At 60.9% G+C, this 57,671-nt stretch carries 49 protein-coding genes (1 of these 49 running past the window's edge); 21 read left to right on the forward strand and 28 right to left on the reverse strand.

Features of this window, described 5'->3' with window-relative positions; translation table 11 throughout:
* Positions 1-97: 97 nt before the first annotated feature.
* From JK213_RS06530 to JK213_RS06580, 11 genes are all read right to left on the reverse strand, one after another.
* Positions 98-2,671 (reverse strand): TonB-dependent siderophore receptor, encoded by a 2,574-nt coding sequence (locus tag JK213_RS06530; protein ID WP_228125389.1) that lies wholly within the window; start codon positions 2,669-2,671, stop codon positions 98-100.
* A gap of 97 nt (positions 2,672-2,768) precedes the next feature.
* A complete protein-coding gene (locus JK213_RS06535; RefSeq protein WP_322783026.1) occupies positions 2,769-4,037 on the reverse strand; it encodes an ArgE/DapE family deacylase in 1,269 nt (422 codons plus the stop codon).
* 111 nt (positions 4,038-4,148) lie between these two features.
* Positions 4,149-4,883, reverse strand: coding sequence for an amino acid ABC transporter ATP-binding protein (locus JK213_RS06540; protein WP_194261746.1), 735 nt, complete (start codon positions 4,881-4,883; stop codon positions 4,149-4,151).
* Positions 4,880-7,753 carry an FAD-dependent oxidoreductase gene (locus JK213_RS06545; protein WP_194261745.1) on the reverse strand — a complete coding sequence of 958 codons (2,874 nt, stop codon included), beginning with the start codon at positions 7,751-7,753 and terminating at the stop codon, positions 4,880-4,882. The genes JK213_RS06540 and JK213_RS06545 overlap by 4 nt, the downstream gene beginning before the upstream one ends.
* Positions 7,753-8,484: an amino acid ABC transporter permease gene (locus JK213_RS06550; protein ID WP_194261744.1), complete on the reverse strand. Its 732-nt coding sequence runs from the start codon at positions 8,482-8,484 to the stop codon at positions 7,753-7,755. The genes JK213_RS06545 and JK213_RS06550 overlap by 1 nt, the downstream gene beginning before the upstream one ends.
* Before the next feature lie 38 nt (positions 8,485-8,522).
* Positions 8,523-9,371: a transporter substrate-binding domain-containing protein gene (locus tag JK213_RS06555; protein WP_194261743.1), complete on the reverse strand. Its 849-nt coding sequence runs from the start codon at positions 9,369-9,371 to the stop codon at positions 8,523-8,525.
* Between the two features lies 1 nt (position 9,372).
* Positions 9,373-10,263 carry a dihydrodipicolinate synthase family protein gene (locus tag JK213_RS06560; protein ID WP_194261742.1) on the reverse strand — a complete coding sequence of 297 codons (891 nt, stop codon included), beginning with the start codon at positions 10,261-10,263 and terminating at the stop codon, positions 9,373-9,375.
* Positions 10,264-10,277: 14 nt separating this feature from the next.
* Complete coding sequence (locus tag JK213_RS06565) at positions 10,278-11,051, reverse strand: amino acid ABC transporter ATP-binding protein (protein WP_194261741.1); 774 nt, start codon at positions 11,049-11,051, stop codon at positions 10,278-10,280.
* Positions 11,038-11,691 carry an amino acid ABC transporter permease gene (locus JK213_RS06570; protein ID WP_194261740.1) on the reverse strand — a complete coding sequence of 218 codons (654 nt, stop codon included), beginning with the start codon at positions 11,689-11,691 and terminating at the stop codon, positions 11,038-11,040. Before JK213_RS06570 ends, JK213_RS06565 begins: the two co-directional genes overlap by 14 nt.
* A complete protein-coding gene (locus JK213_RS06575; protein WP_194261739.1) occupies positions 11,688-12,347 on the reverse strand; it encodes an amino acid ABC transporter permease in 660 nt (219 codons plus the stop codon). Before JK213_RS06575 ends, JK213_RS06570 begins: the two co-directional genes overlap by 4 nt.
* On the reverse strand, positions 12,344-13,144 hold the full coding sequence (locus tag JK213_RS06580) for a transporter substrate-binding domain-containing protein (RefSeq protein WP_194261738.1): 801 nt from the start codon (positions 13,142-13,144) through the stop codon (positions 12,344-12,346). Before JK213_RS06580 ends, JK213_RS06575 begins: the two co-directional genes overlap by 4 nt.
* 127 nt (positions 13,145-13,271) lie before the next feature.
* On the opposite strand from JK213_RS06580, the gene JK213_RS06585 reads away from it, so the two are divergent.
* The 6 genes from JK213_RS06585 to hydA are packed head-to-tail and all read left to right on the forward strand — an operon-like array spanning position 13,272 to position 19,104.
* The gene (locus tag JK213_RS06585) at positions 13,272-13,535 is read left to right on the forward strand and encodes a (2Fe-2S)-binding protein (RefSeq protein WP_194261737.1); all 264 of its coding nucleotides are present in this window, start codon (positions 13,272-13,274) and stop codon (positions 13,533-13,535) included.
* Complete coding sequence (locus tag JK213_RS06590; protein WP_194261736.1) at positions 13,522-14,943, forward strand: NAD(P)/FAD-dependent oxidoreductase; 1,422 nt, start codon at positions 13,522-13,524, stop codon at positions 14,941-14,943. The genes JK213_RS06585 and JK213_RS06590 overlap by 14 nt, the downstream gene beginning before the upstream one ends.
* Positions 14,940-16,094: an FAD-binding oxidoreductase gene (locus JK213_RS06595; RefSeq protein ID WP_194261735.1), complete on the forward strand. Its 1,155-nt coding sequence runs from the start codon at positions 14,940-14,942 to the stop codon at positions 16,092-16,094. The genes JK213_RS06590 and JK213_RS06595 overlap by 4 nt, the downstream gene beginning before the upstream one ends.
* The gene (locus JK213_RS06600; RefSeq protein ID WP_194261734.1) at positions 16,091-17,032 is read left to right on the forward strand and encodes a dihydrodipicolinate synthase family protein; all 942 of its coding nucleotides are present in this window, start codon (positions 16,091-16,093) and stop codon (positions 17,030-17,032) included. The genes JK213_RS06595 and JK213_RS06600 overlap by 4 nt, the downstream gene beginning before the upstream one ends.
* Entirely contained in the window at positions 17,032-17,685 is a 654-nt protein-coding gene (locus JK213_RS06605) for a GntR family transcriptional regulator (protein ID WP_228125387.1), read from the forward strand. The genes JK213_RS06600 and JK213_RS06605 overlap by 1 nt, the downstream gene beginning before the upstream one ends.
* A 30-nt stretch (positions 17,686-17,715) precedes the next feature.
* Positions 17,716-19,104, forward strand: a complete 1,389-nt coding sequence (gene hydA / locus JK213_RS06610) for a dihydropyrimidinase (RefSeq protein WP_194261733.1) — start codon at positions 17,716-17,718, stop codon at positions 19,102-19,104.
* Positions 19,105-19,138: 34 nt separating this feature from the next.
* On the opposite strand, the gene JK213_RS06615 is transcribed toward hydA, so the two are convergent.
* Positions 19,139-20,002 (reverse strand): deaminated glutathione amidase, encoded by an 864-nt coding sequence (locus JK213_RS06615; RefSeq protein ID WP_349291791.1) that lies wholly within the window; start codon positions 20,000-20,002, stop codon positions 19,139-19,141.
* Positions 20,003-20,425: 423 nt separating this feature from the next.
* On the opposite strand from JK213_RS06615, the gene JK213_RS06620 reads away from it, so the two are divergent.
* Positions 20,426-22,357, forward strand: coding sequence for a hypothetical protein (locus JK213_RS06620; RefSeq protein WP_211571327.1), 1,932 nt, complete (start codon positions 20,426-20,428; stop codon positions 22,355-22,357).
* A 22-nt stretch (positions 22,358-22,379) separates the two neighbouring features.
* Here the strand turns inward: JK213_RS06620 and JK213_RS06625 are convergent, their stop codons facing one another.
* From JK213_RS06625 to JK213_RS06635, 3 genes are read right to left on the reverse strand one after another with little or no spacing between them, the layout of a single operon-like run.
* Entirely contained in the window at positions 22,380-25,457 is a 3,078-nt protein-coding gene (locus JK213_RS06625) for an efflux RND transporter permease subunit (RefSeq protein WP_194261732.1), read from the reverse strand.
* Positions 25,458-25,466: 9 nt separating this feature from the next.
* The gene (locus JK213_RS06630; RefSeq protein WP_194261731.1) at positions 25,467-26,630 is read right to left on the reverse strand and encodes an efflux RND transporter periplasmic adaptor subunit; all 1,164 of its coding nucleotides are present in this window, start codon (positions 26,628-26,630) and stop codon (positions 25,467-25,469) included.
* Entirely contained in the window at positions 26,627-27,799 is a 1,173-nt protein-coding gene (locus tag JK213_RS06635; RefSeq protein WP_194261940.1) for a TolC family protein, read from the reverse strand. Before JK213_RS06635 ends, JK213_RS06630 begins: the two co-directional genes overlap by 4 nt.
* A gap of 285 nt (positions 27,800-28,084) precedes the next feature.
* Between JK213_RS06635 and JK213_RS06640 the strand changes: the two genes are divergently transcribed.
* Both JK213_RS06640 and JK213_RS06645 read left to right on the forward strand, forming a co-directional pair.
* Complete coding sequence (locus JK213_RS06640) at positions 28,085-28,768, forward strand: Fe2+-dependent dioxygenase (protein ID WP_194261730.1); 684 nt, start codon at positions 28,085-28,087, stop codon at positions 28,766-28,768.
* Positions 28,769-29,055: 287 nt separating this feature from the next.
* Positions 29,056-30,813 (forward strand): bifunctional diguanylate cyclase/phosphodiesterase, encoded by a 1,758-nt coding sequence (locus JK213_RS06645; RefSeq protein WP_194261729.1) that lies wholly within the window; start codon positions 29,056-29,058, stop codon positions 30,811-30,813.
* Positions 30,814-30,868: 55 nt separating this feature from the next.
* On the opposite strand, the gene JK213_RS06650 is transcribed toward JK213_RS06645, so the two are convergent.
* On the reverse strand, positions 30,869-33,175 hold the full coding sequence (locus JK213_RS06650; protein ID WP_194261728.1) for a TonB-dependent receptor: 2,307 nt from the start codon (positions 33,173-33,175) through the stop codon (positions 30,869-30,871).
* A gap of 236 nt (positions 33,176-33,411) precedes the next feature.
* On the opposite strand from JK213_RS06650, the gene JK213_RS06655 reads away from it, so the two are divergent.
* Positions 33,412-35,736, forward strand: coding sequence for a TonB-dependent receptor (locus JK213_RS06655; protein WP_194261727.1), 2,325 nt, complete (start codon positions 33,412-33,414; stop codon positions 35,734-35,736).
* Between the two features lie 16 nt (positions 35,737-35,752).
* Here the strand turns inward: JK213_RS06655 and JK213_RS06660 are convergent, their stop codons facing one another.
* Positions 35,753-36,406 (reverse strand): TetR/AcrR family transcriptional regulator, encoded by a 654-nt coding sequence (locus tag JK213_RS06660; RefSeq protein WP_194261726.1) that lies wholly within the window; start codon positions 36,404-36,406, stop codon positions 35,753-35,755.
* Between the two features lie 129 nt (positions 36,407-36,535).
* Positions 36,536-37,009 carry a cytochrome c gene (locus tag JK213_RS06665; protein WP_228125384.1) on the reverse strand — a complete coding sequence of 158 codons (474 nt, stop codon included), beginning with the start codon at positions 37,007-37,009 and terminating at the stop codon, positions 36,536-36,538.
* Positions 37,010-37,185: 176 nt separating this feature from the next.
* Between JK213_RS06665 and petA the strand changes: the two genes are divergently transcribed.
* From petA to JK213_RS06680, 3 genes are read left to right on the forward strand one after another with little or no spacing between them, the layout of a single operon-like run.
* The gene (petA, locus tag JK213_RS06670) at positions 37,186-37,818 is read left to right on the forward strand and encodes a ubiquinol-cytochrome c reductase iron-sulfur subunit (protein ID WP_194261725.1); all 633 of its coding nucleotides are present in this window, start codon (positions 37,186-37,188) and stop codon (positions 37,816-37,818) included.
* A gap of 12 nt (positions 37,819-37,830) precedes the next feature.
* A complete protein-coding gene (locus JK213_RS06675) occupies positions 37,831-38,994 on the forward strand; it encodes a cytochrome b N-terminal domain-containing protein (protein WP_194261724.1) in 1,164 nt (387 codons plus the stop codon).
* Complete coding sequence (locus JK213_RS06680; protein WP_194261723.1) at positions 38,991-39,695, forward strand: cytochrome c1; 705 nt, start codon at positions 38,991-38,993, stop codon at positions 39,693-39,695. Before JK213_RS06675 ends, JK213_RS06680 begins: the two co-directional genes overlap by 4 nt.
* A gap of 15 nt (positions 39,696-39,710) precedes the next feature.
* On the opposite strand, the gene JK213_RS06685 is transcribed toward JK213_RS06680, so the two are convergent.
* Positions 39,711-40,133, reverse strand: a complete 423-nt coding sequence (locus tag JK213_RS06685) for an STN domain-containing protein (RefSeq protein WP_194261722.1) — start codon at positions 40,131-40,133, stop codon at positions 39,711-39,713.
* Positions 40,134-40,255: 122 nt separating this feature from the next.
* Positions 40,256-40,798, reverse strand: a complete 543-nt coding sequence (locus JK213_RS06690; protein ID WP_194261721.1) for a cupin domain-containing protein — start codon at positions 40,796-40,798, stop codon at positions 40,256-40,258.
* 254 nt (positions 40,799-41,052) lie between these two features.
* Between JK213_RS06690 and JK213_RS06695 the strand changes: the two genes are divergently transcribed.
* Positions 41,053-41,403, forward strand: coding sequence for a hypothetical protein (locus JK213_RS06695; RefSeq protein ID WP_194261720.1), 351 nt, complete (start codon positions 41,053-41,055; stop codon positions 41,401-41,403).
* Positions 41,404-41,409: 6 nt separating this feature from the next.
* On the opposite strand, the gene JK213_RS06700 is transcribed toward JK213_RS06695, so the two are convergent.
* Genes JK213_RS06700 through JK213_RS06710 form a run of 3 tightly spaced genes read right to left on the reverse strand, consistent with a single transcriptional unit; the run spans position 41,410 to position 44,851 of the window.
* Complete coding sequence (locus tag JK213_RS06700; protein ID WP_194261719.1) at positions 41,410-42,204, reverse strand: sulfite exporter TauE/SafE family protein; 795 nt, start codon at positions 42,202-42,204, stop codon at positions 41,410-41,412.
* Positions 42,185-43,873 (reverse strand): bifunctional protein tyrosine phosphatase family protein/NAD(P)/FAD-dependent oxidoreductase, encoded by a 1,689-nt coding sequence (locus JK213_RS06705; protein WP_194261718.1) that lies wholly within the window; start codon positions 43,871-43,873, stop codon positions 42,185-42,187. The genes JK213_RS06700 and JK213_RS06705 overlap by 20 nt, the downstream gene beginning before the upstream one ends.
* A 51-nt stretch (positions 43,874-43,924) precedes the next feature.
* A complete protein-coding gene (locus tag JK213_RS06710; RefSeq protein WP_194261717.1) occupies positions 43,925-44,851 on the reverse strand; it encodes an MBL fold metallo-hydrolase in 927 nt (308 codons plus the stop codon).
* A 108-nt stretch (positions 44,852-44,959) separates the two neighbouring features.
* On the opposite strand from JK213_RS06710, the gene JK213_RS06715 reads away from it, so the two are divergent.
* The 4 genes from JK213_RS06715 to JK213_RS06730 all read left to right on the forward strand — a co-directional run bounded on the left by JK213_RS06715 (position 44,960) and on the right by JK213_RS06730 (position 47,598).
* On the forward strand, positions 44,960-45,607 hold the full coding sequence (locus JK213_RS06715) for a peroxiredoxin (protein WP_194261716.1): 648 nt from the start codon (positions 44,960-44,962) through the stop codon (positions 45,605-45,607).
* Positions 45,604-45,987 carry a helix-turn-helix transcriptional regulator gene (locus JK213_RS06720; protein WP_194261715.1) on the forward strand — a complete coding sequence of 128 codons (384 nt, stop codon included), beginning with the start codon at positions 45,604-45,606 and terminating at the stop codon, positions 45,985-45,987. Before JK213_RS06715 ends, JK213_RS06720 begins: the two co-directional genes overlap by 4 nt.
* A 77-nt stretch (positions 45,988-46,064) precedes the next feature.
* Positions 46,065-46,322 (forward strand): hypothetical protein, encoded by a 258-nt coding sequence (locus JK213_RS06725; protein ID WP_099286225.1) that lies wholly within the window; start codon positions 46,065-46,067, stop codon positions 46,320-46,322.
* A 139-nt stretch (positions 46,323-46,461) separates the two neighbouring features.
* Positions 46,462-47,598, forward strand: coding sequence for a LacI family DNA-binding transcriptional regulator (locus tag JK213_RS06730; RefSeq protein WP_228125383.1), 1,137 nt, complete (start codon positions 46,462-46,464; stop codon positions 47,596-47,598).
* A gap of 15 nt (positions 47,599-47,613) precedes the next feature.
* On the opposite strand, the gene JK213_RS06735 is transcribed toward JK213_RS06730, so the two are convergent.
* The 5 genes from JK213_RS06735 to JK213_RS06755 form a co-directional block, all read right to left on the reverse strand.
* On the reverse strand, positions 47,614-48,279 hold the full coding sequence (locus tag JK213_RS06735; RefSeq protein WP_194261714.1) for an HAD family hydrolase: 666 nt from the start codon (positions 48,277-48,279) through the stop codon (positions 47,614-47,616).
* A gap of 61 nt (positions 48,280-48,340) precedes the next feature.
* On the reverse strand, positions 48,341-50,506 hold the full coding sequence (locus JK213_RS06740; RefSeq protein WP_194261713.1) for a family 20 glycosylhydrolase: 2,166 nt from the start codon (positions 50,504-50,506) through the stop codon (positions 48,341-48,343).
* A 25-nt stretch (positions 50,507-50,531) separates the two neighbouring features.
* On the reverse strand, positions 50,532-51,542 hold the full coding sequence (locus tag JK213_RS06745; RefSeq protein WP_194261712.1) for an ABC transporter substrate-binding protein: 1,011 nt from the start codon (positions 51,540-51,542) through the stop codon (positions 50,532-50,534).
* Positions 51,539-52,321: an ABC transporter ATP-binding protein gene (locus tag JK213_RS06750; RefSeq protein WP_211571312.1), complete on the reverse strand. Its 783-nt coding sequence runs from the start codon at positions 52,319-52,321 to the stop codon at positions 51,539-51,541. The genes JK213_RS06745 and JK213_RS06750 overlap by 4 nt, the downstream gene beginning before the upstream one ends.
* Positions 52,318-53,436, reverse strand: a complete 1,119-nt coding sequence (locus tag JK213_RS06755) for a FecCD family ABC transporter permease (protein WP_408872060.1) — start codon at positions 53,434-53,436, stop codon at positions 52,318-52,320. The genes JK213_RS06750 and JK213_RS06755 overlap by 4 nt, the downstream gene beginning before the upstream one ends.
* A 371-nt stretch (positions 53,437-53,807) precedes the next feature.
* On the opposite strand from JK213_RS06755, the gene JK213_RS06760 reads away from it, so the two are divergent.
* The 3 genes in view from JK213_RS06760 to JK213_RS06770 are tightly spaced (at most 26 nt apart) and all read left to right on the forward strand, a layout consistent with a single transcriptional unit that may run on beyond the window.
* Positions 53,808-55,142 carry a cytochrome c gene (locus tag JK213_RS06760; protein WP_194261710.1) on the forward strand — a complete coding sequence of 445 codons (1,335 nt, stop codon included), beginning with the start codon at positions 53,808-53,810 and terminating at the stop codon, positions 55,140-55,142.
* Between the two features lie 26 nt (positions 55,143-55,168).
* Complete coding sequence (locus JK213_RS06765; RefSeq protein ID WP_062031771.1) at positions 55,169-55,645, forward strand: (2Fe-2S)-binding protein; 477 nt, start codon at positions 55,169-55,171, stop codon at positions 55,643-55,645.
* On the forward strand, positions 55,638-57,671 hold the 5' portion of the coding sequence (locus tag JK213_RS06770) for a xanthine dehydrogenase family protein molybdopterin-binding subunit (protein ID WP_194261709.1). It continues 282 nt past the right edge of the window; the window shows 2,034 of its 2,316 coding nt (coding positions 1-2,034); it begins with the start codon at positions 55,638-55,640; its stop codon lies off the right edge, out of view. The genes JK213_RS06765 and JK213_RS06770 overlap by 8 nt, the downstream gene beginning before the upstream one ends.

Consider the following 57,671-nt stretch of genomic DNA (forward strand, 5'->3'; position numbering starts at 1 on the left):
CCCCCACACCCCACGCAATCCCGTTTTTCATCATTCATCTGCAGATATGTTTGCCTGATACCAACCGTAACACATCCGCAGACGAAGATAAGAGCCCTCAGAGCGTGAAGTTCACACGCCCGTAATAATACCCACCCGTCATCGGCACCTGAGACGAGAACGTATCATAAGGGTTGGCACCAAGCTGGTTCAGCTCACCCGGCAGCTTGCGCGGACGGATATTGAAGATGTTGTTCGCCCCCACCGCCAGATGCCAACGCGAATTGACACGATACCCGATCTCCAGATCCGTCAGCCAACGCGGAGAATTCTTGAACTGCGCAAAGCAGCTGCTGGACTGCTGAAGCTGCTTGCCATCAATTGGACAGATCGCCGCCGTAGGCGTCCAGTCCTGATACGTCATCATGCCTGTCGTTTCGCCATAACGGGTCTGGCGAAGATTCACGTCCCATTTCCCGATTGTCCAGAACGCATTCAGAATGATCTTGCTGCGCGGATAGGCCGTCGTAAGGTAAGCGATATTCTGTGCATTCAGCAGCGGTGATCCCGTCGCAGACATTCCGTTATGAGACAGACGCGTACGGTTCAGGTCCAGCGCCATCGACAGGCTCAGATTGCCGAAGCGATGCATGCGGAACATGTAATCCGCCTTGATATCCAGACCCTGCGTCCGCGTGCTGGCGCCGTTCGTGAAGTAATAGGTCTGCACGGCGTTTTCGGAAAGCTGCGTCAGAGCCGGAAGCGAAACGCCCATGCCTTCAAGTGCGGCAATCGCAGCCGGACCCGTCACGTTGCCACCCTGTACGACACGATCGCGGATGTTGATCTGATAGACATCGGCCTCGACATGGAAACCGTCGACAGGTTCAAGAACGATGCCACCCGTCGCACTGGTCGAGCGTTCGGGCTTGAGGGGAGACGCCCCGGTCGCACGCGCTTCGGAAGACGAAACCGGTAACAGTCCCAGCACCGATGTCGGCCCGACATTGATGGCGCTGTAATGCTGTTCGGCCATGGTCGGCGCTCGGAAACCATTGCTGATCGTCGCACGCAGACCAATGCGCTTGGTGATGTCGTAACGCGTGGAAACCTTGCCGTTCTCGGTATTTCCGACATCGGTGTAGTGTTCGAAACGACCGGCGAAATCGAGATCCCAGTTCTTCAGCAGATGGAAATCGCCATCCAGATAAGCCGCCCAGACATCACGATCCCACTTGCCAGCATCCTGCGGCGTCAGACCCGCCAGCGCAGAAGTGCCGCCATATTCGTAAGACGCAGGTTCGCCCGCCAGAATGGTGTATTGTTCCAGACGCTGTTCGCCACCGAAAGCCACCGTGACGGGGACCACGTTGGCAATCTTGAAGTTCCGGCGCAGATCAAGATTGTTCGTCCACTGTGCCAGACGGAAATTGGAGGTCCGCACCGTCGTCGGCGTGTAGCCCGTGGCGGCGTACATGTTCGGGTTGGTGGTGTTCTGGTTGGAAATCTTGTCCAGATCCTCACCCCAGGTGCTGCTCAGATCCCAGTCGAAACCGAGGAAGTGACGACCCTTCAGGCCCAGCGTTGCGGCATAATCGTTCTCGTCGATCGTCTCCAGCGGCGAGTAGCCATATGGAAACAGCTCCGGATTGCTGGCGCTGGAACCAGACGGGACGCGGTAGTTCTCATATGCTTCCGCATGGCGGTGCGCGTAGGTGATCTGCCCGTAAAACTGGATGTCATCGGTCAGGTTCTTGCCGAAATCGATCCCCAGATTTTCGCGCGTTTCTTCCGGCGTACTCATGATCTTGTTGGAGTTCTTGGGCACTTTGACCGACCCGGTATACAGCTCGTTCGCTGCCCCCGGTGGAACATAACCCGCCAGACGGTTATCAACCGTGTTGGTTACGAAATGGTCCGTATGGTAAACCTGTGCCGCAATATGAGCATAGCCGTCACGGCCGAGTTTGAAGCCACCATCAGCGTTGAGCTGGTATTGCCAACCATCACCGTTATAGGCGTTCGCCCCCGTCTGGGCGCTCATGTTCAGCCCATGATCCTGCTTTTTGGTGATGATGTTCACCACACCAGCAATGGCGTCAGAGCCGTACATCGCAGCGGCGCCGTCTTCGAGAACCTCGATATGATCGATCATGTTGGACGGGATCATGTTCAGATCCACGGGCGTCGCGCCAAAATTCGGACCGGCATCGGCATTGATGTTGGCCGTGGTGTGCCGACGCTTGCCATCCAGCAGAACCAGAACCTGATTCGGATTGAGGCCGCGCATCCGGATGAAGGACGTCAGTGCACCGGCGTCATTGCCCATCGTGCTCATATTGATGGACGGATAGGTCTTGGTCAGCGCATCGGCAAGGTTCATCATGCCTGAGCGACGCAGCGTCGCACTGGACAGGACCGTGATCGGGCTGGTGCTCTGACGGGCGTGGCGGTTGGACGCATGCGTTCCAGTGACGATCACGCCTTCTTCGCTTCCGGCGATGACATCCGCAGGCCGATGTTTCGCCGCAGACGGCCTGCGCGTCTTCGGAGATACCGTTTTGGACGGCGCTTTGTGGACGGACGCCTTCGCCGGCTCCGGTACGGCTTTTTCCGAGGCTGCAAAAACCGATCCACTACAGACGCTGACGGAGAGGAACGTAGAGTAAAGCGCAAGTTTCCTGATGTTCATAATCGGCTCCATCGCCCTGGCGCAGCACAGGGATATCAGTCAGAAACAGTCGGATCGCATAACGGAATTATGCGGGATTTTTATTCCGAATTGGGAATTACTCGGATTCAGAACGTAAAAGGCGGGAAAGTGCCGTTGCGACAACCTTCGTCGCACGACGCATATCTTCCAGAACCACATGCTCGTTCGCACGATGGCCATTGGCATCCTGAAGACGACGCGGACCAGCCCCGTACAGCACGGTCGGATAGCCCGCATTGCTGTAAATTCTGGCATCCGTGAACAACGGCATACCCTTGACGGCAATTCGTTCCCCGAACACCGCTTCGGCAGCGTCCTGCAAAGCTCCGATCAAAGGGGCCTGCCCCTCATCCGGAACCAGTGGCAGCGCCAGAAGATGCTGCGTTACGACGCAACTCACGCCCGGCACATCTGCCGCATTCACAATAAGCTGCCGCAGATCCGTCTCGACTTCGGCCGCTTTTTCGTCTGGCAAAATCCGGCGCTCAAGCCGGAATGTCGCCTGTTCGGGCACGACGTTTGCTGCAACGCCACCATTGATCGTACCAATGACGAGCGTCGGCGATTCAATACCCGAAATGGAACAGACCGTCTTCGCCAGCCCGTCCCGATAAGCGTACAGAGCCGTCATCACACGGCACGCCGCCTCGATGGCATCGGCGCCCGTCTCGGGCCATGCGGAATGCGCAGCCTTACCCGTGAAAGTCACATCAAGCTGAAGGCTGCCATTATGGGCAATCATCACGTCGTAGGTAAAACCGGCACTGATGACGTAGTCGGGAGTGCTCAGCTTTTCCGAGAGAAGCCAACCCGGCCCGACATGACCACCGATTTCCTCGTCATAGGTCAGATGAAGCTCGACCGTGCCGGACAGGTCAGAACCGGCTTCCTTCAGCGCGCGCAGCGCAAAGGCATAGGTCGCAAAATCTGACTTCGAAACCGCAGCACCCCGCCCATAAAGCTTCCCATCTTCAATGATGCCGCCATATGGATCATGCACCCAGCCCTCGCCGGGAGGGACAACGTCGCCATGCGCATTGAGCGCAATGACGGGGCCGCTGCCATTTCCGAAACGCTCCCGGATGATCAGATTCGTCGCGCTCTGCATACCGTGGCGTTGCACGAAGTCCTGCGGGACAGCATGGCATTCAACTTCAAAACCGAGTGCCCGCAGCCTGTCGGCGGAAAACCGGGCGTGCGGCGCGCAGTCACCGGGCGGATTGTCCGACGGGACGCCGACGAGATCCTGAAGGAACGGCACCTGACGCAGATCGAAATCCCGGTCGATGACATGACCCAGACGTTCGCTCGCCGTTTTCTCGCAACAGGAAGTCTTTTCAAGCACAGCGCCTTCTCCCACCGGATCGCCTGACAGTCCTCAGTTCATATTCTCTTTGTATACGAACTGAATTCGATCCTGAAGCGGAATGTTGCCTCTTGCTGAAAATATTTCCTTTCAGCTGGGGTGCGCCTCCTCAAACCGCAGAAAAGCCTGCGCTCTGGCCGAACAGCGCCCTGCAAAAAAATCTGCCGCCGGGCAGTCATCGACGATCTCGCCCGCATCCACGAACAGAATCCGCGTCGCGACCTGACGCGCGAATCCCATCTCATGGGTGACGCACATCATGGTCATGCCCTCGCGCGCCAGCTCGGTCATGACCTGAAGGACTTCCTGCACCATTTCAGGATCAAGCGCCGATGTCGGCTCGTCGAACAGCATCACATCCGGCTTCATCGCCAGAGCGCGTGCAATCGCCGCCCGCTGCTGCTGGCCGCCGGACAGGGCGATCGGATATTTGTCCGCATGCTGTTCCAGCCCGACCCGGCGTAGAAGCATTTTCGCATGCTCGCAAAGTTCTTCCTTCCCCCGTTTCTGGACCAGACGCGGGGCCAGCATGATGTTGTCCAGAATGCTTAGATGGGAAAAAAGCTCGAAGCTCTGAAAAACCATCCCCGCTTTCGCCCGCAGCGCCGAATGATCGGTGTTCGCGGAACGCACGGCCATGCCATCAACGTAAATCTGCCCGCTCTCGAACGTCTCCAGCGCATTGATGCATTTGATGAGCGTGGACTTACCCGAACCCGAAGGGCCGCAGACAACCACAACCTCCCCTCTGCCGATCTCCGCCGAACAGCCCTTGAGCACCTGAAAGGCGCCATATGATTTCGTCACAGTATCCAGCGTGATCATGACGGATCTCCATAAAAGCGTGCGGGAGAAAAGATCTCCAGATCGGGACGTTCGGAGCGGCGCAGAACCATATCCGCGACATGCCGCCCCATGGCCGGAGCGAGCGTGACACCATTGGCCGTTACGGCCGTGAAAAAGCCCGGCACGTCCGGACTTTCTCCAAGAATCGGAGCCCCATCGATATCGATGTTCATCGCAGCCCAGCTCCGAACGACATTCACGGCCCCCAGCGCCGGAACCAGCCTTTGTGCCACCCAGAGATTTCCTTCCAGATTTTCCCGAAGCGGTCGCGGATGCCCATGCACCGGATCAAGCCCCGCACTCCATCCCCCGCCGATCAGCAGCGAGCCGTTCGTGGCCTGTTTGAGCGTGAGATGCCGGCTTGCATGGGCCAGAAGCGAAAAGACCAGCGGAGCCACAGGCTCGGTCACGATCATCTGCAACGGCGCACCAAAAACCGGCAGCCGACGCCCGACCAGCCCGGCGACTTCTCCCGCATAGGCACCGGCTGCATTCACCACCGCTCCGACCGACCAGCACCTTGACCCCGCGCTGACATGAAACCGTGTGCCGTCGGGCTGGATTGCGGACAAGGCTGTAAGTTCCTCAACCCGCACGCCCGCGCGCCGTGCCCGCGCCAGAACAGCCTGCGTTGCCGCCATGGGATTGATCTTGCCTTCCTCGGAGCAATACGCCCCGCCCAGAAAGCCATCTCTCAGATTGGGCTCGATCCCGTGCAATTCGTCCGATGCCAGAAGCCGCGCGTCGACGCCAAGGGCCTGTTCGACCGCGACCTTGCTACGCAGACGGTCCATATCGGCTTCGGTTTCCGCCACCACCAACCCGCCGCTGACCTTGATCTCCAGATCGCGATCGAACGTTGTGCGCAGCGCCTCCCACATGCGGATGGATTCCCGCTGCAACGCCAGCGTCCGCGCAGGCATAGACGGTCCGTCCGTATCCGCGCTGGCGTCGAATGCCATGAGCTGCGCGTGCAGACTGCCCGCATTGCCGCCCGAGGCCAGTGCCCCGGCCCGACCACGTTCGAGCACCACGACACTTTTCCCGGCTTCGGCGAGAAACAGCGCCGTGAAAAGCCCGACGATCCCGCCACCCACGACCACGACATCCACAGTCTCGAAAGCGCCGAAAGCCGATGGCCCCACTGCTCCCAGCCCCGATGGAATGGGAACACGGACATGCCCCCGCCATTCCGGTTTTTGACGCGCGAGGGCCGCAACCGGAACCGGCCGCAGCGGAATCTGCGGTGCGGTAAAATTCTTTTCGTTTTTCGGTTCCGGCAGCATCTTCATCAGCGAAGCCTGACAGAACCGCCCCTGACACCGCCCCATTCCGGCCCGTGTCGCTCGTTTAAGAGACGCCAGATCGGTGATCCCATCTTCCGACACGCGGGCCCGGACAGTCCCTGCGGTCACGCATTCGCATCGGCACAGGATGGTCGTCTCCTGAGGGGACGGCAGCGAGACAACCGGATCATACAGCTTCCACAGAAGCTCCTGAAAACGCGCATTATCGCGATATACCCGCCGACTGCGTTCCAAACCGGACGGAACCGGTTTTCCTGCCCGTTCCAGCAGTCTGGCCGCACACAGCACCCCTTGAGCCTGCGCCAGAAAAGCACCCCCAAAACGCCCGGCCTCACCAATAACGGACACATCCGCCTGATCGGTCTTTCCGTCGGGTTCTCGGCCCGTCTCGGGATGGCTCACAGGCCAGTTCCGGATCTGCTGTCGGCAGCCCAGAAGCCGTGGCAGTTCGCTGGCAGGAACGAACCCGTCTCCGAGGCAGACAGTCTGCGTCTCGATCCAGCGTTCTGCGCCTCCCTGCTGCCTCACCGCCACGCGCTCGACACGATCCTCGCCCTCAATGCGGGTCACAACGCTTCCCCACAGCACCGGTACCCCGGCCCGACGCAATGTCGCGAGATGCCGCATCCCGGCGAGCGCCAGATGAGGAGATGCCATTGAAAGCCGTCCTGCCAGAAAGGGCCGCTTTACGGGCGCAGGCGCTGAATCCACAACGGCCGCCACATCTGCGCCACGCCGGACCAGTTCCGCCGCAAGCTGAAGATTGAGCGGGCCATTCCCGGCAATGACGATCCGCCCCGGAGCCACCGCTTCATAGGCGCGCAGCATTGTCTGCCCGGCCCCCGTCGTGATGACACCCGGCAACGTCCAGCCCGGTCGGGCCGCAGGCGTTTCCTGTGCACCCGTCGCCACGATAATATGTTGCGTGCGGATATAGAACGCCTCACCATCCCGCAGACTACCGATAACGAGTGCGCCCTCTTCGCGATGGGCGCTCCAGACGAGCGTGTCGTGCCACAGCCGCGCGCCACTGGCCCGCATGGCTTCAATCAGGTGCCTCCCCTTGCGACCCTGATCATCCTGCCGCTCCGGATGCACCGCGTTCTGTTTGAAATACTGGCCGCCCGGAATATGGCGTTCATCCACGATGAGAACATCCATCCCACCGCGCGCCAGTTCGGTCGCTGCCACCAAACCCGCCGGTCCCGCGCCCACCACCAGCACATCGCAGGCCTGTTCAGCCAGACGCTCCTCACCCTTCGCCAGACAGGCTGAAACAGCCGCATCCGGAAGACGGTCATTGCTACGAACCCGCATCCCGTCCCGCACCGGCGTCATGCATCCCCGGCGGGACATCTGCCCGTCCACCTCCAGCAGACACTCCTGACAGGCCCCGATCCCGCAGAACGGACCACGCTCCGATCCATCCGGCGCCGTCCGGTGCGCAATTCTGCCCGCGGCCATCAGCGCAGCCGTCAGGGTCTGTCCGGGTTTTGCGGAAACGGTGGCGTCATTGAACGTGAAGTTCAGCCGGTCCGACATCAGCGCGCATCCTGCGTCGTCGCGGGAAGTTCGATGGCCTCAACCGCTGCGGTTTTCTGCTGGCGACGATAGGGCCGCTCCGCATAATGCTCGATCCGCCGTTGCAGGAAGTCCCATGCCGTCGTCATCAGCAGATAATACAGCGCCGCCACGGAAAACAGCTCCAACACCATGAACTGGTCCTGCACCAGAATCTGGCTGCGCTGCATCAGTTCCTCCATGGAAATGACCGAGGTCACACTGGTCGTCTTGAGCAGACCATTCACCGAATTGCCCAGCGGCGGGATGATGAGCCGGAACGCCTGCGGAAATGCGATGCGCCAGGCGATCTGCCGCTCGCTCAGGCCCAGCGCCCGTGCCGCCGCGATCTGGCCGGTTGGCACGGCATTCAGCCCCGCACGGATAATTTCCGCGAGATACGCTGCCTCGTTCAGTGTCAGCCCAATAATCGAACACGCCAGAACACTCAGCCGGATATCCAGCTTCGGCAGACCGGTATAGATCACGACCAGTTGGACCAGCAGCGGTGTGCCCCGGAAAAACCAGACATAAAACCGCGCAGGCCAGGACAGCAGACGGCGCTGCGAGCGCTTCATGACCGCAATCAGCAGCCCCAGAAGAAACCCCATCACCATCGAGACGGCCGTCATATAGACCGTGATAAGCGCGCCCCGGAAGATATAGGGGCTGCCGAGATAGGTGAAGAAGCCGTGCCAGCTCCAGATCTGCATGTCGATGCCCCGCGTTCGTATCGTGTTTGTGTGTCGTATCAGTGCATGTCGGACGGATGGGACGGTCCTGAAACCACAATCCGTCCGGGAAAGGGTACGACGCCATAAGGCGCCATAAGCCGCTCCAGCGTTCCGTCCTCACGCATGGCTTCCAGAACATCCGCCAGACGCTGCGCCAGAGCCGGGTCCCGCAGTGCCAGAGCAACGGGCGTGGGATACAGCCCTTTCAGAACAGGCTTCACGCCACCCTGAAGAGCGTTGCGCCGTGCGACCGCATCAATGGAAAACACCGCCGTCACCTGCCGCGCGCGCAGCGCCGCAAAGGCGATGCCTACGTTCTGGAACGTCTTGATATCAAAGCCCGGCCGTCTGGCATTCCGCAGGGCCTGATCGGCCTCACGGGCATGGTGTTCTTCTATTCCGCCCATCTCGACCCCGATCGAAGAGCCGGACAGATCTTCAAGTCGTGCGGGATGCAGCGCGGAATCATCGTTGAGAGATACGCTGATCGCTTGGATTTCGTAGGGGATCATCTCCATCAACCGCGCCCGCTGGGCAGTGTAGAACATCCCCGTATTGATGACGTCCCACCGTTTTTCGAGCAGCCCGAGTGTGAGCTGCGCAAAGGACGTCGAGAGCATGACCGGCGTCAGACAGAGCCTGCGGGCGATTTCGTTTCCGAGTTCGACCCGCATTCCGGCGATCTGCCCGTCCACCGTCACATATTGCAGGGGCGGCAGCGTCGGGTTGGTCGCCATGACCAGATGCGGCGGAGAGATCAGCCCTTCAACAGCCTGCGGACACGGTGCCGCCTGCGCCCCGAAAGCCAGGGCCGCACAGAGCAGCCCCGCTCCCCGGATCAGACAGGATACAGGGCTGCCCCCCATATCAGGCGCGCTCTTCGAACCGCAGGTCCAGATCGCGGACGATCTGAAGGGCGCGGGCATCATCCGCTTCCGGCAGCGGCAGACGCGGCGCGCGCGGACCACCGACATCAAAGCCCATGTGTTTCAACAGAGCTTTCGTTCCCGAGACATAACCCTGCCCGCCTACGAACTGGATCAGCGGCACATGGCGGAAATACATCTCCCGCGCCTTTCCGATGTCCTTGTAACCGTCACAGAGATTGAAAATCTCGCTCATGACATGCGGCGCAACGTTGGACGCCACTGCGACCCAGCCAATGGCGCCTTCAAGAAAGCTCTCAAAGCCCATGATGCCGCCAAAGACCGAAAGCCGGTCGCCGCAAAGCCGGATGATGTCCCGTACGCGGGTTACATCCATCGTGGATTCCTTGATCAGGCAGCAGTTGTCGATATGGGACAGACGCGCCACGAGTTCCGGCTTCAGATCCACATTCGCCGTGGCCGGGTTGTTGTAGAGCATGATCGGCAGCCCGATCGCATCCGACACCCGGCGATAATGAACGAACAGCTCGTCATCCGTCGGCGTGGAATAGAACGGCGGAATGATCATGACGCCATCCGCCCCGAGCTTCTCGGCTTCCTGGCTGTAGCGGATCACGTCATAGGTGTTTTCCGCACCTGTTCCGATGAAAACCGGAACGCGGCCTGCGGCCTGCTCGATGACGGTCTGTGCAACCAGTGTGCGTTCGTCATCCGTCAGCGACAGGAATTCGCCGGTCGAGCCCAACGGGATCAAACCTGCGATGCCCTGTGCGATCTGCCAGTCGGTGAAGCGCCGCAGCCCCGGAACGTCAACGCGTCCTTCGCTGTCATAAGGCGTGATCATGACGGTATATGTGCCACGAAACTTCATGGGTCTTTCCTTCCTCAATGTTCCGGGTCCGACCGCGATCCGGCCGGGTCCGTGGCGGCATCACCGCCATGGGTATTCATGAACGCCGCGATATCGGGCTGTTGCGCCGCATCCCCGCGCCCCGTTCCGACGGCTCTGACCTGACCGTCTTCCAGAAGAACGATCCTGTCCGACAGCGATGAGACGACACCCATCGCGTGGGAAACCTGAATGATGGTCATGCCGTCCTGCGCCAGATCACGCAGCAGCACGCCGACATCACGCACCTTGTGCGGATCGAGCGCCGATGTCGGCTCATCGAGCAGAAGCAGTGCCGGGCGAAGCATAAGCGCGCGCGCAATCGCCACACGCTGTTTCTGGCCGCCCGACAGATCGGCTGGCAGCACGTCCGCCTTGTCTGCCAGCCCCAGACGCTCCAGCAGCGCACGCGCTTCGTGCTCGGCCTCCCGACGCGAACGCTTCGTCACGACCGTCGGTGCCAGCGTCAGGTTCCGCAGAACCGACATATGACCAAACAGTCCGTATTGCTGAAACACGATCGCAGCCTGCTCCCGCAGAATGCGCGCAGAGGCAGGGACGGCCATGTCCACGTTCCGCCCGTTCACGCCCATCTGCCCCTGCCAGACCGGCTGAAGCCCGATCAGCGTCCGCAAAAACGTGGTTTTCCCGGAACCGGACGGCCCGATGAAACTCACGATGTCCCCGCGTTCGGCCTCAAATCCAGCGTGACGCAGGGTTTCGTTTTTCCCGTGGCGGACGCAGACGTCCCGGACATCAATGTACGGCAATACGTTTCTCCAGCAGGCGGCTCAGGCAGGTCAGGGGATAGGAAATCGCGAAATAGAGCAGCAGAACCACACAGAAGACCTGCGTTGAGGGTAGGCCGCGATTGGTCAGAATCACTCCGGCCTGGCTCAGCTCCACAACTCCGATCTGGGAGGCCAGCGCCGTATCCTTGATGAACAGCACCAGATACCCCACCGCAGGCGGCACAACGGCGGACATCGCCTGCGGCCCGATCACATGCCGCCACCGCGCCCAGAGCGGCAGGTTCAGCACCAGCGCGGCCTCGACCTGCTCCACCGGAACCGTTTTGACGCCGCCATGCAGGATTTCGCAGAGATAGGCCGCCGCAATCAGCCCAATGGAGCCAATCGCAACAACCGTTGCCGACACATCCACGCCCATCATGCCCGTGCAGAAAAAGACGATATACAGCGTCACGATGAACGGAATGCGCCGGATGGTCTGGACATACACCACCGCCAGAACCCGCAGCGGTATCATGACCCGTATTTCGGACAGGCGAAGCGCCGTCAGGATGATGGCGCCCGCAATCCCGAGAATGCCGCCGCCCAGCGACAGCACGACCGTCCGGACCATCGCCTGAAGCAGAAGGGTGATGTCATAATGCGAAAACGCGATCATACCATCCGCTCCATCGTGCGGCGGAACAGCGCAAACACGCCCGTCAGCGCGAAAGACAGCAGGGCATACAATCCGCCCGTCACGAGCATAACTTCAAGGATGCGGAACGTTGTCGATCCGATATCATAGGCGCGGCCCGTCAGGTCCTCGACGCCGAAAATGGACGCCATGGCACTGCCCAAAATCATGATCTGAAAATGGTTAGCCAGCGCCGGAAACATCGCACGCCCCGCATAGGGCAGGATGACCCGCAGATAGGTCTGACGCCGGTTCAGTCCCAGCGTCAGCGCAACTTCATGATAGACCGGCGGCACCCGCGCCATGCCCGCCCCGAGGATATCCGCCAGATAGGCAGCCGCATTGAGCGTCATGCCGATCACGACTGACAGGAACGGCGAGACCATCAGCCCCATCAGCGGCAGACAGTAAAACACAGCGAAGATCTGCGAAAGCTGCGGCGTGTTGGTCAGGGCCGTGCTATAGCTGCGACTGAACCTGCGCCACACGCCCTGATTTTCAAAGCGCAGAACGGCCAGTGCGACCGCCAGCGACAGTCCGAACGCAAAGGCCAGCGTCGCGATCAGGATTGTCACCCCGACACCGCCCAGAAGAAACGGGAGATGCGCGAAAACGGGAGGGAAATCCAACCCCGTCATGGCGCGTGCCCGGCACCGGCGGGATCGAACCAGCGGCGATGGATCTGCTCCAGACGTCCGTCGCGCTCCATCCCGTCAAGGATACGGTTCACATCCGCACGCAGGGCTACGTCCTGCTGTGACATCCCGATGCAGTCGTCCCCCACGGGTGGCGCGAATCCCCGGATAATCCGCCAGTGTACCTGAGGCTGCGACGGCAGATAGTGTCCGACATATTCGATGACATCCACCATCGCATCGCCACGCCCCTGCGCCAGCGCGCGAATGGCATCGGCATAACTCTCAAGCAGCAGCATCGGCGCCTTGGGCACATGCTGTTGCAGATACGCAACCGCCGTTGACCCACGCACCTCAATCAGGCGGCGCGCGCCCGATTCAAGATCCGCAAAGGACGCGATGTCCCGATCTTCGGGAGCAATAACCGCAAACTGCTCGGAATAAAGTGGCCGCGAAAATGCAATGACATCCGCCCGTGCAGGCGTCCGCGTCAGACCGCCCAGAACGATGTCGACTTTCCCGGCCATCAGATAGGGAATGCGACCACTGGAAGCGAGCGTCACAAAGCACGGCTCAACACCCAGATCCTGCGCAATCGCCCGACCGATATCGACATCATATCCCACAAGTTCGTTGTGATCGTCATATTCCCCAAGCGGGGGCAGTCCGGGCTCCACACCGATATTGATGTGTCCGCTCGCCCGGATGGCGGCACTGTCCCTCGCCTGCACGCCACCGCCCCACAGGACGACGGATGCAGCGCAGACCCCCAGCAGAAGACTGTTCCGGATCGCTCTCAAGAAAGGTTTCCCTGCATGTTGTGCGACTTTGGGGTTGCGGTGACCCGATCACTGATCTAATCCAGATATACGTTCTGTATACGATAGAAAACCCTTTAAAAGAAATTTCTTCTCCGGACCGATCCTGATGGGAAACAAGATGCCTCCTGTAACCTTCACCTTCCTGAACAGCACCGTCGAAGGGGTCGAGGGAGAACCGGTTGCAGCAGCCCTCAGACGCGCCGGAATTACGGAACTCGGCCGGTCCGGCGTCGATGGAACACCCCGCGGAGCGTTCTGCTTCATGGGAAGCTGTCAGGAATGCCGCGTCCGCATCGACGGCGCCGTCGCCTATGCCTGCAAGACTCCTGTCCTCCCGAACATGACCGTCACGCCCTATGTCCAGTCCTGACTTTTCTCCCATGACCGTCATCGGTGGCGGCATTGCCGGTACGACCTCTGCCATCGCCCTGTCCCGGCATGGCTTCCCGGTCACCCTAATCGACGAACAGCCTGTCGCAGGCGGCCAGATCTTCCGCGCGCCCTCACCTTATGCACGTCGGGTCGTGCCGCCCAATCACGAATTTTCCGGCGGCGACAGTTTGCGCCTGAAACTGGCCGCATCCAGCGTGAATGTCCGGTTCTCCACCCGCGTCTGGGGCCTGTCGCCCACACTAACGCTCGACCTGCTCGGACCGGACGGCATCGACCAACTCCCCGCCGCAACGCTCGTCGTCGCCAATGGTGCCACCGAACGTTTTCTGCCATTTCAGGGCTGGACGACTCCGCGCATCATCGGTCTTGCGGGCGCCAGCATCCTGATGCGCAACGGCGGCACCCTGCCCGGCCAGAGTGTCGTGGTCGCGGGTTCGGGGCCGCTCCTGTTCTCCGTCGCCCATCAGGTTCTCGAACTGGGGGGCCGGGTCATGGCTATCGTGGATGCCGGTCATCGTTCGGACTGGCTGCGTCTTGGCGCCATGCTGTCGCTCGACCCGGCACGCCTGACGCAGGCCACAAGCTGGATGTTGCGCCTCAGAAAGGCTGGTATCCCGATCCATCATCGCGCCCATATTTCGGAAGCGCAGGAAACGGAGACCGGCCTGCTCCTGACCGTTACCGAAATGGATCATCCTGAACGCCGCCACCTCTATGCCGCCGAAGCGGCGGCCTGCGGATATGGCCTCAAGCCCTCGACTCTCATCACCCGCACGGCAGGCGTTCACCACCGTTACGATCCGGTCGGCGGCTATCTCGAACCCGTAACAGACAACGCAGGCCGCACCAGCCGCCCCGATCTTTACGTCACGGGGGACGCTGCCGGAGTCCGGGGTATGGCCGTGGCCCGTCTACGGGGCCTGATCACGGCTCATGCCATCGCCCATGACCGGGGTGTAATCTCCACGGAAACTTATGAAACCCTGACACGCACACCTCTCCGTCAGCGCCGTCGCCTTGAGGCCGTTTCGCGCCGGATGCTGCCTCTGATGAACGCCGGCAGCACCATTCCCGCCCATCTTCAGGACGACACCATCGTCTGCCGCTGCGAACGCGTGAAAGCCGCGGCCCTGCGTTCCGCCATTCAGACCGGAGCCGAAGACCTGAACCAGCTCAAAGCCTGGACGCGCTGTGGCATGGGCCCGTGTCAGGGCCGCATGTGTGAGGACAGCGCCCGCGGCCTGCTCGCGGCGGCCTGCGGCAAAACCCCCGAAGAGGCAGGCAGTTTCACAGCGCGAATGCCCTTCTTCCCCCTCCCGCTCACAGCCGTGACCGGAGAATTCACCTATTCCGATATTCCTCTTCCGAAGGCAGCTCCCCTATGACTCAGGCGCTGCACAGCAGACCGGATGTCTTTGATACGGTCGTCGTGGGGGCGGGCGTCATGGGCGCCACAACTGCGCTTTTTCTTGCCCGCGCTGGCCAGAAGGTCGCCCTGATCGACCGGGAGGACATGTTCCGGGCGGCATCCGGCGTCAATGCTGGCACCCTGACCCTGCACATGACCCGCGCCCAGCTCATTCCCCACGCCATCCGTGGCCGCGAGATGTGGCTCGACAGTGCCAACTGGCTCGGAGAAGACGTCGGCGCCCTCGCCACACCCGGCCTGTCCATGGCTTTTACCGAAGCCGAAGAGGAGCTTCTGCGCCAGCGCGCGCATGTCCGGCAGGAGATGGGTGCGCCGATTGAAGTCCTGTCAGCCAAAGAGGCCATCAGGATCGAACCCGGCGTAAACCCGACCCTCCGCGCCGCCGCCTACTGCGCGCTGGACGGCCATATCCCGACCTATCGCGTCGGCGGGGCCTATGCCCGCGCCCTCAGGCAGGCCGGGGTCACGATCATCGAGAACAGTCCGGTTGAGGGCATCTGCCCCGTTACGGGCGGAGGCTACGACGTTCAGATGACCGGCCGCGCGCATCCCGTACGGGGCCACAGGATCGTGCTCAGCACCGGAGCCTGGCTGGAAAAGATGCTGGGCTGGCTCGGATATGACATTCCAATCCGCTGCCTCATCAACCAACTTGTCGTCACGGAAACGCTGCCGCCCGTCATGAGGAGCGTGCTGAGCATTGCCAATGGCCTTCTGTCCCTCAAGCAGTTTGCCAATGGCAGCGTGCTGATCGGTGGCGGCTGGCAGGGCGAGGGCAACATCCATCAGGGCGGCACCCGAGTCATTCCTGAAAACCTTCGCGGCAATGTCCGTCTGGCCCAGCATGTCGTCCCGCGCCTCAACGAAGCGCAGATCCTGCGTGTCTGGCTCGGTCTCGAATCCGAAACACCCGATGCCATGCCTCTGATCGGTGCGCTGACACCAGATGACGATGCTTTCGTTGTCGGGTGTGTCCATTCCGGATTTACGAGCGGGCCATATATGGGCCGCCTGCTTGCCGAGCGCATTCTGGGCGGCGCCCCGGATCTGGGCGCGTTCGACCCCACCCGCTTCTCCTCCCTCCCCGCCACTGGAACACGCCCATGATCCCCGCCTCCCTCACGCCATTCCGGGGCGTATATGCCGCAACGCTGGTGCCCTTTCTGGAAGACGGAACGCTGGATGAGGCACGCTTCACACAACATCTGTGGGACTGCACCCGTGCCGAAGGCATTGTGGGCATCCTGTGCAACGGTCATGCGGGCGAGAACCATCTCCTGACCCGCGAGGAAAAGCGCCGCGTCGTGGAACTGGCCGCCGACACCATCGGCAAAGACCGCATCATCGTCTCGGGCATCCTGTCCGAAGACCTCGACGAAGCCTGTCTTCATGCCCGTGATGCCATCGCGGCCGGCGCGGACGCACTGCTCGTGTTCCCGCCGTTTTCATGGGCGGTGTCGCAGGATCATGACGCCATCATCGCCCATCACGCCGCGATCTGCGAGGCCGTCGATGTCCCGATCATGCTGTATCAATCCTCCGTCGGCAGCGGCGGCATGGCCTATTCCCTTCCCATTCTGGAAAGCCTGCTCAGGCTCCCCGGCATCGTCGCCATCAAGGAAGGAAGCTGGGAAACCAACGCCTATGACAAACACCGCAGGCTGGCCGCGCGCGTGGCCCCGCATGTGGACGTCATGGCGTCGGGAGACGAACATCTCCTGCCGTGCTTCGCCATTGGAACGACCGGCAGCCTCGTCAGCCTCGCGGCGATCCTGCCCGTCTCGCTCGCCAAACTGTGGCGCGCGATGGAGAACGATGACCTGCCCGCTGCGCGCCGTGTCCATGACGCGATCCAGCCGCTGGCGAACCTGATTTACGGTCGTGCGCCCTCGGGCCGGGCTACGCTGCGTCTGAAGGCCTGTCTGGTCATGCAGGGCAAATGGCCCTCCTGCCGCACCCGCAAGGCTTCTGATATCATCGCCCCCGAAGAATGGCAGGAGCTGTCAGCAGCCTTGCACGATGCAATGGCACTGGAAGGACCGTAATGGGCGATTATATGGTGGCCGAACGCGAGCTGAATCTCGCGGAACTGGCCTATACACAGATCCGGCGCATGATCCTTGAAAAAGAACTCCCCGGCGGCATGTCCGTCGTGGAGGGGCGCCTGGCGGATCATCTCGAGATCTCGCGCACGCCCGTTCGCGAGGCCCTGATGCGACTCGCCGCCGAGGATCTTCTGGTCAAGCAGGGCTCGCGCTCGTTTGCAGTGCGGAACGTCTCGGCTACCGAATTCTTTCAGGGTATCCATATCCGTGAGATCCTTGAAAGCGAAGCCATCAATCTGTCATTCGACAGGCTTGATCGCAAAGTGCTGGAAAATCTCCGCCGCGAAGTCATCGAACTTGGCGAGACACCCGAACAGACCGCCGCGCAGTGGCAACTCGACGACCGCATCCATTTGATGTTTCCCAAAGTCTCGGGCAACACGGTCCTGCTCCGTTCCATTAACGAACTGCGGACCCTGACGCGTCTGTGCGAAGTCAGCTACCCGCTCGGACGCGTTCCCGCATCCACGCGCGAACATCTGGCCATTCTGGACGCGCTGCTCGACGGCGACAGCACCGGCGCGCGCGACGCCATGGTCATGCATCTGCGCAATGTCGCGACAGACTGCATGGACATTCTCAGGGGCGGCTGACCACCCCTGCCCATTTCAGGAGAAACCGTCATGACGACTTTTGACATCGTTATCCGCAACGGCATGATCGTGACCGCCACGGATAAATATACTGCCGATATCGGAATAAACGGCTCAAAGATCGTCGATATCGGTTTCGACCTGAAAGGCCATGAGACGATTGATGCCACCGGCCTGCTCGTCTTGCCGGGCGGAATTGACGGTCATTGTCATATCGAACAGGAAGAAGCCGACGGCACGATCCATGAAGACGATTTCGTCTCCGCCACCGGATCGGCACTGCTGGGCGGAACCACAACGGTCGTCTGTTTCGCGTCCCACGTCCCCGGCCGGGGCCTTGTGGAGCAGTTCGACGCCTATCGCGAAAAAGGCGGCAATTCCCGCATTGATTTCGCCATCCACCAAATCATCACCCGCACTGACGAACAGACCATCCGCGACGACATTCCCGTCGTGGCCGAGCGTGGCGCGGCAGGACTGAAGGTCTTCATGACCTATGACGATTTCCATCTGACGGACGGCCAGTTTCTTCAGGTTCTGGAAGCGGCCCGCAAAAGCGACATCATCGTATCCGTCCACTGCGAGAACTATGACGCCATCCGTCACCTGATCCTGCAGCACCTCGCGGAAGGCCGCACCGAGCCGCACGGGCACGCAACCTCGCGTCCGCCTGCCGTAGAGCGTGAAGCCACATACCGCGCCATGACAATGAGCGAACTGGTTGACCGGAAGATCCAGATCTTTCACGTCTCCTGCCCCGACGTCGCCGAAGAGATCGCCCGCGCCCAGTCCCGGGATGTGAAAGTCGTTGCAGAAACCTGCCCGCATTACCTGACCCTGACGGAAGACGACCTCAAGCGGGACGGTTTTGAGGGGACGAAATATATCTGCAGCCCGCCTCTGCGCACGAAAGCCGCTCAGGACGGCATGTGGCAGTATCTTCGCAACGGTGTCATCAGCATCATTTCTTCGGATCACTGCGGCTATACGTTTGATGGGACCATCGGCAAGGGACGCCACGGCCGGGATGCGGATTTCTCGCTGATTCCCAATGGTATGCCGGGCCTCGGAACACGCCTTCCGGTCTTCTACGATGCCGCCATCAACGGCGGAAAAATCGACCTGACGGACTTCGTACGCCTGACCGCCACCACCCCGGCCCAGCGCTACGGGCTCTATCCCGAAAAAGGAACGATTGCTCCGGGTTCGGACGCGGATCTCGTCCTGTGGGACCCGAACAAATCCGTCACGATCACCAACGCCCTGTTCCAGAGCAATATCGACTACACGCCCTATGAAGGGCGGCAGGTTCAGGGGTGGCCGGTCAAGGTGTTCCAGAGAGGCGTGCTGGCCATGGACAACGGCACCGTCACCGCCCAGCCCGGCACGGGACGCTTCCTCAGGTCACGCCGGGGCTGAGGCTTTCGCCCCAGCGTCCTGAGTGAAGGCCGACTTACCGGTCGGCCAGAACCGGGTCAGCGAAGCGGCGGTTTTCAAGAACCGGAAGCACGCGCCGCGCATGGGCAATCCGCTCACGATCCAGTGTGGCAAAACCCAGAGCGGGCGCTTCACCCAACGCGAGCGTAATCACGCCCAGCGGATCGACCACCATGCTGGCGCCGCAGTTGCGCGCGCCACATTCTCCGACCGCCACGACATAACAGGTGTTCTCCAGAGCCCGCGCCACGGCCATGATTTCCCAGTGCCGTTCCTTCATCGGGCCTCTGACCCAGGCTGCGGGCAACAATATGGCCTCGGCCCCCGCCAGAGCGAGATGGCGCGCCAGTTCCGGGAAGCGCACATCATAGCAGGTCATCAGACCGACTTTCATGTCACCGATCTGCACGATGGGCGGCAGCTCCAGCCCCGGCGATGTCCGCTGGGATTCCTTCATGCTGAACGCATCGTAGAGATGCAGCTTGCGATACTGTGCGATAAACGCCCCGTCGCGCAGGACGAACTGCGTGTTGTAGAACCGTCCGTGCCCGTCCGGCACATTCACACATCCCGCCACGGCAATGCCCTGGCTGGCGGCACGCAGTCCTTCCATGAACGGGCCATCCAGCGGCTGTGCCGTCTGAGGCAGAAGCTCCGGATTGTTGATGTCCTGCGCCAGAATGCCTTCGGGCAGAAGCAGCAGTTCAGCGCCGCCCGCCTTTGCCTGCGCGATCAGATCCAGACATTGCCGCTGGTTGGTTTCCCAGTCCGGCGCAACAGCAAACTGTCCCAGAGCAACTTTCATCATCGCATTCCATTTTCCAAAAGAGCGGATACACGCCCAGATCCAGGCTCCCACCATGCCCGACCCGTACGTCACGGTGAAGATGCAGGAGGTTGATACTTTTTATTACAGGAACAAATTCCTCAAACAGGAATCAGGAAAAAATAAATTCTAAAACAAATTCCGGAAAATAAAACATAAATTCCGAATAATATAATGTATTAATAATATTAATCAGCTTATCTCCTTAAATTTTCAGACAAGTTTTATCAAAATTTATCCTGATTTTTTCTTTCCTCAGTTCAGACCAACATTCCTATCTTTAAAAAAGACTTCACGATTCCGTTATGTTGATCAGATCCCTCCGAGAATATTGTCACTTTCCCGCCCGTCCCTTGCGGTTTCCGGCCTTCTGCCATTCCTCTGAAAATATTTTTAAGAGCTATCGGGCCCATGTTCATGCACATGCTCCTGACATCTTTTGACACGGGGGATTACTTGATTCTGCTCACCTTTCACATGCTGCGGTCCCTGCGTTATTCGGGACGCACATCCCTGTTTCTTGGAACGGCTCTGGGCGCACTCGCACTGAGCGCACAGGCACGCGCCGACGACGATATTGTTTCGAAAATGGAACAGGAAATGAGCCGCCTTCAGGCCGCTCAGGCCCATGTGCAGGAAGAACAGCGCGCCATCAATCACGACATGGCCCTCCTGAAAGCAGAAATCGCCCGACACCACGCCTCAGGCGCATCACCGATCCGCACCACCTCCCCCCATGCCGAACAGATTGCTACACAGGAAAATCATTCCGGGCACATCATCACCGCATCCGTCCATCATCACGGCAACAAAACGACTGAACCGCCCGAAACCTCCGGTGTCGAGCGTGAAATGACAGCATCCTCCGGTTCGGAGCCAGTGCGAGGCGCTCATGCACGGCGCGACAGGGTGTCCCTCTCGCCAAGCGGACGTGACCTGATAGACACCGGCAAAGGATCTGAACTTGCCGTTGTGGGGCATCGCGCCGAAGACGTTCTGGTTCATTTCGCAGAGAACGGCGTCGGCCCTCATCCGCGCGAAACTGTTGGCGCACAGTCTGCGGGTGCAATTGGTGATCACGGGGTTTTCCATCTTGGCCCCGTCACACTCATGCTGGGTGGGTTCGTCGATACCGCCGCTGTGCTCGAAAACCGCCATATCGCTTCGGACACGTTCAACTACTGGCAGGACATGCCGTATCCAAATGAGCCGCGCTATCACACCAACAATTTTACGGGCGGCGCGCGTTACAGCCGCCTGTCCCTGCTGGCACGCGGCAATATTGATTCGGAATCAACGATTTCCGGTTTCTTTGAATCCGATTTCGGCGCCGGTGCTGTCACGACTGACCCCTACGAAAGCAACAGCTACTCCTTCCGTCTGCGTCAGGCCTATCTCGCCTATGACGACAATACGGAAGGCTGGCATTTCCTCGGCGGTCAGGCCTGGAGCCTCCTGACGCCGGGCCGTGCAGGCATCGTCGCGCGGCAGGAAAGTCTTCCGGAAACCATTGAGGCGTCCATGCTCGCAGGCCAGACATGGTCCCGGCAATGGCAGGTCCGCATCGTGAAGGATTTCTTCCATCACCGCCTGTGGACCGGCCTTTCCATTGAAAATCCTGCCACGCTGTATGATACGACCGGCTTTTCAAACACGAACGGCGCTGTCGCGATGCCCAATGGCTCGACCGTCACGATCGGCGAAAACGGCGTTGGACTGACCAATGATACGACCAATTTTTCCAACGAAATCGCCCCGGATGTCATTGGTAAGGTCGCTTACGATCCCGTCTGGGGTCACTACGAAATGGAAGGCATCCTGCACTTCCCCCATGACCGCGTAACCATGGGCCATACCGGCCATAACAACACCGCTGTCGGCGGAGGAGCGGGTGGTTCCATGATCCTGCCCCTCATCCCCGGTAAACTGGAACTGCGTATGGCTGGCCTCGCGGGCTGGGGCATCAACCGCTACGGCTCCGTGCTGCTGCCCGACGCCACGCTCAAGGCCAATGGCAGCCCTGATCCACTCTTCGGCGTTCAGGCGCAGGCGGGCATCATCGCGCATCCCAATCCGCGGATTGATGTGTACGGATACTTTGGCACACAGCGCGTCGGCCATTCCTATTTCAACCAGAACGGCGGGTCTTACGGCTACGGCAACCCCGCCTACTCCAACGCTGGCTGTCTTCAGGAACTCTCCACCCTGTCCTGCACCGCCAACACACGCGGCGTGTCCGAAGTCACGATTGGCGGCTGGTGGCGCTTCTTCAAGGGCAAGTTCGGAACTGTCGAGGCGGGCACACAGCTTGCCTATTCCCGACGTCAGATCTGGTCCGGCATCGGTGGCGATCCACATACCAGCATGAGTCAAATCTTCTTCGACTTCCGCTACCTGCCCTTCCAGTAAGAGCCCCCTGCACCGGGCAGATTCACTTCTGCTCCGGTGCCTCCTGATCGTCGCGACCAAAGAACCGCGCATAAAGCGTCGGCAGGACAAACAGCGTCAGCAACGTGGAGGACATCAGCCCTCCAATCACGACAGACGCCAGAGGTCGCTCAACTTCCGCGCCCGATCCCCCCGAAAACGCCATCGGGAAAAAGCCCAGACTGGCTACGGATGCCGTCGCCAAAACCGGTCGCAACCGGCTCCGAGCCGCCTGAAACGCCGCATCCGCCGCTGCCAGCCCCTGTTCCCGGAACACGCGGATCTGGCTGACCAGCACCACACCGTTCAGGATCGCCACACCGAACAGTGCGATGAACCCGATCCCTGCCGCAATACTGAAAGGCAGCCCACGCAGCGCCAGCATGAAAATGCCGCCCGTCGCCGCCATCGGCAGGTTGGCAAACACGAGCGACGCCGCGCCGAACGATCCCAGAGCCGCCACGAGCAGCAGGAAAATCAGCGCCAGCGCGATCGGCACAACAATGAACAGACGGTGCAGCGCCGATTGCAGATTGCGGAACTGCCCGGCCCAGACCATTCGGTAGCCCTGTGGCAATTTCACAGTCTGCACCACCGCTTTCTGGGCAGCCGCCACGAACGAACTGACGTCCCGCCCGCGAATATTGGCCTGAACGATCACCCGGCGGTGGATATTGTCCCGGTCGATGCGCGGCACACCATCCGACAGCACAATGTCCGCGACCTGTGACAGCAGAACCCAGCCTTTTCCATCCGCCCGGCGCACCTGTAGATGCCCGATCCTGTCCGGCGAACTAACCGCATCCGCCCGTAGACGCACCTGCGTGGGAATGATCGCGCCTTGCACCGTCACGGGCTTGCCCACATGACCGCCCACGGCCTCCACCACTGCCAGAATATCCGGTACCGCGACCCCAAGCCGTGCGGCAGCATCGCGGTTGACGTCGATATGCAGGAACGGCACCGTCCCGCTTCCCTGCAACGCGACATCCGCCGCGCCCCGCACGGTTTGCAGCGTCGTGACAACCTGTCCGGCAATGCGGTTCAGTTCCGACAGGTCATCGCCATAGACCGAAATCGCAAGCTGTGTCCTGACCCCGGCGAGCAGGTCGTCCATCCGCATCTGGATCGGCTGAGACCACGAATATGCCGCATCCGGCAGGGTTTTCTGCAGGGCGTCATTGATTTTCGTGACCAGTTCCGTCTGGGTAGACGCCGTTTTCCATTCGTCATGGGGACGCAGGAAAACGAACGTATCGGTCTCGTTCGTCCCCATAGGGTCGGTCGGGATCGCCGCCGTCCCCGTGCTGCTCACAACCGTCCGGACTTCGGGGAAAGAGCGCAGGATCTTTTCCTCCGCCGTCACGCTCGCCAGCACTGTCTCCAGCGAAGCCCCCGGCAGGCGCGTCGAGGTCACGACCAGCGAGCCTTCCTCAAGCTGCGGCACGAACTCCCCACCTAGCCGACCGCCGATCAGTATCGCCACCAGAAATGCCACACCCGTGACGATCAGCAGCCGCCCGCTATGGTGCTCGGTCCAGCGCAGGGCGGGTTCGTAATACCGACGCACGGTCCGGACGAACACGGTTTCCCGGTCCGCCTGAACCTTGCGCATCAGCATTGCCGCAAGAACCGGCACGCAGACGAAGCAGTAAACCAGCGACGCCAGCAGGGCCATGATAACCGTCTGCGCCATCGGCCGGAACATCTTGCCCTCGATGCCCTGAAGCGTGAGCACCGGCAGATAGACCATGATGATGACGAAAATTGCAAAACTCACCGGCCGCACCACGGCATGCGCCGCGTCCGCTGTCAGCGCGGCAAAGGGCTTTCCTTCCCGGTTTTCGCCACGCTCGACCATGATGTGCTCCACCACGACGAGCGAACTGTCCACGATCATCCCGAAATCAATCGCGCCCAGACTCAGCAGATTGGCCGACACGCCAAACAGCCGCATCCCCGCCATCGCCGCGACCAGCGACGCCGGAATGACGGACACGATCACCAGCGCCGCTCGCCAGTCCCCCAGAACGACCACCAGCACGAACAGCACCAGAACCGCACCGATCAACAGGTTTTCCTTGACCGTGTGGATGGTCTGGCCCGTCAGATCCGCCCGGCTGTAAAACGGCTCCAGCGTGACACCCGGCGGCAGGGACTGGCGGATCGTCGGCAGGACATGCCGGATCGCATCCAGCGTCGCATTCGAACTTGCGCCGGTCTGCATCATCACGACGCCAATGACTGCCTCGCCCTGCCCGTCCCGCGTCACGGCTCCAAGCCGCGTGCGCGGCCCTGCGGACACAACACCCATGTCGCGCAGGCGGATCACATGACCATTCGTGCCGAACTTCACGGGGATGGCGCCAAAATCCGCCAGACTGCCCACGAGCGCACGCCCGACCACGACATTCTGCTCGGCATGATGCGCGATCCAGCCACCACCCGATGAGGCATTATTGGTGTCCACGGCCTGAACGATGTCGCCGATCGACACACCAAACGCCCGCATCCGAGCCGGATCGACCGCCACCTGATACGTCTCGACCGCCCCGCCATTGACGTTGACATCCACCACGCCCGGCACCAGCCGAAGCTGCGGCACGACCGTCCAGGTCATGAGCCGGTTCAGTTCCATCAGCGACAGGCCACCGCCGCGGATCTGGAGCTGCATGATCTCACCCATGCCCGTCGCAAGTGGTCCCATCGACACACTCACACCCGGTAGCGTGATGCTGTCTCGCGCCGCCTGCAACCGTTCCGATACCCGCGCCCGGTCCAGATCAATATCCGTCGCATCATCGAACTGGAGATAGACCGCCGACACCCCCGTCCGCGACACGGACCGCAGATCCGTCACGCCCGGAATTCCGGTCAGGCTGGCCTCGACGGGGAAGGTGATGAGCTTCTCGACCTCTTCCGTCGCCAGCCCCGGAGCCGTAACGGAGACCATGACCTGTTTGGGCGAAATATCCGGCACCGGCTCGACCGGCAGTCCCGGCACGGTCATGATCCCGCCGATCATCAGCGCGACGAGCAGACCCAGCAGGACAAAACGGTTGGACTGGAAAAAACGCAGCATGAAACCCGCTCAGTCCGTATCCAGCCCGCTGACGAGCGACATGGATTTCAGGGCAAAACTGCCTTCCGTCACCACGCTGTCCCCCACTTTCAAAGGGCCCTGCACGACGGCGCTTTCATCGGTAGCCAGCCTGACCCGGACTTCGCGCGGCGCATACTGGCCTTCCGACGTCTGAACATAAACAAGATCATGCCCCTCGATCGTCTGCACCGCGTCGGCCGGGACGATCATGCCCTCAACAGCCTCGCTGGTTTCAAGGGTCGCATCCAGCATCACCCCCGGCCTCAAAAACGCCACCGGCCGGTCCACGACACAGACGACCTTGACCAGCCCCGTCACTGGGTCCGCAACGCCGTCGATCGTCGTAATCTTCGCACGGAACGGCTCGGCCCGCGCATTGCCCGAAGGCCGAACCGTCACGACGCTTCCCACACTTAATCGGGACACTTCATCGGGCCGCAGATCCGCGACGATCCACACGCCCGACAGATCTACAACCGTCGCCACGGCCTGCCCCGGCGTCACATCCGACGCTACGGAGGTCTGGATGGACTGCACCACACCCCGCACCGGCGAAATAAGCGTGGAGGCTTCGTCCTGCACGATCTTTTCCGTCACGGAAGTGAACTCTTCTGTCAGGCGGTGTTCGATCAGCCCGATATCCGCTTCCCGCGCCACGACCATACTGCGGGCCTGCTGCACCGCTGCCTGACGTCGCCGCACTTCCCCGACCGACACGGTACTGCCGACAAGCGCCTGCCCCCGCCGGTAGGCCAGTTCGGCCTCCCCGAGCGTCGCTTTCGCCGAAGCCAGAGCCGCCTGATCCTGCTCCATCTGAAGATGCAGCACATGCAGTGAATGATCGGTGTAATCAATAAGCGCCTGCCCCGGCTCCACGGTCTGCCCCGGCGTCACCCGGACCGCCGTGACCTTGCCGTCGCCACTCGCACGGATCACGACCGTCCGGGACAGATCCGCACTCGCCTGAGCCAGCGCAGAGACCGTGTCATGCAAGGCTCCCTGCCGGACAATCGCAGTCCGCAGATGCTCCGCATCCCGCGCCTGCGCCCCCAGTGTCAGCGGCTGCATCCAGCCCGGCGTTTCAGCCGCATGCGCACAATTCAGAGCACATGCAGCCACCCCGACAAGCAGAAAACGTGAAAAGCGGCTCATGGAATGGTCCCCGTCGCAATGCCCATCCGGATAACGGCCGCATGCCAAGCAATTTCTGCACGATTCAGGTCCAGCAGCGCGCGATACGCATCCGTCCGGGCCCGAAGCGCCTCGATCAGTGGCGTCTCGCCTACCCGCCAGGACCGCTCCATCCCGTCTGCTCGGTGCAGCATGGAACTGGCTTCGATACGGGCATTGGAACGCGCGCCGGTCGCCGCCACCAGCCGCGCCCGGACCTGCGCCATCTCGTTCCGCACGGCCCGGCGCGCCTCGACCTCCTGTCGTGTTGCCGCAGCCATGCGGTCCCGGGCGGCAGATTCCTGCGGCGTATTCGTCACTGCACTCGGCAGCGGCACCCGCAGATTGACGCCCACCTGCGTATCCCACGGACTGCCATACTGCCCCTGATCGATCGCATCGACGCCCACTTCGGGGTTGGGCATGAAGCTCCTGCGGACCAGCTTCATCTGGTTCTGCGCCGCAATCACGGCCTGATGCGTCGCCCGCACACGCGGATCAATGTCTTCAACCCAGCGTCCGTCATTCGCCCGCGTCAGCGCCAGCCAGTGGTCATCCGCCTGCGTGATATCCGGCACCCCCGGCAGACCGGTCAGGGTCCGCAACTGGCTCGCAGTGGTTTCGATGTCCTCGGCAGCCATGTCGGCTTCAGTCCGGGCTTGGGCAAGCTGCGCCTCCACGGCCTGCTGGTCGGACATTGCGGTTTCGCCCGAACGCTCGGCCCGCTGCACATCGGCCTCGATCCGGCGCAAGGCGGACACTGTCGCCAGTGCAGCAGTCTGCCGACGCATCGCCATAATCGCAGCCCCGGTCGCATCCACGACCCGTACCGCAACAGACATGCGCTCCACATCCAAGCGAACGGTCGCAGTTTTCGCTTCAGCCTTCGCAACATTCTCGGTCGCCGTGCCCTGACCCGGTAGCCAGAGCGGCACTGAGACACCCCCCTGCCAGGTGATATAGCCGTGATTGTCCCCGCTGATGCGGTCGTCATAATATTCACCGCTCAGCGTCGGGCCGCCCGCAAACCAGGACTGCGCCGCCTTCGCCCGCGCATCCGCGGACTCCTGATTGGTCTCAAGCTCGATCCGGACGGGATCGTTTTTCCAGGCCGCAGCAATCGCATCATGCATCGAAAGTGGTGCGGCCATACTCCCTTCGGCACGGCCGCAATCTGCGCCTGCGAGGCAGATTACGGCCACAAGCGCCACGCTGGCCAGCAGCCTGCGCGACACTCCTGCACACTGCGCAACGCAAAGGGGATGAAATGCCATTCCCGTCTCATCCCCCGACCGACAGGACGTGTCAACGGACGGAAATGCGACTCTTTTGCCCAATTCCGTATGCCGCACACGGCCCCCGCGCCAATTGCTCCCCTTCCCAAACGATCTTATGACTCCAAGCTAAGAGTTATTCTCATTTGAGGCCCGACACCCATGCTGATCCACATCCCGAACGTCCTTACTCCCGAACAGGTCCGCCATTTCCGCGGCAGGCTGGAAGCGGCCGAATGGACGGATGGCCGCATCACCGCCGGAGAACAGTCCGCACAGGCCAAACTGAACCTCCAGATCCCGCAGGACTCTGCGGAATGCCGAGAGCTTGGGGAAATCATCCTGCGCGCCCTGGGCCGCAATCCGACATTCAACAGTGCCGCTCTGCCATTGCGCGTCTATCCGCCGCTTTTCAACCGCTACGATACCGGCATGCATTTCGATGCCCATGTGGACAATGCCATCCGCCCTGTTCCCGGCACGGGCATGCGCATCCGGACCGACGTGTCCTCCACGCTGTTCCTCACCGGCCCGGAGGAATATGAAGGCGGCGAACTCGTCATTCAGGACACTTACGGCACCCAGAGTGTGAAACTTCCTGCCGGGGATATGGTGCTCTATCCCTCGACCAGCCTGCACAGTGTCAACCGCATCACCAGCGGCAGTCGCTGGGCCTCGTTCTTCTGGTCCCAGTCCATGGTACGTGACGACACGAAACGCAGACTGCTCTACGACTTCGACTGCTCCATCATCGAAACCCGTAAAGCCCTGCCGGACAGCCACCCTGCCGTCCTCGGCCTGACATCGACCTATCACAACCTTCTGCGGCAATGGGCGGAACTCTGAATCCGACCGTAACATTCCCGGTTATCGACACATATAAAAACAGGAAAACGGGTTCTCAAGCACATATCAGAGGCGTTATGGAAGATCAGATTGCTGACGCGGTCTGACAAAAACCATCTTTATTGAAAGAGATTAAATAAAAGCTGACATCATCCGCGCAGAAAAGAAAAAATCCTGCAACAAATCCGGGAACGCTCCACCCGAACATACCCGGACAGCCTTTTAACGAACGTTTAATTATTGTAGGATAATAGTCAATTCTCCTATCGAGAGAGTCAATTCGGGTGATGGAAAAGCAAAAGGATGACTTCAGGGAAAGCCTGAATTCTGTCCAAAACTGGCCTCAGGGCGCCCGTGATGACTTTGTCCTTCACGCCCTGGACTGTTCCGCTATTGTCGCCATCACCGATACACGCGGTCGCATTCTTTCAGTCAACAACCGGTTTGAGGAAATCAGCGGTTATACCCGTGATCAACTCATCGGAAACGACCACCGCATGCTGCGTTCAAAGCAGCACGACAAGAAATTCTTCCGACAGATGTACCGCACAATTGCCTCAGGGAATGTCTGGCACGGCGAAATCTGCAATCGTCGTCAGGATGGCAGCCTTTACTGGGTCGACACCACAATTGTACCCCATATTTCGGAAAGCGGAAAAGTCACGAGCTATGTGGCCATCCGCTTTGACATCACTGACCGCAAGCAGGCTGAAAACCATCTCAAATCAAGTCGGCAGAAATTACAGAAAGTCGTCAATACCGATTTCCTGACCAAGATTTCCAACCGACTGCATTTTTCCCATATCCTGCGCAAGACCCTCCGCACGAGCACCGCAAGCCATCTCTGTCTGGCCCTGCTCGACATCGACACCTTCAAAACAATCAACGATACGTCCGGCCATGATTCCGGCGACCGCCTTTTGCGCAAGGTCGCCGAAAAACTGCAGGAATTCGAAAGCGAGAACTGTTTCATCGCCCGCATCGGCGGTGATGAATTTGCCGTCCTCATGACAGGCGACACTCTGGCTCTTTTTGAAACGATCCTTCAGGACATCCTGGAGCAGATGCGCTTCAGCATCCGCAACCGGACCATGACCCATGCCTGTACCGTGAGTATCGGTTATGTGTCCGTGCCCCTCTCCGATGCGCGGGAGAAAACTCTCCTGAAATGCGCCGATCTGGCCCTTTATGCCGCAAAGACCGAAGGCCGAAACCGCATGCGGGAATACCATCCCGTCATGGAGGAAAAACTGGACCTCGCGGCCCGTCTGCGTCGGCGCGTTCAGACCGGTTTGCGAGATCAGAGCATCAAAGTCTTCTATCAGCCGATTTTTTCCCTCAGCATCCCCGGGCGTATTTCATTTGAAGCCCTCCTGCACTGGGACCACCCACAGCATAAAGTACTTTCTCCGCAGTATTTTCCTGAGGTGTTTGAAGACCACAGCCTGACCATGACCCTGAATACTTTCGTAACGCACAGGGTTATGGAAGATGTGAGCAGACTTCGCGAACAAAACATCCGCTTTGAGCGCATCGCCATCAACATCACATCCTGCGATTTCGAGAATACCGACTTTTTCCGTAAACTCGACAGCCTTGCAGATGGCATGAATGTTCCGCTCAATTCTCTAGCACTCGAAATTACCGAAAATATCTTTTCCCGACCGCACCACCAGCAGGTCGAGCGCGAACTTGATACCCTGCATCGCAAGGGGGTCCAGATTTCGCTGGACGATTTCGGCACGGGCTTTGCGTCCCTGACCCATCTCAAAACCATCACGTTCGACTACGTCAAGATCAACCGCGCATTCGTGGCAGGCCTGGAGCGTCATGGGACCGATGCGGCAATCATCAGGGGAGTGATCGACATCGTCCACAGCCTCGGACGCAAGGTGGTCGCTGAAGGGATCAGGAGCGCCTCACAGGTCCGCGCGCTTCTGGAAATGGAATGTGATTTCGTGCAGGGAGATTTTCTGTGCGAAGCGGTGCCTGTGATGGACATCCCGGATGCACTGGAAAAAATCCGGTACAAGGCGCTTCTGTAAAGGGCCTCGTACCGGGGAAACCTGACGGGAGTTTCAGCCCGTCAGATCGTGTTACTCAGAAACGCTGATCAATACCGGTCAGGATCGTGCGGCGCAGACCGTATTGCGGCGCCCCGACGCCGATGCCGCTGCCATCGCGCAGCAGATAGGTCCGGTCAAACAGATTGGTCACATCCAGACGAAGCTGCGTCCGCTTGAGGAATGGAACCTGAAACAGATCCTTGAAGGACTGGACCAGCGACAGGTTGAATGTAGCGTATTGCGGAACCGAAGCACCGTTGGGTGTCGCACCATCAGCCCGCAGACCGCTGCCATAGACCATCGTAGCCGATAGCCGCAGCGGATGACCGGTCCTGTGGAAGAAGGAGTAGCTTCCACCTGCCGAAGCAGTCCAACGCTGATCATGATCCAGATGGATCCAGCGCTTGCTGGTATAGGCCAGATCGTCCGGATCGAAGTTCCACTGAGCGGTCGTGATGTCCTTGCCGATCGCGCGGGACCAGGAGAAATTGCCGTAAACGCTGAACGCACCACGGGTATAGTCCGTCGCGAATTCATACCCATGAACCTGACCACGACGATAGTTGAACGCCGACAGGATAACCGGAGAACCGAACTGGCCTTCGTCAATCATGTTCTTGGCGAGCTTCACATACGCATCGAAGGAAGCGTGCCAGCCCGGCAGAATGGTCTGTGCGAAACCCGCATCGAAATAATGGTCACGCTCAGCCTTAACGTTGCTATTAAGGAACGTTCCCGGCGCCGCAGACGTATTGGCGAACTTGTTGAGCGACGTACCCCCCACCAGTTCGAACGGCGGCGGCGTGAAGTAACGGGAATATCCCGCATGGAACGTGCCGCCATGCCAGGGCTTGTAAACAATGTTCAGACGCGGGCTGACCTGCTTGGCATGCGTGTATTCATCCACGCCATCAAAACGCAGACCGTAATTGACTGTCAGGTTCTTGAGCGGACGCCATTCGTCCTGCGCATAGAGCCCGTACATCCAACCCGTACGGCCCGTGCCGTCATGAATGGTGAGCGGATTGTCGGAATAAATCGCGCCCCCGTCGGCATCTTCACCCGTCTGCGGATAGACGGTTGAATCCGATTTGGAAACGTTACGTTCCACATAGATCTGATAACCAAAGCGGACGGTATGATCCTTCGCGGCCTGCCATGTGGCATCCGACTGCGTTCCCGTCGAAAAGACCGAACGGGCCGCACGCTGTGCAATGCCGTTATAAACCAGATCGCCGAGCGGATCGGGCGAATAGCGCAGGGAACTGTAGCGCATCACGGCGGACGTCTGGAAGCTCAGCTTGCCCATGTCCTTTTGCAGGGACAGGATGCCGAAATCCGTAATTTCCTTCTGATGCTCGTTCAGGCTTGAGCTGTCGCCATTCCCGTAAAGCTGCTGCGACAGGTCGCTGTTGGCAAAGGACGGATTGGCGAACTGGCGCTGCTGCCCGGGGTTATTGGGAAGCTGGTATTCAGCGTTGGACACACCGGCCGTAAAGCTGATCCGGGTGTTCTCATCAACCGTGTAACGGCCGTGACCGAGGAAATGATACTGGTTGGTCAGATCGTGCAGAGCATTGAAGCTCGGCGTCGTGTTTTCGATACCGACGCGGTTATGCACGAAATCACCCGTCGCAAACCAGTCCCACTTACCGTGATGACCACCGAACTGCACGGACGGAAAGAAGTAATCGCGCGCACCACCATAAATCGAAACGTCGCCGCCAGCATCCGAATAGCCGTTCTTGGTGGTGATATCGATCACACCAGCCTGAAGAAATCCGTATTCGCTGGGAAGCGCGCCAGTCGTCAGGGACATGGAGTGGGCAAAACGCGTCATGAGCGTCTGTCCGAACACGCTCATGCCCTCGGGAAGCGCCACGCCATCCAGACGGAACTGCACTTCATTATGGTCACCGCGGATATGGATCTGCCCGTAGCTATCCTGCGCCACGCCCGGAGCCTGAAGCAGCAGGGCGTTCAGCGGTGCATTGTCGCCGCCCGGATTGGTCTCGATCGCCTGACGCGAAAAATTATAGACCGTGGCCCCCGTTGACGGCTGTAGCGCAGCGCGGGCGCGTTCGAGATGGGCGTTGACCGTCACCGCATCCTCACCTGCCCGGCTTGTCTCCGTCGTTGTCGTTCCATGCTGGTCGTCAGCATGGCCGAAGCTGGAACGGGCAGCGGAAGCCTCATCGTCCGTCTGGGCATCGGCGGGAGCCGCAGTTGTCTGGGAAGAGGTTGCGGACGGCGTGACCGACTGGGCAAACGCGGAATCGGCAAGGGCGGTAGTGCAACCCAGCAGCAGCAGAAAGGAACGGGCAGACACGAAAGACGGCATGAAACCTCCGGACGGGGATGCAGGCAAAGACGAAGGATTGTCAGAGCGGCTCTCTTATTATGTTATATCATAACGATTCAAGCGAAATCTGCCCCGCCCACCCGCCACAAGGCGTTGCGCGTTGGCGCTGTTGCACAAGTACAATATAAGCACCGTGAATTGCCGGGTTTGCCTGCGCTCTCAGGCAGACTACCCCCACGACTGACGCCGTCCTTTTCAGGAGCTCCGACCTTTCCATGACGCTTCGCAAGGCTCTTCTCCTGAGCGCCAGCCTCCTCGGTCCGTCCCTCGCGCTCGCCGCCCCGACGGAGAAAGCGAAGCCGCTGGCGGGAAAAACCGGAGCGCCCCATCGTGCAAACGCTCATCCGGCCGTTGCAAAACCAGCTCCGCACAAAACCGTCCCACAATCCGTTCAGGCCCGTAATACCGAAACGATCGCCGTCACCGCGCGCCGCACGGATTTGGCCTTCGTTGCAGCACAGCATCTCCCCGATGCCGACACCCGCCTGAGCGCAGAACGCCTGATCCAGCGCGGCGTCGTCACTCTGCGCGGTCTGGAGCGCGTGGCCCCCAACCTGACAATCCAGTCGGTCAACGGCACGGCCTCCAACAATTTCTACCTGCGCGGGGTCGGCTTCAACGACTTCACCCAGAACAACATCCCTACCGTCATGACCTATTTCGATGACGTGCCGTTCGCGTTCTCGACCCTGTCGAGCGGGCTGATGTTCGATCTGGCGGACGTCACGGTTGCTCCAGGCCCGGTCGGGACCACGCATGGCCAGTCCGATACCGGCGGCGAAATCCGCTTCCGCACCGCCGACCCGACCAGCACATGGCATTACGGCGCCAGTCAGGACATCGCGTCTTACGCCCGAAGCCGGAGCGAGGCCTATATTTCAGGCCCGATCGCCAAGGGGCTCGATTTCCGTCTGGCCGGACAGATCCGGCAGGGTGGCGGCTGGCAGACCGATCCGCAGAACGGTGCCCATCTGGGCGATGCGGACTCCTACGCCCTGCGCGGCAAGCTGCGCTGGCATTCGGATGACAACCGCACCACGATCCTGCTGTCCGGGCATTTCGTACAGGACAACAGTCAGGTCGTCACCAGTCAGGCCGTCCATCGCCTGATCGGCTCGGCCGCGCTGCCGCATCTTGGCCAGCAACAGGCCGAATGGTCGATGCGGCCGCAATTCGCAAACCTGATCGGACGCCCGGAAGGTCTCAAACCCAGCGAACACAACCAGTTCTGGGGCTGGGACCTGCATATGGACCATGATTTCGGAGTTGCGAAACTCACGTCCGTCACAGCCTTTGAAACCGGACGACAGGGCGAATACACCGATCAGGACGGCACCTCACGGGCCGAAGCCGACACCTACCGCACCATCAGCGCCAATGCTTTCACGCAGGAACTGCGTCTGGGCTCCAGCAATCCGGACAGCCGCCTGCAATGGGTGGTAGGCGCATTCTATCAGCGCAGCCGAATGAAACAGCGCTTCTTCTTCGATTATACCGACTATGCGGCGCGCGGTTACATGATGGCGACGTCCTTTTCCATGAATCAGGAAAGCACGTCCGAATTCGGCCATGTCAGCTATCGCCTGCCGCATAACGTGACACTGTTTGCGGGCCTGCTGCACGAAATCGACGACCGCAGCCTGCCGGGCCTGACGTCTGAAATTTTCGGCGGAAAGACGACGGCTTTCCACGGCGAAAGCACGGCTGCGGCCCAGTTCGCCGGACAGGTCGGCGTCTCATGGCAGGCGACAAAAACCACGCTCGTCTATTACAAGATGAGCAAGGGCTTCAAACCCGGCGGTTTCAGCGCCAACAACACCCAGATCCAGGCCCAGCTTGACCCGTTCGGCCCCGAGACGGTTCTGACCTACGAATTCGGCTTCAAAAGCGATCCGATCCCCAATGTCCTGCGCCTGAATGGTGCGGCGTTCTATAACGACTTCCACGGCCAGCAGGTTGTCGGCACGGTCCTGATCCCGAATTACGGTCCGCTGAGTGAAATCACGAATGTCCCGAAATCCGAAAGCTGGGGTTTCGAAGGCACGGTCGAATTTCACCCCATACGCCATGTTTTCGTAACGCAGAACATTGGCTGGCAGCGTGGCAATTATCAGGACTTTCTGAACGTCAACCGCGCCGCCACGAATGCGGCCTATGCCAAAACGGGCGTCTGGCGGGCCGTGAACAGCAACTTCGCAGGCGTGGATAACGGCCAGCCCAAGCTGACCCTGAACGGTCAGGCGGAATGGCGGCAGCCTCTGACATCAGCGCTCGGGCTCGATGTCGGGCCAGACTGGTCCTATCGCGGCAGTCAGGCCATCGCGGTCGGCGGCACCGGATTCTATCGCCTGCCACCGTATTTTCTGCTCGGCGCCCATGCGACCCTGCGCCCGTCATCAGGGAAGTGGGAGGCCACGATTTACGCCTCCAACCTGCTCAACCGCAGCTTTTTCGAAAGCGGCGGCATGGCGACGACGACCTATTTCTACATCCCCGGACCGCCGCGCTTTATCGGCGGCCGGATCTCATACGGCTTCTGATAAGGCGCCTGCCCTCTCAGCAGGAAATCAGACACCGCGCGAGCGACTGGATTTCCCGCAGATTGCTCTGCGCGTCCATGGGCTCCCGCCCCAGCATGTTCATAGCGCGGAAATGGATCGTGCTGAGGAGCATGTCCAGCACCGTATCGGCATGCTGGCAGAAAACCTTTTCGCCCCGCTTGCTTGCGCGCTCAAGAAACAATGCCATCTGCGCACGCGCCGGCACCACACTGACTTCCCACAGAACCTGACCGAACTCCGGATCATGCACAGCCTCGCCCAGCAGGGTTCCGTAAGTCCGGCCCAGCGGGGTAGCGAGGAAGCGGATGCGCGCGGCAATCAGCTCGTCCACGTCCCCGGCAAAGCTGCCCGTATCAATCTGCGGCGTCAGATCATCACGCCACAGACGAATTGCATCGAAGAACATCGCCTGTTTCGTCGGCCAGCGCCGATAGACCGTAGCGGTCGAAACGCCTGCGGCCTTGGCCACGCGACTGATGGTGAGGCCCTGATAGCCTTCCTCCGCCAGAACCTGCGCGATCGCCGCGAGGATATTGTCTTTCAGCCCGAGATTGATCGGCCGTCCCGGCGCACGGATCAACGCACGGTCCCGGACGGGAACATGAGCAGGCTTTAGCGGTAAAGTATGTGTCACTACGGTCTGCGACATAAGTGTTCCCCTTCCTGACCATTTAATCGGTCAACATCATCTCGTGATTTAACGCAGCTAGTCAGAGATGGACGCTTCGTTACAACACGCAATTGCGTTTATTTGATATCAAAAGATGTCCATTTTCCATCAGGGAATAACGTGACTCGCCTGAAGCGCTGTTCTTTTGGCCTGAACTGCCGCTGCATCCATCGGGACCGACCGGACGGATGCGACCTCCTGAGCGGAAATCCCGGACGATGATCCGCCCCCCAACGTCGCCGCATAACTCAGAACAGCCGCAATATCGCTATCGGACAGCGTCTTAAACGACGGCATGAATCCCTTGTAGGACTGCCCTTCCACAAGAATCGGCCCATGCAGCCCGTTCACCAGAACCGCCGCAAGATAGGCCTTCCCTTCGGGTGAAGACGCGATGGCACCAACCCGCCCCGCAAGAGCCGGAAACGTGCCGGGCCGTCCAGCGCCCGCAGGCCCGTGGCACATCGCGCATTTTCCCGCGTAGAGCGCCGCACCATCCGCCGCCATCGCCCCAGACGCCGCCAACGGCCCCATGCCAAGTAGCCCCGCCAGCATGATCCTAAATCCGTGTCTCATCGTCATGGCCCGAAGCCCTCCGGAAGATGCGTTGCCGTAGCAGTTTGAAACACACTACCCCCCGCTTCGTCTGAAAGCTACCGCTCCCGGCGCGGCAGCGTGTCTTTCTCGAAAGCGCAAATCCGCCTATCCTGCGCGCATCTTTCCTGCCGGAACTCCGGCACAGTCGGCAGAGGTTCCGCATGACCCAGAGCGAGACGTCCCCTTCCCCGGGCGGCACGAAACGGCGCGACCTGCTGACGACCGCAACCGTAACACTGGGCTGCGCGGGGGCCTGCGCCCTTGCCGTCCCTTTTCTCAACAGCCTGAAAAACCCCTCCGCCACGACGCTATCCGACAAAACACTGGAGGTCGATCTGTCTTCCCTTGCGCCCGGACAGGATATGACCGTGCAATGGCAGGACTGGCCCATTTTCATCCAGCGCCGCACACCACAGATGCTGGCCGCCCTTCAGACCCCCGCCCACATCGCCACCCTGCGCGACGCAGACTCGAAAATGCTCCAGCAGCCGAAAGATGCCACAAACTGGCACCGCTCGGTCCACCCCGATTACGGGGTACTGGTCGGGATCTGCACCCATCTGGGCTGCGTTCCGTCTTTCGAGAAACCCGGTTCGGCGCCCGAGGCAGAAGGCGGGTATTTCTGTCCCTGTCACGGCTCGCATTTCGATGCCGCAGGCCGTGTCGCACAGCGCGCGCCCGCACCGTATAATCTGCCGGTCCCGCCGGTGACGTTCCTCTCCGACACGAAAATCCGCATCGGCCACAGCGCGGGCGATCCGGGCTTCAGCATGTCCGACATCCAGCAGATCTGAGGACCGGACCCCATGCCCGCACCTGAGAAAACTCCCGGATGGCTTGAACGGCGCCTGCCCGTCATGAGCGTGCTGCGCCGCGAATACATTGCCTTTCCGATGCCCCGGAACCTCAATGCCCTGTGGAGCTTCGGCGCCTTCCTGATGGTCACGATGGCCATCATGATCGCCAGTGGCCTGTTCCTCGCCATCAACTACACTCCCGACATCACGCAGGCCTTCGCCAGCGTCGAAGCGATCGACCGTCAGATCCCCTCAGGCTGGTTCCTGCGCAGCCTGCATATGGGCGGCGTGACGATGCTGTTCGCCTGCCTCTACATCCATATCGCGCGCAGCCTCTGGTACGGCTCCTACAAGGCTCCGCGCGAACTGCTGTGGCTAACAGGGCTGGGCCTGATGCTGATGGTGATGGTCACGGCCTTCGCCGGTTATGTCCTGCCCTGGGGGCAGATGTCCTACTGGGGCGCCACAGTGGTCCTGAATGCCGCCCATACCATTCCCCTGATCGGCAAGCCGGTTTCCGAACTGCTTCTGGGTGGCGAAACGCTGGGGAATACGGCCCTGCACCGCCTGTTCGTGCTGCATTTCACGATGGCTTTTGCGATCCTCGCCGTCATCGCCCTGCATGTTGCGGCCCTGCATGTGGTCAAGCCGAACAACCCTTCCGGCATCGACCCCGTCAGCCCGAAACAGACCCTACCGTTCCATCCGTATTACACCAGCCGGGACGGCTTCGCGCTCTGCCTGTTCCTGATGGTCTATGCCGGGCTGGTCTTTTTCCTGCCCAATCTGCTGACGCTCGCGGACAATTATGTTCAAGCCAATCCACTCGTGACGCCGCGTGACATCCGGCCGGAATGGTATTTCGCACCGTTCTACGCAATCCTCCGCGCCGTGCCGTCCCGCCTCGGAGGGCTGCTCCTCGCCGTCGGCAGCCTCGCCGTTCTGTTCGCCCTGCCCTCTCTGGACCGTTCCCCCACCCGTTCGGCCACACGCCGCCCACTGGTGCGCCTGTCCCTGCCGCTGGCTTTTCTGTCGTTTATTCTGCTGGGCGTCGCGGGGATGCATCCGCCGACCGAAACATGGCTGATCGTCAGCCGTCTGGCGATGGCATGGTGGTTCATCCATTTTCTGGTGGTCATGCCGCTCGTTTCGGAACGGGAGATCACATCATGAGCCGCCTGATCCGAAATCTCATACTTGTCGCCAGCCTCCCCCCCCTGCTCGCGACCCTTCCCGCCTGCGCCAGCACACCCGCTCAGCGTGGCCTGATGGTCTTTCAGCAGGTCTGCGCCGCCTGCCACGGCATGGACCATGTCGATTACGGCGATATGGCCGCCTTCGGACTGTCTCCAGACGCCATCCGAAGCTGGGCTGCCGATCAGCAGATTCCGAACGGAACGGACGACAATGGCGATCCGAAAACCCGTCCCGCCACACCCGCCGATCCCATCCTCTCGCCCTATCCCAACGAGGCTGTAGGGCGTCTGGCCAATCACGGGCTGCTTCCGCCGGATCTCTCCCGTCTGGCCATGACATTACCGGGGGGCGCAGAACAGATCCGGCGCATCCTCCTGTCCTATGCCCCCACACCTGCAGGCGTGAAACTCGATGACGGCCGCTATTACAACACCGCCCTGAAATGGAAGCATATCGGCATGCCTCCGCCCCTTCAGGACGGAATGCTGACCTACCCGGACGGCACAAAAGCCACCACCCAACAAATGGCGACCGACGTTTCGGCCTTCCTCAACGACGTCGCACATCCCCACGCAGCAGAACGCAGACGGGTTGGCCTCTACGTTCTGGCGTACCTCGCCCTGATGGCCCTCCTGACCTTCGTGCTGCAACGCCGGATCTGGAAATCGCGCCCCTGATGAGTGACGCAGAGCCTATAGATGCGAGGCGTGATCCCTGCGATGCGCCTCGCGATAGGTCAGCGGCATGACTGCCAGCCCCTGAACCGTCTCGATCACGTCCAGTTCCGCATTGCCCAGCAGCCGCACCAGCGCATCCCGCGGTGTATACAGCCCCCTGACGGCCACGCTTCTTCCGTCCTGCAAAAGCGCATCATCCATCAATACCGGGCATCGCGTCTTGCGCTCCAGTTCTGCGACAGCCGCTGCAAGCGCCTTCGTGTCGATCTGCAAAACGCTTTTGCGAACCGGGCAGATGTCAGGTGTCCGCGTGACAGTCTCTCCCCATACCGTCCCCTCCAGAACGCACACGCACACCAACACGCGTAGCCCAGTCCGCACAGATCCGGATATGAGACGCCGCCAGTTAATACGTTCAGGATACGGACGGTCTCGCATGCCCGTGGCTCTCCCCTGAGCACACCCATCTCACATGTCTGACAGGCCCACCAGACGATAGAACGCAGCAACCGGGAGACGGCCACATCCCTCCCGTTCTTTTGAAGATCAGAACAAAAAGCTCAGAATGTCGGTGGCGTACAGGCGCTGATGATCTCACAGCCTTCGGAACTCAGACATCGAAACCGGTGTGGCTGGCGACTGTCGAAATGATACGCATCCCCCGGCCCAAGGATCTCCTGCCGCTCTCCAACCGTAATTTCCACACGCCCGTGAAGGATGAAACCGCCCTCCTCACCCTCATGGGCATAGACCGCAGCGCCCGTATCAGCGCCGGACGCATAGTTTTCCCGCAAAATCTGAAGCGTCCTGCCGAATGAGGACGCGCCCACCTGCCGGAACACCACGCCTCCCTGCTCGAAGGTCAGGAGTTCGTCCGCACGGTAAAAGATCTTGTCTCCACCTTCCGGGACGATGCTGAAAAATTCGCCAAGCGTTACGGGAATCCCGTCCAGAACCCGCTTGAGCGTCCCGACGGAGGGGTTCATGTCCCCGGATTCGATCAGGGAAATGGTGGAATTGGTGACGCCGGTCCGCTTGGCCAGTTCACGCTGGGACAGATTTCTGGCTGTCCGGACAAACCGCAGGCGCGCTCCCAGATCCATCCTGTCCCATGCCCCCTCTCCTGTTTCGTTTCATGATTATGTCATATCGAAACAGAAAGGAAACCTTGAAAATCATTATACCTGTAGGCGGTATTTGTTTGTGATATGCCCGCACAGGCAAAGACATGATCGTCCGGAACATATGGCCCGCAGAACCGTTCTGGGGTAAACAAACCACCAGAACGGCATGTGCGGACTTCCGACTGCTCCAGTCACGGCTCCGCGATTTTGCGCAGAGACAGGATGGACGACTGATGCTGTATGCTTCGACGGGGTGCTTCACTCTCACGGTGATCATGGGCGTCTGGCTCGCTATTTTCGCGGCCCGCTACAAGCGCCCTTTCAGCTTCCTCACGCCCGTCCATGTCGGATCAGCCATTGTTGGCGCGGTCTTTCTCGTCATTGCGATCAGCAATGGTGACAATCGCCTCATGCTAAACGTGGCGCTCGCCGTCGCCATTGCGGCCTTCGGTGTTTTGATGGCGTTTTTCCGCAGGCGCGGCGCCATGATCGCACCACTTTATATGTGTCACATCCTGCTGGCGGTCATGTTCTATTTCTCGATGGTGTGCTTCACGATTTTTCCGAATTTCGGCCTCGACTGACACGCCTTACAATGCAGCAAGGCTCTTCCAGATCATGTAAGCCGCAACCGTGAAAATGACGCAGGCAAAGAACGTCGTCAGCGCAGGACCGGAGCCTGAAAGGCGCTTCGCCGCACGGGTCCCGAGAAAGCTGCCGATGACGCCCCCCGCGACGAACAGCAGACCCATCACCCAGTCCACATAGCCCGAAAGCATGTAACTCAGCGCCGTACTGGCCCCCAGCGCCGCCACCGCGACCAGCGATGTGCCGACCGCATTGAGAATAGGCATCCGTGTGCAGGCAATCAGCGCCGGGACGATCAAAAACCCGCCGCCAATCCCGAAAAATCCGGACAACACTCCCGTCCCGGCCCCGGCCATCATGACGCGCGGCATGTTCTGACGGTTACACGCCGCCCCGGCCTCACCCTTGTTGCGACGCCCCCGCAGCATGAGCACACCGACCACGACCATCAGCAGCGCAAAACACAGCAACAGCTTTTCGCCATTCACCGCCTTGCCAAACGCCGCCCCGATGAACGCTCCCGCCACACCGCACGGCGCGAAAATGCCCGCACATTTCCATTTGACCGTCCCCGCGCGGGCATGGCTGACCAACCCGGCCAAAGCGTTGACCGCTACCGCCATGGCGCTCGTTCCGATAGCGACATGGGCGTTTTCCACACCCACGACATAGACCATCAGGGGAACGGCAAGAATGGACCCGCCGCCCCCGATCAGTCCCAGCGTAAACCCGATCAGAACACCGCAGGCCAGCTCAAGCGCAATATGCACGATCCGCTCAGCCGCCCTTTTTCGCATTCAGAGGCTTGGGCGCGACCATCAGCTCACGCCCTTTCAGCATCCCGTCCCAATACATCAGCGGCATGACGTATTTCTTGAGCCACCAGGCAAGGCGCGTCGGCTTCTGTCCGTTGAGCAGCCATTTCGGCAGAGTCGGAGCCAGTTTGCCGCCATAGCTGAACTCGGCCAGCACGATCCGTCCGTTCTCCACCGTCAGCGGACAGGCGCCATAGCCCTCATATTCCGAAACCGGGCCCTGATGCTTCAGAAACGCGAGCACATTGGTCGCCACCACAGGCGCCTGCACCCGAACCGCTGCTGCGGTCTTGGCACAGGACGTGCCGATCACATCTCCAAGGGCGAACACATCCGGGAAACGCACATGCTGCAAGGTCGCCGGATTGACCTCAACAAACCCGTCCGATCCCGAGAGCGCACTGTCGCGGATCACCTGCGGCGCGCTCTGCGGCGGCACGACATGCAACATGTCGAACGTCCGCTCAACCCGCTCCACATTCTCCCCGACCTTGCGTTCGAAAACAGCCTTGCGGTTCGGCCCGTCCACTTCCACGAGCTTCGATCCGGTGTGCAATCCGACGTGATAGCGCTTGATGTACTCCATCAGTGGGGGCACGAAATCCTTCACACCGAACAGCCCCGGCGTTGCGGTATCGAACTCGACCGAAATGTTATCCAGAACGCCCCGGCGCTTCCACGCATCGCACGACAGATACACGGCTTTCTGCGGCGCGCCCGCACATTTGATCGGCATGGGCGGCTGGGTAAAGATCGCTGTGCCGCCCTTGAGCTGCTGCACAAGCTGCCATGTGTAAGGGGCCAGATCGAAACGGTAGTTCGATGTCACGCCGTTCTTGCCTAGCGTCTCCGCCAGACCGGGAATAGCGTCCCAGTTCAGCGTAATCCCCGTCGCCACAACGAGCGCGTCATAGGACACGACCGTGCCGTCCGTCAGCACCACTTCGCGCACATCCGGCCGGAACAGCTTTGCCGCCTGCTTCACCCAGACAACATCTTTCGGCATGACATCCGCTTCCTTGCGGCGCGTTTGTGCGGCCTGAAAAACACCGCCACCCACAAGCGTCCAGCCTGGCTGGTAGAAATGCTCATTGGACGGCTCCACCACGCCAATCGACAGATTCCGGTTCCGCTTGAGCAGACTGCCCGCAGTCGACAGACCACCCGCACCACCACCGATAATCAGAACCTGAAAATGCGCCGCATCCTTGCGCGGGGCCGCCGCCGGCGCGGCCACACGCTCGATCCGGGCCCGCAAACGACTGATATCCACCCCGGCCCGTTCCGTTGCCGCGAAAATTTCAGCCGCAGGACGCTTGCCCGCCTCAGCCAGAGCCCAGATCTGTCCGGCCCGCGTACCCGAGCGGCAATAGCCGACAACCGGCGCGGGAAGTGTCGCCAGAACCTGCCGCGTTTCGGCGATCTGCGTTTCGCTCGGCACGGTTCCGGACTTCACCGGAATTGCGGCAAATGCCAGTCCAGCCTCTTTCGCGGCGGCTTCGATCACTTTCATTTCCGGCTGATCCGGCGCCTCCCCGTCAGGACGGAAACAGAGGATTGTGTGAAATCCCTCCGCCTTCAGATCGGCAATATCCTGCACGGCAATCTGAGGGGAAATGGCATAGCTGTCGGTCAGATGACGGGTTGGCATGGGAACTCCAGAAACGCAAAATAAGGCACAACCGTGCCGGACGAATGGATTTCAGACGCGATTGACGGGAATCTTGATGTAGCTCACGCCGTCGGCTTCGGGTTCAGGCAGGTGCCCACCGCGCATGTTGACCTGTACGGACGGCATCAGGAGGCGCGGCATCGCAAGCGTCGCGTCGCGGGCGGTGCGCATCTGCACGAACTCCTCTTCGCTCACGCCGTCATGAACATGAATGTTGTAACCGCGCTCATGCCCGACCGTCGTCAGCCAGACATAGTCGTCCCGTCCCGGCGCCTTGTAGTCATGGCACAGGAACAGCCGCGTCTCGACCGGAAGTGACAGCAGACGGCGGATGGAACGGAACAGCTGGCGCGGATCTCCACCCGGAAAATCCGCCCGCGCCGTACCGAAATCCGGCATAAAGATCGTATCGCCCACAAAGGCCGCATCACCGATCACGAACGCCATATCCGCAGGCGTGTGACCCGGAACATGCAGCACCGTTACGGGAAGTTCCCCGATCCGGAAGGTCTCGCCATCGCGGAACAGACGGTCAAACTGCGATCCATCCCGCGCAAACCGCGTTCCCGCATTGAAGATCTTCCCGAAAACGGCCTGAACCAGCGTGATATCCGCGCCAATCCCCATCTTGCCGCCAATTTTTTCCTGCAACCAAGGCGCGGCAGAGAGATGATCCGCATGAGCGTGCGTCTCAAGCTGCCAGTCCACAGTCAGACCTTCGCGCTCCACATAATCGACAATCGCCTGTGCCGAACCATGCGACGTGCGCCCCGCCGCTGCGTCATAATCAAGCACACTGTCAATGACGGCAGCGCGCTTCGTGACGGGACAATGGACCACATGCGTCGCAGTGTTCGTGGCTTCATCGAAGAACGTACACACCACAGGAACGGGCGTCGCACCCTGCTCGGTCCGCCGGATCTGGTCGGTCGCGGCCTGAATTGCTGCATCGTGCATGGCGTCCACCTTCTGGCTGCGGAATGTCTTTACGACACTTTCATTAACTGTTAAGTTAATATTGTAAGTGTTGCATGTCAAGCGCCCTGATGCTTTTGGAACCGGACCATGATCGTATCCCCTCCCGCTGAATCGTCTTTTCCGTCCCTTCGCATCGGCGACCGCGCTCCGGATTTCAGCGCCCGGACCACGCATGGCGAGTTCATCATGAGCGCCCTGCGCGGACACTGGGTGCTGCTCTTTGCCCATCCGGCCGATTTCACACCTGTCTGCACCAGCGAATTCATCGCGCTGGCCCGCAGTGCGGAAGAATTCCAGCAGCGGGACTGCGCACTCCTCGGCATCTCGGCGGACAGTCTTCCAGCCCATCTGGCCTGGGTGAACGCCATCCGGACGCAGTTCGACGTCCATGTTCCCTTCCCCATCATCGAAGACCCATCCCTTGCCGTCGCCAAGGCTTACGGCATGCTCGACAGCACGGCTCAGGACAGCGCAACCGTCCGCTCCGTCTTCATGATCGACCCCACGGGCACCGTCCGGGCGATCCTGAACTACCCCGCCACGGTCGGACGCTCCGTTCCCGAACTCCTGCGCCTGCTTTGCGCCCTGCAGGAAGTCGACCGCGCAGGAGCCCTCACGCCCGAAAGCTGGCAGCCCGGACAGCGCACCATCGCGCCCCCGCTCCAGACGCAGGCCGCAGTGGAAAAAGCCGGGGCCAAATGGTTCTTCCAGCCCATGCCGCGGGAGCGTTCATGACCGTCCTGCTTCCCCTTGAGAAAAGCCGTGAACTGGCGGAATGGCTGCGCATTCTCGCCCAGCCCCAACGCCTCATGATCCTCTCGGCCCTGCTCGACAGCACCCATGCCGTCAGCGAGATCGAAACCATGACCGGCATCGGACAGCCAACACTGAGCCAGCATCTGGGCGCACTCAGACGCGCGGGGCTGATCGAATCCCAGCGCGAATCCCGCGCCATTCACTACTGCTGGGCCGACACGCCCGACGCCCGACGCGCGCGCGTCCTTTTGATGAGCCTCCAACCCGGAGCGCTCCCGCCCGAACTTCCTGCCCCTGTCACCGAAACCGCACCCGGCCCGGCGGCTTCGGCGCGATTTGCCCGTATTCTTCACTCCTGACAGTCACCAATAAAGTTTCTTCAGACTGAAACTGTAAAAAGTCCCACACGCTTACTTCAGTAATCAGGAGAACACACATGATCCGTTATTGTATCGCGTTGGCCGGACTGTCCCTTGCACTCACGCACGGGGCTTCCGCCGCAACACGCGAAGAACAGACGAAAGCCTGCAGAGGCGATGCGTTGCGCCTGTGCGCGCTGGCTATTCCCAACGAAGCCAAGATCACAGCCTGCATGCAGAAAAAGATCGACAAGCTCTCCCCGCAATGCCGCGCGATGTTCGCACCTGTCCCTCAGGCGAAAAAAGCCCCCGCTCCCAAGCCGAAACAGGCCTGATGTCCCAGCGAAAACACGGGTCAGCGGGTTTGTGATTACGAAATCTGTCATTTTCTCAACCCCTCCCGCGTCCGTGACTGGTTTCAGCCCGGCAGACTGGATATGGTGCCACCAGTGATTTTAAGAGAAAACTGACACCATGCCGCCACCGTCAGGATCAACCCTGACAGGTCTGGTGTCTTTTGCTGGACAGACCGAAAGCATGACCCGACAGTACGACCGCCGCAAAGTAACCCTCAAGGATGTGGCAGCACAGGTCGGGGTTTCCCACACAACGGTCTCCAACGCCTATATCCGCCCCGGCCAGCTATCGGCCGCCCTGCGCGAGAAGATCCTCGCCGCCGCGCAGGAGCTTGGATATACCGGCCCCGATCCGGCCGCCAAACAGCTTGCCACCGGCCGCGCAGGCGCTCTGGGCTTCCTGTTCAGCGAAGACCTGCCCTACGCCTTCACCGACCCCGCAATCCTGAGCGTTCTCAACGGCGTCGCCCGGTCCTGTGACGATCTGGAAACCGATCTGGCCCTGATTTCCGCCGGCAGCAATCTGCGCAACCGCACCGCCCCCGTCTCGCTCGGCAACGCTGCCGTGGACGGCTATATCCTCTATTCCGTCGCTCCCGACAGTCGCTGCGTGCTCATGGCCCAGCAGCGCAATGTTCCGCTCGTCGTGGTGGACCAGCCCCGCCTCGATGGCGTGCCGTATGTCGGGATCGACGATCGCGGCTCCGCGTATCGTGCCGCCAAAACCCTTCTTGAACTCGGACACCGGCATTTCGGCATTCTGTCACTCAAAACAGCCCATGACGGCTATTTCGGTCCTCTGACGGCAAAGCGACGCGCCAATATCGCTCACAGCACCATCGCCATGCGCCTTGAAGGTTATCTTCTGGCCCTTCAGGAAGCGAAAATCGCTCCCGAAGATGTCCCGGCATGGGAAATCCCCATCAATTCCGAAGATATGGGAGCGGAAGGCGTCCGCCATCTGCTGAACCGCGCCCAGCGCCCGACCGCTATCCTCGCCATGAGCGACCGCGTCGCCATCGGTGCCATGCAGACCATCCGTGCGTTGGGCCTGAACATCCCGCAGGACGTCTCAATCTTCGGCTTCGACGACATCCCTGCCGCCGAAGGCGCCGATCTGAGTACGATCCGCCAACCTCACGAACGCAAGGGAACGGAAGCCGTGCGTCTACTGAGTGCAGCCAGCGGCAGCGAGAACGTCATCCTCGACACCGAACTGGTTCTGCGCGGCAGCATCGGCCCCGCCGCGCCCTGACCAGACGGCGGCGTTTCAGTTCCGAAGTGCGGCAGGCAGGTCGCTGAAAGACCCGATCCGCAGATCCGGGTCCAGTGCTGCGCACTGAGTGGCCGATCCGTGGCCGTAACTGGCCCAGCAGGATGCGATCCCGGCATTGCGGGCGAACTGAAGGTCGGCCACGGTATCGCCCACCATCAAAAAGTCCGAGCGCGGCTGTTTTGGAAACAGCGGCACAATGCGTTCGTCCATCACGCGCGGATCAGGCTTGTGCGGAAAATGCGGTTCGGAGGCCACAACACCTGAAAAGAATGGCGTCAGGCCAAAGCGCGCGATGCTCGCACAGACGGTCGGGGCGTGTTTGTTGCTGAGAATGGTGAGGATGGTGCCCTGTTCTTTCAGCGCCGCCAGCGTGTCCACCACACCGTCAAACAGAACCGTCTCTTCCTCGTCCGCTGTCGGATAGAACGCCCGGTAATGACGTACGAACGCCGCCGCATCCTGTTCGTCACTTTCGGGAACGATCGCCTGAAACAGCGTCTGGAGCGTACCGCCCCGCGTCAGTTCCTGTTTAAGCGCGTCCGACGTGGGCGCGGAGACGCCCACAGCATCGAACGCCTCTTTCAGGCTGCGAAGAATGGCCGGCTGCGTTTCCGCCAGCGTGCCGTCATAATCGAGGAGGAGGATCGGAAAACGTGTCATACTCTCCTTTTCCCCCGCCGCGCGCCGGAAATCCACCCCCAGAGACGCAGATCCGAAACGCTTATCGCCCCCCTGCCGCAAGAAGCGCCCTGATCCCCGGCAGGATCGCAATCAGCAATCCTCCCGGCGGTTGCGGAGCATGGGCGGAGGCCAGCATACTGGCCGAATTCTCAAACGCCGCTTCCTGATCCTGAAGCAGACGGACCGCATCCATCCGCCATGCCGAGCCGCTCCGCCCGTTCAGAACATTCAACCCCGCGCGGGACAACTGCCCTACGACATGCGAGACGGGCGCCACGGCTTCAAGCGCCGGAATTCCTTTCGCACTTGTCACGAACGCCGCGTCATTATCGGCCCAGCGCTGAAGCATCTGCCGCAGCGGGCCTGCCAGAGCCGTCTCACCCTGCGCATAACGCTCCGCCATCGCATTGAACTGGGTCGCCACAAACGAATCAGGCTCCGCGACTGCCACAGGTGCCGACAGCATGGCCTCTCCGGTGGGGGCTGCAAGATGGTTGAGCGCATAATTGCGGACAGGAACCGTCACATCCGTCAGCACTGCCAGAGGCTCTGAACGTCCTGGCGCCATGGCTTCACGCATGGCATGACGATGCTGCGTGGCCTGCAATCCCGTCGCTTCAAGCTCCGTCATCACGACCGGCAAACGGCGCTCCAGATCAGGAACATCCCGCACGTCCTGCGCGGACCAAAACCGCTCGGCCAGTGCCGCCATCCGGGGCCAGAGCCGCGAGTCCAGCATCGGTTCGGACACCATTTCCGCCCAAAGCGTCCCTTCCGCCCCCAGCACCAGCTTTTTCTGTGCGTCATCCAGCGGCGGGGCGTTCACGTCCAGTTCAAACGGCACGGAGAACTCGGGATGTTTGGGCGGGAACTTCGCCAGCTGCTCGGGCGTGATGCCGTCCGCCCGCGTATCGAACGGATCGACCGCATAATGCGTGGCGGCAGGACGCAGCAGATCGAGATAATATCCCGCCGACACCACGACCGGATGCCCGGCGCGCGTGGCCGATCCCGTCCATTTCGACGCACGCCACGGCTCGACAACCACGTTTTTCGGGATCGGGGCCTCGCTGACCTCGTCCCATCCCATCATCACATGTCCCTGCGAGGCAATCATGGCCGCGACTTGCCCCGTGAAAGCAGCCTGAAGCGCTTCGGCCGTTTCGTAGCCATGTGCCTTCATATAGGCCGCAATCGCCGGATTTTTCGTCCACTGGGAGGACACGACTTCATCGCCGCCCGCATGAATATAACGGTCCGGAAAAAGGCGACCCATCTCGCCATACAGAACCCGCACAAAGCGCAGCGTCTGCGGATTGGTCGGGTCGAGGGCAGCGTTATTGAGGTTCAGCCCCTTGGTGCTCATATCCGGCAAAGGCTGCGCCGCCAGTTCCGGATAGGCGCGCACGATGGCCAGTGCATGACCCGGAACGTCGAATTCCGGCACGACACGAATGCCGCGATCAGCCGCATAGGATACGATCTCGCGGATCTGCGCCTGCGTATAATACTGGTCCGGAGCGGTCATGGCCTGAAGCTGCGGATATGCCCGGCTCTCGACCCGAAAGGCCGTTCCGTCACTCAGATGCCAGTGCAGGACGTTGAGCTTGACCAGTTCCATCGCATCAAGCTGGCGCTCCACGGTTTCGACCGTATCGAAATGCCGCGACACGTCCAGCAGCAGACCGCGCCACGCAAACCGGGGCGCATCCTCGATATGGATCCGCTCGACGACCGCACCATCCGGGGTGGCGCGGACAAGCTGAAGCAGCGTCGCCAGACCGTGAATCACACCCGCCGGACCATCCGCCTCCAGCCGCGCGCCCTTGGCCGCCGTCGTGAGCGCGTAACGCTCCTTTTCATCCACACTCAGATAAGCCCGGTCGGGCCCGGCGGACACATGCAGCACATACGGCTCACCCTGCCCCGCAGGCCCGGCGATGGCCGCAAGACGCGTCGTAAACCGTGCCGCCGCCCGTTGCAGCAGGGGCGAGGGGCGTGTGTCCCACACGATCTGCACCCCGCCACCGATCGGCGCCACACCATTGGGCACCGAAACGCTCTGCGGAACGGGCAGCAGACTCTCTTCCGCCCGCGCCGCGCCGGCAGAAATCCCCGCCAGAACGCTTCCCGCAAGAAGCAGCCCCACTGCGCCACGAACCCTGCGGCGAACGATCCGGCCGCGTTGTGAAGCTGTCTGCGTCATCTGAAGCTGTCCCTGAGTATGAATTTCAGTGCGTATCGGGCGCGGGAGGACGCGCATCGAGCATCAGCTCCGCATCCCCGGCAGACAGCGCAATACCATAAAACGTGTGATAGAAAGAACGGATAGACCGGATCATCGCAGGCCGGTCCACCTGTCCGGTCTGAACGATCTGCCGCGACCACAGAACCTGAAGCAGAAGCTCCGGCCCGTAACGGTCCCACGGAAACAGCCCGGTCGGATTGCGATAGACGCGCCCGGACTGCACGGCCTTGATCTTCGACCAGACCGGGTCCTGCGTCAGTGTCGCCGGATCGCCCGCATTCGCTCCGATAATGACGATATCCGGATTCCACGACAGGACCTGTTCGATCGAAACGGGCTGTTTGTTCCCATGAATACCCTGTGCGGCGTTCCGCCCGCCCGCACTGCGGATCCACTGGTCGATGATGCTGGCGTCACCATCGACCCTGAGCGGCTTGAGGGATTCCACATGCAGCACAAGCGGCCCCTGCGGATTGGTCGGAGCCTGCGAGACAGCCTGAAGAAACGCCAGACGATAGGCCTGCGCCCGCTTTGTCGCCAGTGGCGTCTGAAGCAGGGTCGCCGTTCCGTCAACGCAGTCGAGCATCGAATCAAACCGGTCGAACCCTTCAGGCACCACGTTCAGCCCGGCCCGCGTCAGGGCATCAGCGGAATGGCCCGAAGCCGTCACGAACACCAGATCGGGATGCAGCGCCAAAAGCTCTTCCGCATTCAGATTGCCGGGGTCCAGCGTCTCGGATCTGGACAGCGACGGCACCAGCTTGAACATCCAGGGCAACATCGCCGGACGCGCCACAGTCCCCACGATCTGGTTCTGCGCCCCCAGCATAATGAGCATCGCATTATGCGCGTACCAGCCTTCCACAATCCGGGTGGGAGGGGCCGCGTAGGCGGCCGGCCCCGGCAGCGCAACCGCACCCATCAAAGCCGTCCCCAGAAATGTCAGGGCCGAAAACCGCTTCAGGGTCCATGACAATGTCAGTCCCAATGTCATTTCTCGTTCCTTTCCTGATGGAAAAAGCGGTTTCCGGCATGATCCATCTGCATCAGAGGCACCCCGTAAAGCGCCGACATCCGTTGTGCCGTCACGACAGTCTGTGGCGGCCCGTCCGCTTCGATCCGGCCATGATCCAGAACCAGAACCCGGCTGGCACGCGCATAAAGCTCTTCCGGTCGATGCGACGTGAGCATAACAAGCCGCCCCTCCCGCGCAAGTTCCGCCAGCAGCGCCATCAGACGCAGCTGATACCCGTAATCCAGCCCCGTCATCGGCTCATCCAGCAACAGGCCCCGCGCATCCTGTGCGATGGCCCGTGCCAGAACGACCCGCTGACGCTCACCGCCGGACAGCTCCGTGACGGGACGATCGGCAAAACGCTCCAGCCCCATCCGCTCCAGCGCCGCCGCCACGGTCCTCCCGTCCTGCGGAGACAAACGCCCCATCAGGCCGGAATGCGGCACCCGCCCAAGCTCCACCATCCGCCGCACTGTATAAGGAAACGTCGCCACATGGCTTTGCGGCACATACGCCAGATGCCTCGCAATGGCGGAGGCAGGCCACGCTCGCAGAGACTGCCCCTCAAGAAAGACCTCTCCCGTCGAAGGTGCGAGAAAACCCATCAGAAGCCGCAGCAACGTACTTTTGCCCGCACCGTTCAGCCCCAGAAGCCCGACCAGTTCGCCTTCCCGGAACGAAAGATCGATATCCTCCAGCACAAACCCGGCCTGCCGTGGCTGGCGGAAACCAAGATTGCGACACGACAGCAATGTCATGCCATCCCGCCCCGCAGGCGCCGCAGAACCAGCACAAAAGCCAGAGCGCCGAACAACTGCGTGACGATCCCAAGCGGAACCTCGCCCGTTGTGAGGCTACGCGCGCAGGTATCGGCCAGCACCAGCCCTCCCGCCCCCAATAGAGCCGTTACCGGCATCATGTTCCGGTGCTCCGCTCCGACGAGCAGGCGCGCCACATGCGGCACCAGAAGCCCGATCCAGCCGATGATCCCGGCCATCGAAATCGTCATGGCGCAGGCCAGCGTCGCCAGAACGATCAGCGCCGGACGCATTACCCGTACGGAAACACCCAGACTGCGCGCCTCGTCATCCCCCAAAGACAGCACATCCAGAACAGGCGCGCACAGCACAAGCGCCATCGTCAGAACAATGAGCGGGCCAGACACCCACGCCAGTTCGTGCCACCCACTCGGCGCCAGACTGCCCAGAAGCCAGTCCACAATGGCCGGAAGCTGATCCATCGGATCGGCCAGGTATTTTACCAAAGACAGCAAAGCCGTGAAAATCGCATTCCCGATCAGGCCACCCAGAAGCAGGGCCAAAACCCCACCCCCCGGCAAGGTTCTGCTAATCAGCAACCCACACCCAACCGCCAGCAACCCGCCCCCGAACGCGCCCATCTGCACCACAAACGCCGATCCGCCACTGACGATCGCAAGCGCCGCGCCAAACGCCGCACCACTCAGCACACCCAGAAGATCCGGCGAGACCAGCGGGTTCCGGAACACCGCCTGATAGGTCGCGCCACCACAGGAGAGCGCACTTCCAACCAGCAACGCCGCCAGAATACGCGGCAACCGCGCCTGCATCACCACCACCTGCGCAAGCGGGTCAAATCCGACGGACAGATGCAGCAAATGCCCGAACACGCCCAACACCCGCAGCGGTGACAGCGGATAGCGCCCCAGACAAAGCGCGCACAACACGCTCAGAACCACACCTGCCAAAGCAAGGGAACGGATCAGGGCAGGACGGACGAAAATGGCAAACCCTCTCGGCAGAACAGCAGACGAAACCTGCCGCAGGAAAACCATAAGCCAAGCCTTCCCGCGCCACCAGAACCCCTTGCGCGACGACGTCAGGGCCTGAGCCACGCCCATAACCTGCATTTAAAGTGCATCAGAAGCATAGGATTTTTTGGCACTCAGTGCCATAATAATGGTCATAAAATAGACTTGCTTCCAAAGGACATGTAACAGGATTTCAAACAATCTCCCCAGTATCGCCTGTTATCATCAGTGAGATCCCTGACAGGGAATACTGCAATCCGGACTGAAACAGTCCCGCTTTTACGCTGAAATGACCGAAAACCTGTGTTATTTTCATGACTCTGATTGCATTTATTTTAGGAAACGCACGGTTTTGAGATAGCGCAATCTTCCCTTTCATGGTCCGGTGCCTTAGGTTGCACGCAACAGCCGCCTTTTGTGGCAAATGATTTCAATCCTTCCGGGACAGTCCAACCATGCTCAAACGGATAGCTGCCGCTGTCATTGGCCTTGGTGCCGTGGGAGGCATCGGCTTTCTTGCCTATGCCTGGTACCCCGCCATCGCCCCGATCCCCCGGCCCGCCGCATCGTCGTTCTCCGCTGACGCCATCAGCCGTGGCGCCATCGTCGCGAATGGCGGCTATTGTGCGGAATGTCATACCCGCGTGGATGGCACCCCCGGCCCCGAACTGGCCGGCGACTTCAAAATGGCCACGCCGTTCGGCGATATCTTCTCGTCCAACATCACCCCGGACGAGCAGTGGGGAATCGGCAACTGGTCTCTGGCCGCGTTCAAGCGCGCCATGAACAAGGGCATCGCCCGCGACGGCTCCCAGCTCTATCCGGCGTTCCCGTTCGACCACTTCACCAAGGTCAACGATCAGGACGTCTCGGACCTCTACGCCTACCTGATGACGCGCCCGGCCATTCATCTCAAGCCGCGTGACAACACGGTTCCGTTCCCGATCAACATCCGCCTGATCGGTCAGGGCTTCTGGAAGCTGCTGTTCTTCACGCCGGGCCGCTACCAGAACGACCCCAAGCATGATGCCCAGTGGAACCGCGGCGCCTATCTCGCCGAAGGTAACGAACACTGCGGCGCCTGCCATACACCGCGTAATCTTCTCGGCGCCGAGAAAATGAGCAAAGTCTATGACGGTGCAGTCATCGACGGCTGGATCGCACCGCCGCTGAACGACCACAACCCAACGCCGGTCGTCTGGACCGAAGACGAGCTGTTCCAGTATCTGCGCTTCGGCGTGGCTCCGCTGCACGGTTCGGCCGCTGGCCCGATGTCTCCCGTGCCGCATCGCTTCCTGTCGAAAATCCCCGAGGAAGATGTGCGCGCCATCGCTCATTATTATGCAGATGTGGACAAGGCCGCACAGCGCAGCGGCGGCGATCAGGCCGCGATTGCGCGCGCCATGCACATGTCCGGCATCAACCTGACCGGCCCGCTGACGCAGGATCCCGATGCCCGTCTGTATCAGGCCGCCTGTGGCGCCTGCCACTACAACTCCGGCCCGAACCCCGTGCTCGGCCGCCCGGAACTGGCCCTGAACAACGCGCTGTGGCTGGATGAGCCTAACAACCTCTATCAGGTCATGCTGCATGGCATCACCGCAGAGGAAGGTCAGGATCACATCTCGATGCCGAGCTTCTATTCCGGCCTGTCCGATCATGACATGGCCCGCATCGCCGCGTATCTGCGTCGCACACGCACCACGCTTCCCCCCTGGACGGATCTGGAAAAGAAGGCCGCCAGCGCGCGCGCCACGCTTGAAGCTCCGCCCATCACCGCTTCGCACTGATCCGGGCAGGACTGGGAATACAGGACATGACCACGAAATTTGAACTCAACGGACAGCCCGTTACGGTCGACGCCCCGGCAGACACCCCCCTGCTCTGGGTCATCCGTGACGACCTGAACATGACCGGCACCAAGTTCGGCTGCGGCATCGGCGAATGCGGTGCCTGCACCGTCCATGTCGGCGGCCGCGCCACACGCTCCTGCATCACGCCGCTTTCCGCCGTGGAAGGCGCTTCGATCACCACGATCGAAGGGCTGGACCCGGAAGGCAACCACGTCGTTCAGGTCGCCTGGCGGGATCAGCAGGTGCCGCAGTGCGGCTACTGCCAGTCCGGTCAGATCATGCAGGCCGCAAGCCTCCTGAAGGACTACCCGAACCCGACGGACGATCAGATCGACGGCGTGATGGGCGGCAGCCTCTGTCGCTGCATGACCTATATCCGCATTCGCAAGGCCATCAAGGAAGCTGCTTCCAAGCAGCAGGAAGGCGCCAACAATGGCTAAAATCGAACAGATTGCGAAAAAGAGCGACGCCGCGCGCCTCTCCCGCCGCAACTTCCTGATGACGGCCGCTGGCGGTGGACTGATGTTCGGCTTCGCCCGCAAGGCCGGTGCCGCCGTAACGCTGCCCTCCCCAATGCCGCCGGAAGCTGCGTTCGAGCCGAACATCTGGTGCGCCATCGCCCCTGACGGCGCGATCAACGTCAACATCGTGCGCGCCGAAATGGGCCAGCATGTCGGCACCGCGCTCGCCCGCATCATCGCGGACGAAATGGACGCGAGCTGGGACAAGATCAAGATCACCGAGGTCGACACCGCGCCCAAATGGGCCGGGAAATACGTCACCGGTGGGTCCTGGTCCGTCTGGGACACATGGGACACCTTCCGTCAGGCCGGTGCCGCAGCCCGCAGCGTGATGCTTGAAGAAGGCGCCAAGCTCCTCGGAACGACGCCGGAACGCTGCACCGTCAGCGAGAGCGTTGTTTCTGCTGGCGGCAAGAGCGTGTCCTTCGGCGATATTGTGGCCCGCGCCAAGCCGACCCGGACCTTCACACCCGAAGACATGGCGAAGCTGCCGCTCAAGCCGGTCGCGGACCGCCGCCTCATCAGCAAGCCTGTTCCAGCACTCGACATCCCGGACAAAACGACCGGCAAGGCCATTTACGGCATCGACGTCAAACTGGACGGCATGCTGTATGGCCGCCCGAAAATGCCACCGACGCGCTATGCCTCGAAGGTCGTCTCCGTGGACGACAGCGCCGCGAAGAAAATTCCCGGCTATGAGCGCTATGTGGTGCTGGACGATCCGTCCGGAATCGTTCCGGGCTGGGTCGTGGCTCTGGCCAAGACTTATCCCGCCGCGATCCGCGCCGCCGACGCCCTGAAAGTACAGTGGAATCCCGGCCCGACGATCCATGTCTCCGAAGCGGACATTATCGAACATGGCCGCAAGCTGACGCTCAATCCGAAGAACGGCGCCTGCGTCTTCAACGACAAGGGCGTGGACGAAGCGCTTGCGATCCATCCCAATCAGGTCTTCGAACGCAGCTATACCTGCGCATCCGTCGCGCATTACCAGCTTGAGCCGGTCAATGCCGTGGCGCGTCATATCGACGGCATGTGGGAAGTTCATACCGGCAACCAGTGGCAGTCCCTCATTCTGCCGCAGCTCGCCAAGTCCCTTCAGGTTCCCGAAGAGCAGGTCGTCATGCGGACCTACATGCTCGGCGGTGGCTTCGGGCGCCGTCTGAACGGCGATTACTGCATCCCAGCCGCTCTGGCCTCCAAGGCCATCGGTGGCGCGCCGGTCAAGCTGATCCTGACACGCTCCGACGACATGGAGCTGGACTCCATCCGCTCGCCGTCCTTTCAGAACATCAAGGTCGCGCTCGACAACGATCGCAAAAAGATCACGACGATGGACTATGTCGCGGTCGCGGGCTGGCCAACGCAGGTGATGGCTCCGGCCTTCCTCGCCACGGCTGAAGACGGGAAGAAATACGATCCGTTCGCCATCGCAGGCGCGGATCACTGGTATGACACAGGCCCGACGCGCGTCCGCGCCGTCAGCAACGACCTTGCCAACGCCACCTTCCGTCCCGGCTGGCTGCGCTCGGTCAGCGCTGGCTGGACGCCTTGGGCGCTGGAATGCTTCCTCGATGAGGTTGCTCATTCCACAAAGCAGGACCCGCTGGAATTCCGTCTGTCCATGTTCACGGCGCAGGGCCGTAACGCCGGTCAGGCTCCGAATTCCGTGGGCGGCGCCAAGCGTCAGGCCGCCGTGCTCCAGCGTCTGGCTGACAAGATCGGTTACGGCAAGGAACAGCTTCCCGACGATACGGCCATCGGCATCGCCACCAGCTTCGGTCAGGAACGCGGTATGCCGACCTGGACGGCCGGTGCGGCGCAGGTTCATGTCGATCGCAAGACGGGCGTCGTTACCTGCCAGAAACTCTGGCTGGTGCTGGATGCCGGAATTATCGTTGATCCGGGCGGCGCACTCGCCCAGACCGAAGGCGCGGCGCTGTGG

This window comes from Gluconobacter sp. Dm-44, from assembly GCF_018256175.1.
Classification (GTDB): Bacteria; Pseudomonadota; Alphaproteobacteria; order Acetobacterales; family Acetobacteraceae; genus Gluconobacter; species Gluconobacter cadivus.

What these genes read in the sequence shown, in the direction of transcription:
- JK213_RS06530 (WP_228125389.1), bottom strand. Translation starts at nt 2,671, where the DNA reads ATGAACATCAGGAAACTTGCGCTTTACTCTACGTTCCTCTCCGTCAGC.
- JK213_RS06540 (WP_194261746.1), bottom strand. Translation starts at nt 4,883, where the DNA reads ATGATCACGCTGGATACTGTGACGAAATCATATGGCGCCTTTCAGGTG.
- JK213_RS06545 (WP_194261745.1), bottom strand. Translation starts at nt 7,753, where the DNA reads ATGTCGGACCGGCTGAACTTCACGTTCAATGACGCCACCGTTTCCGCA.
- JK213_RS06550 (WP_194261744.1), bottom strand. Translation starts at nt 8,484, where the DNA reads ATGCAGATCTGGAGCTGGCACGGCTTCTTCACCTATCTCGGCAGCCCC.
- JK213_RS06555 (WP_194261743.1), bottom strand. Translation starts at nt 9,371, where the DNA reads ATGGGGGGCAGCCCTGTATCCTGTCTGATCCGGGGAGCGGGGCTGCTC.
- JK213_RS06560 (WP_194261742.1), bottom strand. Translation starts at nt 10,263, where the DNA reads ATGAAGTTTCGTGGCACATATACCGTCATGATCACGCCTTATGACAGC.
- JK213_RS06570 (WP_194261740.1), bottom strand. Translation starts at nt 11,691, where the DNA reads ATGATCGCGTTTTCGCATTATGACATCACCCTTCTGCTTCAGGCGATG.
- JK213_RS06575 (WP_194261739.1), bottom strand. Translation starts at nt 12,347, where the DNA reads ATGACGGGGTTGGATTTCCCTCCCGTTTTCGCGCATCTCCCGTTTCTT.
- JK213_RS06585 (WP_194261737.1), top strand. Translation starts at nt 13,272, where the DNA reads ATGGGAAACAAGATGCCTCCTGTAACCTTCACCTTCCTGAACAGCACC.
- JK213_RS06590 (WP_194261736.1), top strand. Translation starts at nt 13,522, where the DNA reads ATGTCCAGTCCTGACTTTTCTCCCATGACCGTCATCGGTGGCGGCATT.
- JK213_RS06595 (WP_194261735.1), top strand. Translation starts at nt 14,940, where the DNA reads ATGACTCAGGCGCTGCACAGCAGACCGGATGTCTTTGATACGGTCGTC.
- JK213_RS06600 (WP_194261734.1), top strand. Translation starts at nt 16,091, where the DNA reads ATGATCCCCGCCTCCCTCACGCCATTCCGGGGCGTATATGCCGCAACG.
- JK213_RS06605 (WP_228125387.1), top strand. Translation starts at nt 17,032, where the DNA reads ATGGGCGATTATATGGTGGCCGAACGCGAGCTGAATCTCGCGGAACTG.
- hydA (WP_194261733.1), top strand. Translation starts at nt 17,716, where the DNA reads ATGACGACTTTTGACATCGTTATCCGCAACGGCATGATCGTGACCGCC.
- JK213_RS06620 (WP_211571327.1), top strand. Translation starts at nt 20,426, where the DNA reads ATGCTGCGGTCCCTGCGTTATTCGGGACGCACATCCCTGTTTCTTGGA.
- JK213_RS06625 (WP_194261732.1), bottom strand. Translation starts at nt 25,457, where the DNA reads ATGCTGCGTTTTTTCCAGTCCAACCGTTTTGTCCTGCTGGGTCTGCTC.
- JK213_RS06630 (WP_194261731.1), bottom strand. Translation starts at nt 26,630, where the DNA reads ATGAGCCGCTTTTCACGTTTTCTGCTTGTCGGGGTGGCTGCATGTGCT.
- JK213_RS06635 (WP_194261940.1), bottom strand. Translation starts at nt 27,799, where the DNA reads ATGGCCGCACCACTTTCGATGCATGATGCGATTGCTGCGGCCTGGAAA.
- JK213_RS06640 (WP_194261730.1), top strand. Translation starts at nt 28,085, where the DNA reads ATGCTGATCCACATCCCGAACGTCCTTACTCCCGAACAGGTCCGCCAT.
- JK213_RS06645 (WP_194261729.1), top strand. Translation starts at nt 29,056, where the DNA reads ATGGAAAAGCAAAAGGATGACTTCAGGGAAAGCCTGAATTCTGTCCAA.
- JK213_RS06650 (WP_194261728.1), bottom strand. Translation starts at nt 33,175, where the DNA reads ATGCCGTCTTTCGTGTCTGCCCGTTCCTTTCTGCTGCTGCTGGGTTGC.
- JK213_RS06655 (WP_194261727.1), top strand. Translation starts at nt 33,412, where the DNA reads ATGACGCTTCGCAAGGCTCTTCTCCTGAGCGCCAGCCTCCTCGGTCCG.
- JK213_RS06660 (WP_194261726.1), bottom strand. Translation starts at nt 36,406, where the DNA reads ATGTCGCAGACCGTAGTGACACATACTTTACCGCTAAAGCCTGCTCAT.
- JK213_RS06665 (WP_228125384.1), bottom strand. Translation starts at nt 37,009, where the DNA reads ATGACGATGAGACACGGATTTAGGATCATGCTGGCGGGGCTACTTGGC.
- petA (WP_194261725.1), top strand. Translation starts at nt 37,186, where the DNA reads ATGACCCAGAGCGAGACGTCCCCTTCCCCGGGCGGCACGAAACGGCGC.
- JK213_RS06675 (WP_194261724.1), top strand. Translation starts at nt 37,831, where the DNA reads ATGCCCGCACCTGAGAAAACTCCCGGATGGCTTGAACGGCGCCTGCCC.
- JK213_RS06680 (WP_194261723.1), top strand. Translation starts at nt 38,991, where the DNA reads ATGAGCCGCCTGATCCGAAATCTCATACTTGTCGCCAGCCTCCCCCCC.
- JK213_RS06685 (WP_194261722.1), bottom strand. Translation starts at nt 40,133, where the DNA reads ATGCGAGACCGTCCGTATCCTGAACGTATTAACTGGCGGCGTCTCATA.
- JK213_RS06690 (WP_194261721.1), bottom strand. Translation starts at nt 40,798, where the DNA reads ATGGATCTGGGAGCGCGCCTGCGGTTTGTCCGGACAGCCAGAAATCTG.
- JK213_RS06695 (WP_194261720.1), top strand. Translation starts at nt 41,053, where the DNA reads ATGCTGTATGCTTCGACGGGGTGCTTCACTCTCACGGTGATCATGGGC.
- JK213_RS06700 (WP_194261719.1), bottom strand. Translation starts at nt 42,204, where the DNA reads ATGCGAAAAAGGGCGGCTGAGCGGATCGTGCATATTGCGCTTGAGCTG.
- JK213_RS06705 (WP_194261718.1), bottom strand. Translation starts at nt 43,873, where the DNA reads ATGCCAACCCGTCATCTGACCGACAGCTATGCCATTTCCCCTCAGATT.
- JK213_RS06710 (WP_194261717.1), bottom strand. Translation starts at nt 44,851, where the DNA reads ATGCACGATGCAGCAATTCAGGCCGCGACCGACCAGATCCGGCGGACC.
- JK213_RS06715 (WP_194261716.1), top strand. Translation starts at nt 44,960, where the DNA reads ATGATCGTATCCCCTCCCGCTGAATCGTCTTTTCCGTCCCTTCGCATC.
- JK213_RS06720 (WP_194261715.1), top strand. Translation starts at nt 45,604, where the DNA reads ATGACCGTCCTGCTTCCCCTTGAGAAAAGCCGTGAACTGGCGGAATGG.
- JK213_RS06725 (WP_099286225.1), top strand. Translation starts at nt 46,065, where the DNA reads ATGATCCGTTATTGTATCGCGTTGGCCGGACTGTCCCTTGCACTCACG.
- JK213_RS06730 (WP_228125383.1), top strand. Translation starts at nt 46,462, where the DNA reads ATGCCGCCACCGTCAGGATCAACCCTGACAGGTCTGGTGTCTTTTGCT.
- JK213_RS06735 (WP_194261714.1), bottom strand. Translation starts at nt 48,279, where the DNA reads ATGACACGTTTTCCGATCCTCCTCCTCGATTATGACGGCACGCTGGCG.
- JK213_RS06740 (WP_194261713.1), bottom strand. Translation starts at nt 50,506, where the DNA reads ATGACGCAGACAGCTTCACAACGCGGCCGGATCGTTCGCCGCAGGGTT.
- JK213_RS06745 (WP_194261712.1), bottom strand. Translation starts at nt 51,542, where the DNA reads ATGACATTGGGACTGACATTGTCATGGACCCTGAAGCGGTTTTCGGCC.
- JK213_RS06750 (WP_211571312.1), bottom strand. Translation starts at nt 52,321, where the DNA reads ATGACATTGCTGTCGTGTCGCAATCTTGGTTTCCGCCAGCCACGGCAG.
- JK213_RS06760 (WP_194261710.1), top strand. Translation starts at nt 53,808, where the DNA reads ATGCTCAAACGGATAGCTGCCGCTGTCATTGGCCTTGGTGCCGTGGGA.
- JK213_RS06765 (WP_062031771.1), top strand. Translation starts at nt 55,169, where the DNA reads ATGACCACGAAATTTGAACTCAACGGACAGCCCGTTACGGTCGACGCC.